The organism is Pseudomonas sp. S2_C11, from assembly GCF_054668395.1.
The window spans coordinates 5440173-5497843 of sequence record NZ_CP162765.1; the positions used below are offsets into that span (position 1 = coordinate 5440173).

Annotated in this window: 49 protein-coding genes and 1 pseudogene (2 of these 50 cut by a window edge); 27 read left to right on the forward strand and 23 right to left on the reverse strand. The window is 60.6% G+C overall.

Translation table 11 applies throughout. The features are described 5' to 3' along the window. From AB4N48_RS24430 to AB4N48_RS24445, 4 genes are all read left to right on the forward strand, one after another. Positions 1–722, forward strand: partial view of a DeoR/GlpR family DNA-binding transcription regulator gene (locus tag AB4N48_RS24430; RefSeq protein ID WP_016772409.1) — the 3' portion only. It extends 55 nt beyond the left edge of the window; 722 of the gene's 777 nt are visible here — the last part of the coding sequence; the start codon falls outside the window, past its left edge; its stop codon occupies positions 720–722. Positions 723–724: 2 nt separating this feature from the next. Beyond that, complete coding sequence (glmS, locus tag AB4N48_RS24435; RefSeq protein WP_252879154.1) at positions 725–2557, forward strand: glutamine--fructose-6-phosphate transaminase (isomerizing); 1833 nt, start codon at positions 725–727, stop codon at positions 2555–2557. 75 nt (positions 2558–2632) lie between these two features. Next, complete coding sequence (locus tag AB4N48_RS24440; protein ID WP_041476539.1) at positions 2633–3559, forward strand: LysR family transcriptional regulator; 927 nt, start codon at positions 2633–2635, stop codon at positions 3557–3559. A gap of 104 nt (positions 3560–3663) precedes the next feature. Continuing rightward, a complete protein-coding gene (locus tag AB4N48_RS24445; protein ID WP_110644604.1) occupies positions 3664–4290 on the forward strand; it encodes a glutathione S-transferase family protein in 627 nt (208 codons plus the stop codon). Between the two features lie 7 nt (positions 4291–4297). Here the strand turns inward: AB4N48_RS24445 and AB4N48_RS24450 are convergent, their stop codons facing one another. The 8 genes from AB4N48_RS24450 to AB4N48_RS24485 are packed head-to-tail and all read right to left on the reverse strand — an operon-like array spanning position 4298 to position 13286. Continuing rightward, positions 4298–5428 (reverse strand): glycosyltransferase family 4 protein, encoded by a 1131-nt coding sequence (locus AB4N48_RS24450; protein ID WP_460094441.1) that lies wholly within the window; start codon positions 5426–5428, stop codon positions 4298–4300. Beyond that, entirely contained in the window at positions 5429–6559 is a 1131-nt protein-coding gene (locus AB4N48_RS24455; protein ID WP_252877161.1) for a glycosyltransferase family 4 protein, read from the reverse strand. It lies immediately after the preceding gene. Next, positions 6543–7910 carry a glycosyltransferase family 4 protein gene (locus AB4N48_RS24460; protein WP_095181173.1) on the reverse strand — a complete coding sequence of 456 codons (1368 nt, stop codon included), beginning with the start codon at positions 7908–7910 and terminating at the stop codon, positions 6543–6545. Before AB4N48_RS24460 ends, AB4N48_RS24455 begins: the two co-directional genes overlap by 17 nt. Next, positions 7907–9160: an ABC transporter ATP-binding protein gene (locus tag AB4N48_RS24465; RefSeq protein WP_095181174.1), complete on the reverse strand. Its 1254-nt coding sequence runs from the start codon at positions 9158–9160 to the stop codon at positions 7907–7909. Before AB4N48_RS24465 ends, AB4N48_RS24460 begins: the two co-directional genes overlap by 4 nt. Continuing rightward, positions 9160–9957 carry an ABC transporter permease gene (locus AB4N48_RS24470; protein WP_460059711.1) on the reverse strand — a complete coding sequence of 266 codons (798 nt, stop codon included), beginning with the start codon at positions 9955–9957 and terminating at the stop codon, positions 9160–9162. Before AB4N48_RS24470 ends, AB4N48_RS24465 begins: the two co-directional genes overlap by 1 nt. Then, entirely contained in the window at positions 9958–11400 is a 1443-nt protein-coding gene (locus AB4N48_RS24475) for a mannose-1-phosphate guanylyltransferase/mannose-6-phosphate isomerase (protein WP_095181176.1), read from the reverse strand. It abuts the gene before it with no gap. 3 nt (positions 11401–11403) lie between these two features. Further along, on the reverse strand, positions 11404–12375 hold the full coding sequence (gmd, locus tag AB4N48_RS24480; RefSeq protein ID WP_105704732.1) for a GDP-mannose 4,6-dehydratase: 972 nt from the start codon (positions 12373–12375) through the stop codon (positions 11404–11406). After that, on the reverse strand, positions 12372–13286 hold the full coding sequence (locus AB4N48_RS24485; protein WP_150637246.1) for a GDP-mannose 4,6-dehydratase: 915 nt from the start codon (positions 13284–13286) through the stop codon (positions 12372–12374). The genes gmd and AB4N48_RS24485 overlap by 4 nt, the downstream gene beginning before the upstream one ends. 427 nt (positions 13287–13713) lie before the next feature. Here AB4N48_RS24485 and AB4N48_RS24490 point away from each other — a divergent pair, with 427 nt between their 5' ends. From AB4N48_RS24490 to AB4N48_RS24515, 6 genes are all read left to right on the forward strand, one after another. Then, positions 13714–15291 carry a glycosyltransferase gene (locus tag AB4N48_RS24490; protein WP_460094443.1) on the forward strand — a complete coding sequence of 526 codons (1578 nt, stop codon included), beginning with the start codon at positions 13714–13716 and terminating at the stop codon, positions 15289–15291. Further along, a complete protein-coding gene (locus AB4N48_RS24495) occupies positions 15285–16586 on the forward strand; it encodes a glycosyltransferase (RefSeq protein WP_460094444.1) in 1302 nt (433 codons plus the stop codon). Before AB4N48_RS24490 ends, AB4N48_RS24495 begins: the two co-directional genes overlap by 7 nt. Further along, complete coding sequence (locus AB4N48_RS24500; RefSeq protein WP_252877157.1) at positions 16583–17737, forward strand: acyltransferase family protein; 1155 nt, start codon at positions 16583–16585, stop codon at positions 17735–17737. Before AB4N48_RS24495 ends, AB4N48_RS24500 begins: the two co-directional genes overlap by 4 nt. Continuing rightward, positions 17731–18570, forward strand: a complete 840-nt coding sequence (locus AB4N48_RS24505; protein ID WP_056791048.1) for a class I SAM-dependent methyltransferase — start codon at positions 17731–17733, stop codon at positions 18568–18570. Before AB4N48_RS24500 ends, AB4N48_RS24505 begins: the two co-directional genes overlap by 7 nt. Positions 18571–18706: 136 nt before the next feature. Further along, positions 18707–19891: a DUF3142 domain-containing protein gene (locus tag AB4N48_RS24510; RefSeq protein WP_460094445.1), complete on the forward strand. Its 1185-nt coding sequence runs from the start codon at positions 18707–18709 to the stop codon at positions 19889–19891. Continuing rightward, on the forward strand, positions 19878–22013 hold the full coding sequence (locus AB4N48_RS24515) for a hypothetical protein (RefSeq protein ID WP_460094446.1): 2136 nt from the start codon (positions 19878–19880) through the stop codon (positions 22011–22013). Before AB4N48_RS24510 ends, AB4N48_RS24515 begins: the two co-directional genes overlap by 14 nt. Here the strand turns inward: AB4N48_RS24515 and AB4N48_RS24520 are convergent. Further along, positions 22010–22639: a LysE family translocator gene (locus AB4N48_RS24520; RefSeq protein ID WP_375122907.1), complete on the reverse strand. Its 630-nt coding sequence runs from the start codon at positions 22637–22639 to the stop codon at positions 22010–22012. The genes AB4N48_RS24515 and AB4N48_RS24520 overlap by 4 nt on opposite strands. 146 nt (positions 22640–22785) lie before the next feature. On the opposite strand from AB4N48_RS24520, the gene AB4N48_RS24525 reads away from it, so the two are divergent. Next, positions 22786–23259, forward strand: coding sequence for an Lrp/AsnC family transcriptional regulator (locus tag AB4N48_RS24525; RefSeq protein WP_056791036.1), 474 nt, complete (start codon positions 22786–22788; stop codon positions 23257–23259). Between the two features lie 100 nt (positions 23260–23359). On the opposite strand, the gene lpdA is transcribed toward AB4N48_RS24525, so the two are convergent. Next, positions 23360–24760 carry a dihydrolipoyl dehydrogenase gene (gene lpdA, locus AB4N48_RS24530; RefSeq protein WP_056791033.1) on the reverse strand — a complete coding sequence of 467 codons (1401 nt, stop codon included), beginning with the start codon at positions 24758–24760 and terminating at the stop codon, positions 23360–23362. A 202-nt stretch (positions 24761–24962) separates the two neighbouring features. Between lpdA and hflK (AB4N48_RS24535) the strand changes: the two genes are divergently transcribed. From hflK (AB4N48_RS24535) to cfaB, 5 genes are all read left to right on the forward strand, one after another. Further along, entirely contained in the window at positions 24963–26924 is a 1962-nt protein-coding gene (hflK, locus tag AB4N48_RS24535) for a protease modulator HflK (protein WP_460094447.1), read from the forward strand. Continuing rightward, a complete protein-coding gene (gene hflC, locus AB4N48_RS24540) occupies positions 26921–27964 on the forward strand; it encodes a protease modulator HflC (protein ID WP_353187294.1) in 1044 nt (347 codons plus the stop codon). Before hflK (AB4N48_RS24535) ends, hflC begins: the two co-directional genes overlap by 4 nt. Next, positions 27961–29010, forward strand: coding sequence for a protease modulator HflK (gene hflK, locus AB4N48_RS24545; protein WP_460094449.1), 1050 nt, complete (start codon positions 27961–27963; stop codon positions 29008–29010). The genes hflC and hflK (AB4N48_RS24545) overlap by 4 nt, the downstream gene beginning before the upstream one ends. After that, complete coding sequence (locus tag AB4N48_RS24550) at positions 29007–30917, forward strand: heavy metal translocating P-type ATPase (RefSeq protein WP_460094450.1); 1911 nt, start codon at positions 29007–29009, stop codon at positions 30915–30917. Before hflK (AB4N48_RS24545) ends, AB4N48_RS24550 begins: the two co-directional genes overlap by 4 nt. 177 nt (positions 30918–31094) lie before the next feature. Beyond that, complete coding sequence (cfaB, locus tag AB4N48_RS24555; protein ID WP_460094451.1) at positions 31095–32282, forward strand: C17 cyclopropane fatty acid synthase CfaB; 1188 nt, start codon at positions 31095–31097, stop codon at positions 32280–32282. A gap of 10 nt (positions 32283–32292) precedes the next feature. On the opposite strand, the gene cls is transcribed toward cfaB, so the two are convergent. After that, positions 32293–33732, reverse strand: a complete 1440-nt coding sequence (gene cls, locus AB4N48_RS24560; RefSeq protein ID WP_252887041.1) for a cardiolipin synthase — start codon at positions 33730–33732, stop codon at positions 32293–32295. A 131-nt stretch (positions 33733–33863) separates the two neighbouring features. On the opposite strand from cls, the gene AB4N48_RS24565 reads away from it, so the two are divergent. Further along, positions 33864–34382 carry a DUF3617 domain-containing protein gene (locus AB4N48_RS24565; RefSeq protein ID WP_150637228.1) on the forward strand — a complete coding sequence of 173 codons (519 nt, stop codon included), beginning with the start codon at positions 33864–33866 and terminating at the stop codon, positions 34380–34382. Positions 34383–34467: 85 nt separating this feature from the next. On the opposite strand, the gene AB4N48_RS24570 is transcribed toward AB4N48_RS24565, so the two are convergent. The 5 genes from AB4N48_RS24570 to AB4N48_RS24590 all read right to left on the reverse strand — a co-directional run bounded on the left by AB4N48_RS24570 (position 34468) and on the right by AB4N48_RS24590 (position 38207). Next, a complete protein-coding gene (locus tag AB4N48_RS24570; protein ID WP_460094453.1) occupies positions 34468–35343 on the reverse strand; it encodes a metal ABC transporter substrate-binding protein in 876 nt (291 codons plus the stop codon). A gap of 11 nt (positions 35344–35354) precedes the next feature. Then, the gene (locus tag AB4N48_RS24575) at positions 35355–36224 is read right to left on the reverse strand and encodes a metal ABC transporter permease (RefSeq protein WP_236167813.1); all 870 of its coding nucleotides are present in this window, start codon (positions 36222–36224) and stop codon (positions 35355–35357) included. Next, on the reverse strand, positions 36224–36892 hold the full coding sequence (locus tag AB4N48_RS24580) for a metal ABC transporter ATP-binding protein (RefSeq protein WP_460094454.1): 669 nt from the start codon (positions 36890–36892) through the stop codon (positions 36224–36226). Before AB4N48_RS24580 ends, AB4N48_RS24575 begins: the two co-directional genes overlap by 1 nt. Further along, positions 36889–37785 (reverse strand): GTP cyclohydrolase FolE2, encoded by an 897-nt coding sequence (gene folE2 / locus AB4N48_RS24585; protein ID WP_460094455.1) that lies wholly within the window; start codon positions 37783–37785, stop codon positions 36889–36891. The genes AB4N48_RS24580 and folE2 overlap by 4 nt, the downstream gene beginning before the upstream one ends. Before the next feature lie 83 nt (positions 37786–37868). Beyond that, positions 37869–38207, reverse strand: coding sequence for a glutamine synthetase (locus AB4N48_RS24590; RefSeq protein ID WP_406229235.1), 339 nt, complete (start codon positions 38205–38207; stop codon positions 37869–37871). A 248-nt stretch (positions 38208–38455) separates the two neighbouring features. Between AB4N48_RS24590 and zigA the strand changes: the two genes are divergently transcribed. Together zigA and AB4N48_RS24600 are read left to right on the forward strand one after the other, a co-directional pair. Beyond that, positions 38456–39661: a zinc metallochaperone GTPase ZigA gene (zigA, locus tag AB4N48_RS24595; RefSeq protein WP_460094456.1), complete on the forward strand. Its 1206-nt coding sequence runs from the start codon at positions 38456–38458 to the stop codon at positions 39659–39661. Beyond that, positions 39661–40311, forward strand: a complete 651-nt coding sequence (locus AB4N48_RS24600; protein ID WP_460094457.1) for a DUF1826 domain-containing protein — start codon at positions 39661–39663, stop codon at positions 40309–40311. The genes zigA and AB4N48_RS24600 overlap by 1 nt, the downstream gene beginning before the upstream one ends. A 4-nt stretch (positions 40312–40315) precedes the next feature. On the opposite strand, the gene AB4N48_RS24605 is transcribed toward AB4N48_RS24600, so the two are convergent. Further along, the gene (locus tag AB4N48_RS24605) at positions 40316–40672 is read right to left on the reverse strand and encodes an NADH:ubiquinone oxidoreductase (protein ID WP_150637215.1); all 357 of its coding nucleotides are present in this window, start codon (positions 40670–40672) and stop codon (positions 40316–40318) included. 40 nt (positions 40673–40712) lie between these two features. Between AB4N48_RS24605 and AB4N48_RS24610 the strand changes: the two are divergent. Next, positions 40713–41676, forward strand: a pseudogene (locus AB4N48_RS24610) (CobW family GTP-binding protein). 6 nt (positions 41677–41682) lie between these two features. Here the strand turns inward: AB4N48_RS24610 and AB4N48_RS24615 are convergent. Then, positions 41683–42096: a DUF3301 domain-containing protein gene (locus AB4N48_RS24615; RefSeq protein ID WP_038861179.1), complete on the reverse strand. Its 414-nt coding sequence runs from the start codon at positions 42094–42096 to the stop codon at positions 41683–41685. Positions 42097–42213: 117 nt separating this feature from the next. On the opposite strand from AB4N48_RS24615, the gene pdxY reads away from it, so the two are divergent. Then, a complete protein-coding gene (pdxY, locus tag AB4N48_RS24620; protein ID WP_041476573.1) occupies positions 42214–43086 on the forward strand; it encodes a pyridoxal kinase PdxY in 873 nt (290 codons plus the stop codon). A gap of 105 nt (positions 43087–43191) precedes the next feature. Here pdxY and AB4N48_RS24625 read toward each other — a convergent pair whose 3' ends face one another. Next, positions 43192–43674 carry an acyl-CoA thioesterase gene (locus tag AB4N48_RS24625; protein WP_016772447.1) on the reverse strand — a complete coding sequence of 161 codons (483 nt, stop codon included), beginning with the start codon at positions 43672–43674 and terminating at the stop codon, positions 43192–43194. 278 nt (positions 43675–43952) lie between these two features. On the opposite strand from AB4N48_RS24625, the gene AB4N48_RS24630 reads away from it, so the two are divergent. Next, positions 43953–45716, forward strand: coding sequence for a cation:proton antiporter (locus AB4N48_RS24630; RefSeq protein WP_095181199.1), 1764 nt, complete (start codon positions 43953–43955; stop codon positions 45714–45716). A gap of 21 nt (positions 45717–45737) precedes the next feature. Here AB4N48_RS24630 and AB4N48_RS24635 read toward each other — a convergent pair whose 3' ends face one another. The 3 genes from AB4N48_RS24635 to uvrD all read right to left on the reverse strand — a co-directional run bounded on the left by AB4N48_RS24635 (position 45738) and on the right by uvrD (position 49640). Beyond that, a complete protein-coding gene (locus tag AB4N48_RS24635; protein WP_056790981.1) occupies positions 45738–46145 on the reverse strand; it encodes an SMI1/KNR4 family protein in 408 nt (135 codons plus the stop codon). A 135-nt stretch (positions 46146–46280) separates the two neighbouring features. Continuing rightward, positions 46281–47156 (reverse strand): Tim44 domain-containing protein, encoded by an 876-nt coding sequence (locus tag AB4N48_RS24640; protein WP_016772449.1) that lies wholly within the window; start codon positions 47154–47156, stop codon positions 46281–46283. Positions 47157–47456: 300 nt separating this feature from the next. Next, complete coding sequence (gene uvrD, locus AB4N48_RS24645) at positions 47457–49640, reverse strand: DNA helicase II (protein WP_460094458.1); 2184 nt, start codon at positions 49638–49640, stop codon at positions 47457–47459. Between the two features lie 256 nt (positions 49641–49896). On the opposite strand from uvrD, the gene AB4N48_RS24650 reads away from it, so the two are divergent. The 3 genes from AB4N48_RS24650 (at position 49897) to AB4N48_RS24660 (ending at position 54201) form a co-directional block, all read left to right on the forward strand. Next, positions 49897–52770: a putative bifunctional diguanylate cyclase/phosphodiesterase gene (locus tag AB4N48_RS24650; protein WP_460094459.1), complete on the forward strand. Its 2874-nt coding sequence runs from the start codon at positions 49897–49899 to the stop codon at positions 52768–52770. Between the two features lie 127 nt (positions 52771–52897). Beyond that, on the forward strand, positions 52898–53764 hold the full coding sequence (gene hexR, locus AB4N48_RS24655) for a transcriptional regulator HexR (protein ID WP_007962240.1): 867 nt from the start codon (positions 52898–52900) through the stop codon (positions 53762–53764). Positions 53765–53997: 233 nt separating this feature from the next. Next, complete coding sequence (locus tag AB4N48_RS24660; protein WP_081932351.1) at positions 53998–54201, forward strand: PA3496 family putative envelope integrity protein; 204 nt, start codon at positions 53998–54000, stop codon at positions 54199–54201. Here AB4N48_RS24660 and AB4N48_RS24665 read toward each other — a convergent pair. Next, on the reverse strand, positions 54143–55105 hold the full coding sequence (locus AB4N48_RS24665; protein WP_122612790.1) for a LysR family transcriptional regulator: 963 nt from the start codon (positions 55103–55105) through the stop codon (positions 54143–54145). The two genes, AB4N48_RS24660 and AB4N48_RS24665, sit on opposite strands and share 59 nt — an antisense overlap. A gap of 190 nt (positions 55106–55295) precedes the next feature. Here AB4N48_RS24665 and AB4N48_RS24670 point away from each other — a divergent pair, with 190 nt between their 5' ends. Continuing rightward, positions 55296–56711, forward strand: a complete 1416-nt coding sequence (locus AB4N48_RS24670; RefSeq protein ID WP_460094461.1) for an acetyl-CoA carboxylase biotin carboxylase subunit — start codon at positions 55296–55298, stop codon at positions 56709–56711. 11 nt (positions 56712–56722) lie between these two features. Next, a protein-coding gene (gene oadA / locus AB4N48_RS24675; RefSeq protein WP_252877141.1) for a sodium-extruding oxaloacetate decarboxylase subunit alpha crosses the window boundary here: on the forward strand, positions 56723–57671 show its 5' portion. The gene runs 860 nt beyond the window's last position; only the first 949 of its 1809 coding nucleotides appear in the window; the start codon lies at positions 56723–56725; its stop codon lies beyond the right edge, outside the window.

The following is a 57671-nucleotide window of genomic DNA, read 5'->3' on the forward strand; positions in this document are numbered from 1 at the left end:
AGCAGGGCGAAGTCAGTGTCGACGAGCTGGCCAAGCGTTTCGAAACTTCGGAAGTTACGATTCGCAAGGATCTCGCGGCGCTGGAAACCCATGGTCTGTTGCTGCGTCGTTACGGCGGTGCGATCACCATGCCTCAAGAGCTGGTCGCAGAAACGGCGCAGAGTATTTCCAAATACAAACAGGCGATCGCTCGCGCGGCGGTAAAACGCATCCGCGAGCACGCGCGCATCATCATCGACAGCGGCAGCACCACCGCCGCGATGATTCCCGAGCTGGGCCAGCAACCGGGTCTGGTGGTGATGACCAACTCGCTGCATGTTGCCAACGCCTTGAGCGAACTGGAACACGAGCCGGTGCTGCTGATGACCGGTGGCACCTGGGATCCGCACTCGGAATCCTTTCAGGGCCAGGTCGCCGAGCAGGTACTACGCTCTTACGACTTCGATCAACTGTTCATCGGCGCTGACGGCATCGATCTGGTGCGCGGCACTACCACCTTCAATGAACTGCTCGGCCTCAGCCGGGTGATGGCCGACGTTGCGCGAGAAGTGATCGTCATGGTCGAGGCCGACAAGATCGGTCGCAAGATTCCCAACCTGGAGCTGCCCTGGAGCAGCATCCATACCCTCATTACCGATGATCGCCTGTCTGTCGAGGCACGCGATCAGCTTCAGGCCCGCGGGATCACTTTGATCTGTGCGGCTGTCAGTCAGGAGAAATAACCATGTGTGGCATTGTCGGCGCTGTAGCTGAACGTAATATCACCGCCATCCTTCTCGAAGGCCTGAAGCGCCTCGAATACCGCGGCTATGACAGCGCCGGTGTGGCGGTTTATACCAATGACCAGACCCTGGAACGCATGCGCCGTCCGGGCAAGGTCAGTGAGCTGGAAACCGCCCTGACCGAACAGCCGCTGTCCGGTCGTCTCGGTATCGCCCACACCCGTTGGGCGACCCATGGCGCGCCGTGCGAGCGCAACGCTCACCCGCATTTTTCCGGTGACATTGCAGTGGTGCACAACGGCATCATCGAGAACCACGAAGCCCTGCGCGAACAACTCAAAGCCTTGGGTTACTCGTTCAGCTCGGACACCGACACCGAAGTCATCGCCCACCTGCTGACCCACAAGCTCAAGGAACAACCGGACCTGACTGCCGCGCTCAAAGCGACTGTCAAGGAGCTGCACGGTGCCTACGGTCTGGCGGTGATCAATGCGAGCCAACCGGATCGCCTGGTTGCCGCGCGCAGTGGCAGTCCATTGGTGATCGGCCTGGGTCTGGGCGAGAACTTCCTCGCTTCCGACCAACTCGCTCTGCGTCAGGTCACTGACCGCTTCATGTACCTGGAAGAAGGCGATATCGCTGAAATCCGTCGCGACAGCGTGCAGATCTGGGACGTGAACGGCAACGCTGTCGAGCGCCAGACCGTGCAGTACACCGACGGTGCCGAAGCCGCCGACAAGGGCGAGTTCCGCCACTACATGCTCAAGGAAATCCACGAGCAACCGACCGTGGTTCAGCGCACTCTCGAAGGTCGCCTGGGCAACAATCAAGTGCTGGTTGAGGCCTTCGGTCCACAAGCTGCCGAGCTGTTCGCCAAAGTGCGCAACGTGCAGATCGTCGCCTGCGGCACCAGCTATCACGCCGGCATGGTCGCGCGTTACTGGCTCGAAGAACTGGCCGGTATTCCGTGCCAGGTGGAAGTCGCCAGCGAATTCCGTTATCGCAAAGTGGTGGTGCAGCCGGACACGCTGTTCGTGACCATCTCGCAGTCCGGCGAAACCGCTGACACCCTCGCGGCCCTGCGCAATGCCAAGGAGCTGGGCTTCCTCGCCAGCCTGGCCATCTGCAACGTCGGCATCAGCTCGCTGGTGCGTGAATCCGATCTGACCCTGTTGACCCAGGCAGGTCGCGAAATCGGTGTGGCCTCGACCAAAGCCTTTACCACGCAACTGGTCGGCCTGTTGCTGCTGACTTTGTCGCTGGGTCAGGTGCGCGGCACTCTGGCCAATGGCGTCGAAGCCACGCTGGTCGAAGAACTGCGTCGCCTGCCGACTCGCCTCGGCGAAGCGCTGGCGATGGACAGCACCGTGGAAAAAATCGCCGAGCTGTTTGCCGAGAAAAACCACACCCTGTTCCTCGGCCGCGGCGCGCAATTCCCGGTAGCAATGGAAGGTGCCTTGAAGCTCAAGGAGATCTCCTACATCCATGCCGAAGCCTACCCGGCCGGCGAGCTCAAACACGGGCCGCTGGCACTTGTGGATAACGACATGCCAGTGGTGACCGTCGCGCCGAACAACGAACTGCTGGAGAAGCTCAAATCCAACCTGCAGGAAGTCCGCGCTCGCGGCGGCGAGTTGATCGTGTTCGCGGACGAAAAGGCTGCGATGACCAACGGCGAAGGCACTCACGTGGTGCAGATGCCGCACATCCACGACATTCTCTCGCCGATCCTTTATACGATTCCGCTGCAACTGCTGTCGTACTACGTCGCCGTGCTCAAGGGCACCGACGTTGATCAGCCGCGCAACCTGGCGAAATCGGTCACCGTGGAATAAGTTATCCACCGTTGATCTACGCTCCCACAATCGCAGCCTCGGCTGCGATTGTCGTATCCGCCGCCGAGGAACCCCATGGACCGCTTTCAGGAAATGCAGATCTTCGTTGTCGTCGCCCAGGAGCAAGGCTTTTCGGCGGCGTCGCGGCGTCTGGGTCTGTCGGCGGCGAGCGTCACCCGGGCGGTGGCGGCGCTGGAGCAGCATATCGGTACGCAGCTGCTGGTGCGTACCACGCGCACCGTGCATCTCACCGAAGCCGGGCAGCGTTATTTCGATGACTGCCGGCGGATTCTTGCCGAGGTGCAGGAGGCCGAGGATTCGGCGGCGGGCAGCCATGCCTTGCCGCGCGGGCAGTTGACGATTACTGCGCCGGTGCTGTTTGGCGATCTGTTCGTGACGCCAGTGATGGCCGATTACCTTTGTCGTTATCCGGATGTGTCGATCAACGCGCTGTTGCTGGACCGGGTCGTCAACATGGTCGAGGAGGGCATTGATGTCGCGGTACGCATCGGTGAGCTGCCGGACAGCAATCAGCATGCGATTCGCGTCGGGGAAGTGCGGCGGGTAATCTGTGCTTCGCCGGGGTTTCTGGCTGAACATGGCCGCCCGGAGCATCCGCAGGCCTTGGCCGGGTTGCCGGTGGTGGCGACATCGGCGATCGGTCAGCAACGCAACTGGCCGTTTCTCGACGGCGGTGAAGCACTCAGTGTGCGCACCGAACCGCGCCTGACCGTCACGGCCAATCAGTCGGCGATCACTGCCGCGCGCAAAGGCCTGGGCCTGACGCGAGTGCTGTCGTATCAAGTGGCGGACAAAGTCGCGGCGGGGGAGCTGGAAATCGTCCTCGCCGAGTTTGAATTGCCACCGTTGCCGATCCATGTGGTGTATCAGGGCGGGCGCAAGGCACCGGCGCGGATCCGCAGTTTTGTCGACTTCGCCGTGAAGGCGCTGCGTGAGCATCCAGCCTTGAGTGCTGCGGCGTTATTGCACGAGATGAAATAATCGATTGCAGTGGCTGGTTATTCTGTTGTTCCGGCAACCCATAGATGATGACTCCATCGGCGCGCTCATTCCCGTAGCGACGTCATTTTTCAGCGGAGTCGACCATGCAAGCGATCAAACTCTACAACTTCCCACGTTCCGGTCACGCCCACCGCGTCGAGTTGATGCTGTCGCTGCTGCAACTGCCGACCGAGCTGATCTTCGTCGATCTGGCCAAAGGTGAGCACAAGCAGCCGCAGTACCTGGCGATCAACAGCTTCGGCCAAGTGCCGGCGATTGATGACAATGGCGTGGTGTTAGCCGATTCCAATGCGATTCTGGTTTATCTGGCGCAGAAATATGGCAACGGACGCTGGCTACCGACCGATCCGGTGGGCGCAGCGCATGTGCAGCGCTGGTTGTCGGCAGCGGCGGGACCGATTGCCTTTGGCCCGGCGGCGGCACGCCTGATCACGGTGTTTGGTGCGCAACTGAATGCCGAAGAAGTCATTGGCCGTGCGCACAACCTGCTCAAGGTCATGGAACTGGAGTTGGGCAAAACTGCATATCTGGCGGGCGAAGAGCCGACCATCGCTGACGTGTCTGCCTACAGCTACATCGCACATGCGCCGGAGGGCAATGTCTCGCTGGATGACTACGCCAACGTTCGCGCCTGGCTGACACGGATCGAAGCCTTGCCGGGTTTTGTCGCTATGCCGCGCACGGTGGCCGGGTTGCAGAAAACCGCGTGACCTCCACTCAAGCGTAGGACAGAGCCTTTTCAGCCAGCAGTTCCTGATACAGCTCTGTCCACTTGCGACCCATCTCATCGGCGGTGAACAGCTGCCGATAGCGCGCTTCCGCTTTGACCCCCATCTCGGCAGCACGCTCAGGGTTGTCCCATAGCGTACGCATGGCTTCCCGAAAGGCCTGTGGATTGCTCGGCGGCACCACCAGTCCGGTTTCGTTGTGGATATTGATGAAACTGGTGCCGGTGCCGATTTCGCTGGAGATCATCGGTTTGCCGTACATCGCGCCTTCGAGCAACGAAATCCCGAAAGCCTCGGAGCGCAGGTGCGAAGGAAAGACAATCGCATAGCTCAATTGCAGCAACGCCACCTTGTCCTCGTCACTCAGACGGCCGAGGAAGTGAATATTGCGCAGGCCCAGCGCGGCGGCCTGTGCATGCAGTTCCTGCTCCAGCGGACCGGCACCGACAATCATCACGGGATAATCGATGTCTTTGAGCGCATCGAGCAGGATGTGCAGGCCCTTGTAATAACGCATCACCCCGACGAACAGAAAAAACTTATCCCCAAGCTGTTGGCTCCAGCGGTTCATGCGTTCGGTATCGGGCTGTGGATAACCTGCTTTATTCAGGCCGTAGGGAATAACGCGGGTCTTGTCCTGAAATTGCTGCAGCACATCGCTGGTGTGCAGATAGTTCGGCGATGCAGCAACGATGCGGTCGGCGCTGGCGAGGAAGCGATTCATCAGTGGCCGATAGAGCTTGAGCAGATGCTTTTGGCGAATGATGTCCGAGTGATAGGTGACCACGCTCGGCTTGTTCACGGCGCTGGCGAAATGCACCAGGTCCATGAACGGCCAGGGGAAGTGATAGTTGATCACGTCGGCTTCGGCGGCCAGCTCACGGAACTGCTTGAACACACTCCAGGAAAACCCGGTCGAGGCGAACTGGATATCCAGCTTCGCCCGATGTACTTCGTGCTGACCCAGTTGCACCACGGGCGGTGTCGGATTGGTGCTGAGGGTCAGCACTTGCCCATCGATGCCATGCTGAGCGCCGCTTTCGCACAACTGAAAGATGACTTGTTCGATGCCGCCGACCGAATCGGGCAGGTACGTCTTGAAGAAATGAAGAACGCGCATTCAACCTCCCATGGCCTGGCGGTAGGCACCAGCCGTAGCCTGTGCACAACGTTGCCAGGAAAAAAGTGCCGCCTGCTGCAATCCCGCTTCGCGGCAGGCCTGCCAATGCAGCGAGTCGTCGATCAGCCGGCCCATTGCATCACGCAGACCCTCGGCATCGTCCGCTTCAATATAGTTGCCAGCCGCGCCAGCCACTTCCGGCATCGCCGAAGAACGGGTGGTCACCACCGGTGTGCCACTGGCCATGGCTTCCAGCACCGGCAAGCCAAAGCCCTCATACAACGACGGAAATATCAGCGCCCGGGCGCCGGCCAGCAGTTGCGCCAATTGCTCATCGGGCAGATAGCCGAGCAGGCACACGTGGCCGCTGGCCAATGCCTGGCGCAGTGGCTCGCTGAACTGCTCGCGCTGCCAACCGGCCATGCCCGCAATCAACAAGGGAAAGCGCTGGCGCACGGCGTCTGGCAGCAGGGCGTGGGCCTGCAACGCCAGGCTCAGGTTCTTGCGCGGCTCCAGGGTGCCGACACAGAGGAAATATTCCCGTGCCTGGACGGCGTGAGCCTTGAGCACACTGTCGATTTCCTCAAGTGGCCGGGGACGGAAGCGTTCGGACACACCCAACGGCGCCACAACGAATTGCTGTGCAGGGAGATTGAAATAGGTTTGCGCCTCGTCAGCGATCGCCTGCGAATCGGTCAGAATGACCCGCGCCTGCTCCACGCCGGCGGCCAGACGACGTTCGATCTCCCTCAGCCGTGCTGGCGGTTGGGTTTCTGGAAAATGCAGGTGCGTCAGATCATGCAGGGTGATCACGGTTGGGCCGTCGAAGGCCAGCGGCCACAGGCTCGGCTCGTGATAAAGATCGAGCCCTTGTGCACGCCCCTGATCAAAACGTTTCTGCTCCAGCCAGCGGCGTGCCTGATAGGCCCCGGGAATTTTTCGCAGCAATGGCGTCATGCGCGAGTAGCCGGGCATGGCCGCGTCCGGCAGGGCCGAACTCCAGCCCCATCCGTGAAACAGGCTTACGTCCACATCGGGTTCGCTGCGCAAGGCGTTGACCAGTTCGGCGACGTAGTGGCCGATGCCGGTGCGCGGCGCTTGCAGGATGCGGGCGTTAAGAGCAATGCGCATGCGGCCTCGCTTGCACGCGCAGGGCCTGCTGAACATGGGCAAGGCTGCGTGTCGCCAATTGCTCGCTGGCCTCGCGCCAGCCGATCCAGCGCCAGTCAGCGACGTCGCGGGCGGCGGGAAACTGTCCGCTGCGCTGATAGGTTTCGATCAGATCGGCAAGGCTTTGTGGATCCAGCAGATCGAAATACGCCATGAACTCGCCACCGATTTCGCGGAATACCGCGACGTCGCTGCCCATCGCTGGCAAACCGCGCTGCATGGCTTCTACCAGTGGCAGGCCGAAGCCTTCGACAAACGAAGGAAACACCAACGCGCTGGCCTGCGCATAGGCGTATTCGAGGCTGGTGTCGCTCAGGTCATTGAACATGAACAGGCGCCGATTCAGTTCCGGATGATTGCGGATTCGCTCAAGCAGCGCCTCGCATTTCCAGCCGATACGCCCGGCGATGCACAAGCGTGCGGTCGAACCGGCAGCCCAGGCGCGTTCGAAGGCGTCGAGCAGGTACCCATGGTTCTTGCGCGGCTCGATGGTGCTGACCATCAGAAAAACCGCTTCGGTCGCAGTGAACAGGTCACTCAGGCGCGGTTCGACCGTGGCTTCGCTGTGCTGCAGATCGAGCTCGGACCCCAGATAAAAGTAATCGAACCAGCGCTTTTCAGTCTGCTCGGCACCGACTCTGCGTTGCAATTCACCACGCACCTGATCACGCACTGTGGCGGAAATCGCCATGTAGCCATCGGCCGTGCGGGTGATCCAGTCGAACCACTCATTGAAAACTTCGACCAGCCGCGTGTCGTAAAACTGCGGATGCGTCAGCGGAATAAGGTCGTAGATCACCGCGATCATGCCGACGCCGTCGCGTTTGAGCTGCTCGACATGGGCGAAAAAGTCCGAGTGCCAGGATGAATCCAGCAGCACCAGTTGATCGCCCGGGTGGTGTTGAAGCGGCGAGCAACGTTTAAGCAGCTGCCTGCGATTGATCCGTCTGACGAGCCGAATCGGCAGGCCGAGCACGGCAAACTGGGTCAACCGATAGCTGGCGTAAAGGAGCCGCCGCGCCAGTTTCGAAGTGCATAGCGCATCGCGGCGCTGATGCCACTGCCAGAAACGATGGGCGAGGCGCTCCAGGCGTTCACCGAAGGTTTCGAGGCTGTTCCAGAACGGTGTATCGAGTGGCGCCAGTTGCAGCACGCGGTAGAGCTGGCGATTGATCACCACCACCGGCATGCACTCAACGCCGTCAGCGCTGGCGGGCAGCTGCTTGATGACGTTGCGCACCACGCGCTGGATCCCCGAATTGATCTTGGGGTGTTTGAATACGTGAGTGCATTCAACCAAGAGGCGGGTCATGGCGCACGCTCGACAGGCCGGGCCTCGGTGTCGCGGCTGATGGTGGTTTTGGCGTCCAGCCAGGTACAGCCGACGAAGTCTTCCCGACGGCTGTTGATCACCTGGAACACCATCCCATAGTCACGCCACTCGAAATTGCGATCCAGATGTGAGTCCAGACGCGACAGGCTCAGCGACACCGAATAGTTGCCTTTGCCCAGGCCCATGATGAAGGCGAAGCGATAGGTGAAGCGTTCACCGGCGCGCAGATCGGTCAATGCCTTGTTCAGCCGGTGGGTGTTGATGCCGTACATCATCTGGCCCAGTCGATCCTTGAGGATAAAGCCCAGCACCAGCCGTTCGATGTCCTTGCGCACTTCGACCTGCACTTCGAGCACCACCGGTTGGCCGACTTCAACAGCCTCAATGCTGCGCTGGTTTTCATCGAGCAGGCGTACGCTCAGAATCGCCGCCTCGCCGGTGCCGGAGACCGTTTGCACCTCGCCGCCGGCGAGCGTTTCCTGGCGTACTACCTGACCCTCACGTTCGGCCATCAGCGCATTGTAATAATCGAGAACCGGCTCCGGTTTGCCGCGCATGGCCACGCGCCCATCCTTGAGCAGGATCGCCGAGTCGCAAATCGACTGAATCGCGAAGCGATCATGGGACACGATCAATAACGTCGTGCCGGATTTGCGAAAGCTGCGGATGCGTTCGAAGCTCTTGTGCTGGAAATAGGCATCGCCCACCGACAGCGCTTCGTCGACGATCAGGATGTCCGGGCGCCGGGCGGTGGCGACACTGAACGCCAGGCGCATCTGCATGCCGCTGGAGTAAGTGCGGACCGGGTGATCGATGGCTTCGCCGATTTCGGCAAAACGCTCGATATCGGGCATCAGGGCCTGGATTTCTTCAAGCTGCATGCCCAACAACTGACCGGCCATGATTGCGTTCTGCCGACCGGTAAAGTCTGGGTGGAAACCCATGCCCAGCTCCAGCAGCGCTGCGACGCGCCCTTGCAATTCAATCTTGCCTTGGGTGGGTTGAGTGGTGCCGGTGATCATTTTCAGCAAGGTGCTTTTGCCTGCTCCGTTGGCGCCGACGATACCCACCGCTTCACCCGGAGCAATCTCGAATTCGACATCTTGCAGTACCCAGTGCTGTTGATGCCGAAGCGGCGAAAACGGAATCAGCCACTCGGCCAGCCGTGCCCAGCGATTTGGGTATTGCTTATAGGCCTTGCCCAGGCCGGTGACGCGAATATGTCCCATCAGAGTTCATCCACCATTTCGCCGACGCGCTGGCGAAACAGCCGCAGACCGATCAGACAGAACACCACGCCAGTAATGAATACCGGCAGCAGCGAACTCCATACCGGCCACTGACCGTAGAGAAACAGGTTCTGATAACTGCTGAACAGCTTGGTCAGCGGGTTGAGTTGCAGCAGGCGCTGCACCCATTCCGGCAGGATCGTGATCGGGTAGACGATCGGTGTCAGCCAGAACCAGAACTGCAGGCAGATGCCGAACAACTGGCCGACATCGCGAAAGAACACGTTCAACACGCCAAGGACCATACCCAGCCCGGCGCAGAACATCATTTGCAGAGCAATCAGCGGAATCAGCGCCAGCAGAGCCATCCCTGGCCAGCGCCCGGTGATCAGCAGAAATCCGAGAAACAGGCTGATGATGATGGCGAAATTGATCCCGGCGTTGATTAGCACGATCACCGGCAGGCAGATCCTCGGGAAACTGATTTTCTTCAGCAGATTGGCGTTTTCCAGAAACATGTTCTGGCTGCGCAGGGTTATTTCGGAAAACAGTCCCCAAGCCAGCAGACCAGCGCACAGGTAGACGCTGTAGGCCATGCTGTCGTCCATACCCGGTAAACGTGCGCGCATGATCTGGGAAAAGATCACCGTGTAGACAATGATCATCGACAGCGGATTGAAAATCGGCCATAGCGCGCCGAACAGCGAATTGCGATAACGCGCTTGAAACTCGCGCTGCACGCTGCCGAGGATGAATCCACGGTAGCTGTGCAGCGAGCGGTACAGGGAAAGCAGCATTCAGACCGTCCTGCCATATTGATCTTCGAAGCGAACGATATCGTCCTCGCCCAGATATTCGCCGCTTTGCACTTCAATGATGACCAGATCGATCACCCCGGGGTTCTCCAGGCGATGCTTGTGGCCGGCGGCGATGAACGTTGATTCATTCTTGGCGACCAGGGTCGTGCCGGAACCGTTGTTGGTGACCTTGGCCATGCCTTCGACCACCACCCAGTGCTCGTTGCGGTGATGGTGCATCTGCAACGACAACTTGCCACCGGGTTTGACCACGATGCGCTTGATCTTGAAACGCGGGCCTTCCTCCAGAACGGTGTAGGTGCCCCACGGACGGCTGACCGTACGATGCAGGCGATAGGCTTCGTGGGACTTGTCCTTGAGTTGCTTCGCCACGCGGCGTACATCCTGCGCACGGTCGGCATGGGCCACCAGCACCGCGTCGGCGGTATCGACAATGATCAGGTTATCCACGCCGACGGTTGCCACCAGCCGGCCTTCGCTCTGCACGAAGTTGTTGTGGCTGTCGATGAAGATCGCTTCGCCGCTGGCGCGGTTGTTGTCGGCATCGGCGGGAATCAGCGCGGCGACCGCGCTCCACGAACCGATGTCGCTCCAGTCGAAACCGGCAGGCACCACCACGACTTTTTCCGAGCGCTCCATCAGCGCGTAATCGATGGAGATGTCGGTGATTTCGGCAAACAGGGTCGACGACAACTCCTGTTGCAGGCAGCCGACCGTTTCGACCGGTGCGCTGACGGCCATGCAGGCGCGGGTCTGTTCCAGCAACTCGGGTGCGTGCAGTTGCAGTTCGGCAATGAGCGTCGCGGTGGTGAAGCAGAACATCCCCGAATTCCACAGGAAGTTGCCGCTCTCCAGGTAATGTGTGGCGGTCTGCAAGTCGGGTTTCTCGACGAAACGCTGCACCTTGGCCGCGCCTCTGGCATCCAGCGGCGCACCGGTTTCGATATAGCCGAAGCCGGTTTCCGGCGCGGTAGGGACCACGCCGAAGGTCACCAGATAACCGTCCTTCGCCAGATTCACTGCGTGCTCGACCGCACACTTCAAGGCGTCCTGATTGACGATCAAATGATCCGCCGGCATCACCACCATGATTGCGTCGTCACCATGCAGCGCCTGCAATGACAGTGCTGCCGCTGCGATCGCCGGTGCGGTATTGCGCCCGCTCGGCTCCAGCAGAAAGTGCCCGCGATGGCGCGATACCTGAGCCGCGCAATAGTGATCCTTGCTCTGGAAGTAATACTCGCGGTTGGTCACCGTGACGATGTCGCCCCAGCCGTCCAGCAACGCCGCCGCTCGCTGGTAGGTCTTGCCCAGCAGCGACTGGCCGTCGGGCAGGGTCATGAACGGCTTGGGGTGGCCCTCACGGGACACCGGCCACAAACGGGTGCCGGCACCGCCGGACAGAATCACCGGAATCAGCATGGCCTACTCCTTGGCGACGCGTTTCATGTCCGCATCCATCATCATGCGGATCAAGGTATCCAGGTCGGTTTTCGGTTTCCAGCCCAGCACGCGCTGAGCCTTGGCCGGATTGCCGAGCAGCACTTCGACTTCGGCCGGGCGGAAAAACGCCGGGTCGATCTTCACGTAGTCACGGTAGTTAAGGCCAACGTGATCGAAGGCAATGCGGCACATTTCGCGCACGGTGGTGGTGACGCCCGTGGCGACCACAAAATCGTCGGGTTTGTCCTGTTGCAGCATCAACCACATGGCCTCGACGTAATCGCCGGCAAAGCCCCAATCGCGCTTGGCGTCAATGTTGCCAAGAGCCAACTCGTGCTGTTTGCCCTGCTTGATGCGCGCGGCGGCGTCGGTGACTTTGCGTGTGACGAACTCAATACCGCGCAACGGTGATTCATGGTTGAAGAGGATGCCGCTGCTGGCGTGCAGGTTGAAGCTTTCGCGGTAGTTGACGGTGATCCAGTGGCCGTAGAGCTTGGCTACGCCGTAAGGGCTGCGCGGGTAGAATGGCGTGTTCTCGTCCTGTTGCTCAGCCTGGATCAGGCCGAACATTTCGCTGGTCGAGGCCTGATAAAAACGCGTGTGCGGACTGAACTGACGGATCGCTTCGAGCAGGTGTGTCACGCCCAATCCATCTACGATGCCGGTGGTCACCGGTTGATCCCAGGAGGCGGCGACAAAACTCTGTGCGGCGAGGTTGTAGACTTCGTCCGGTGCCGATTTGATTACCGCACGCTGCACCGAGCAGGCATCGGCCATGTCGCCGTCGAGGTAGACAATGTCGGCTTCGACACCCATCTCGCGCAGGCGCCAGCGTGAATCGCTGCTGCGTCGAGCAACGAGGCCGTGAACCTTGTAACCCTTGTCCAGCAGCAGTTTGGCCAGATAGGCGCCATCCTGGCCCGTGATCCCGGTAATCAGTGCACTTTTTGTCATTCTTGTCGTACTCGCATCTCCCAGTCGGACAGGATCGCCCGCAGGGATTGTTGTGTGGTGGTGGCTGGCGCCCATCCTGTGGCGTTGGCCAGTTTTGCGTGGCTGCCGCAGACGCGGCGCTGGTCGGCGCGACGCATGCGCGCCGGATCCGGCACCAGTTCAACGTCGACTTCGGCCAGATCGGCCAATTGCTCGATCAGGCTGCGAATGCTTTGCTCGCGGCCCGAGCAGATGTTGTAGACCTGCCCCGGTGTGCCGTTTTCCAGCAATGCGAAGTACGCGCGAATCACATCGCCGACATCGAGGAAATCGCGGGTCACGTCGATATCGCCGACTTGCAGTTGCGGTGCTTGCAGGCTCTGTTTGATGCGGCAGATCTGCCGGGCTGCGCTAGCGATGACGAAGCTGTCTTTCTGCCCGGTGCCGATGTGGTTGAACGGACGCGCCACCAGCACCGGCCAGCCTTCACTCAGGCCCCATTGCAAGCTGAGGAACTCCGCTGAAAGTTTGCTCACCGCGTAAGGATTGCGCGGCAGCGGCGGTTGTTGCTCGGTGATCGGCAGGTGCTGCTCGCCGACTTGCCCGTAAACGTCGCCGGAGCTGACGTACAGGAAAGTGCCGGCAAAGCCGCGAGCCTTGAGCGCCTGCAACAGGTTGAGGGTGCCGAAAAGATTGATATCGAGGGTGCGGGCCGGGTCACGAAAGGCTTCCGGCACGAAGGTCTGTCCGGCCAGATGAATGACTGCATCCGGCATCTCGGGCCAAAGGTCGATGAGGCTGTCGGCGTTCGTAAGGTCGTAGGCCGATGCGGCAGGCAGCAGCGCCCACGACGATCCCGGCGAAGCCAGACGAGACTGAATGTGTTGTCCCACGAAGCCGCTGAGGCCCGTGACGAACAGACGTTTTTTCAAACAGCGACCCCTTGGTCATGACTCGCGCCGCTTTCCTTGCACGCTTTGAGGAAAGCCCTGTCAGACCGGAGGAAACATCCGGTGAAACAGCAGGCGAAGCCGTTGTTGTAGTTGTTTGGTTGCCAATCTGTGCCAATTGCTCGGCAATTTCAACCGGGCAAACCGTGACTGGTCAGTTCTCGTCAGCATAGTCCGATTTATTCTCGCCCGGCGGTTCCCGGACTCGCGATGGATGTGTTTAGAATGGCCTTCGTCGCGAGTTGGCCGATTGTTTTCCGGACGCCGCGACGCGGGGTGAAACTGACCACTAAAACAAGAACAGAGACGTGCCCGATGATGACGGACGAGTGCCGGCCCTGCCGACCCGATCCGACGCGCGGCCGTCATAGCATGAAGTCGCCGGGATGGCGCTTCATCGTGGGATGCCATGAATTTCATTCTCTACTCGGACGTCAACGACAGCTCCATCAGTGCCAGTCTGGGGCGTCCGGAATACAGCTATTACTTTGTCCTCAAAGCCTATCGCCCGGTGCTGGAAAGCCTGGGGCGCGTGCACGTGGCCGGATCTGTCGCCGACGTCGATGTGATTTACCGGCAATTGCTCGCCGCAGGTGAAGACAGTGTGTTCCTGTCCTTCACCCCACCGCAGAAGACCCCGGTTGATCTGGAATGCCCGACGATCTGCGTGGTGGCCTGGGAGTTCGATTCGATCCCCGATGAACAGTGGGACGACGATCCGCGTCAGGACTGGACACGCATGCTCGCACGCCACGGCCGGGTCATCACTCTCTCGAGCCACACGGCAGCGGCCATCCGCCGCGCCATGGGCGAAGCGTTCCCGGTGCTTGTTTTGCCGACGCCGTTGTGGGACAGCTTCGCAACGATTCGTCAGCAACACCAACCCATGCCGGTCAATTCCGGGACTGCACTGGCGATCAAGGGCTGTATTTTCGATTCACGCACCCTCGGCCTGTCAGCCGATGCGCTGATCCCAACGCCAATCAGCCCTGAAGAGCAGGCTGCACTGGCCGCAGCAATTGAAGCCGCGCGCCCGCCACCGTTGACGTTCAAACGCCGACTGGTCATTGCTCGACATTATCTGCGCCTGTGGGCACTGGACTTGGGACGCGAACAGGCGGAACCGGTGCCGCGGGTGAAATTTCTGCACAACTGGTACTGGGAGGGCATTCGCGATCTGCTGCCGGACGCGTTGCATGGCTGGCTGCAACAGCGTTGGCCTGAGGTGTGCGGCGCTGCGCCGGTGCCCGTGATCGAACCGGCGCCACTCGATCTGCCGGACACCTCATCGGTGGTCGAAACCACAGTCGAGGGTGTGGTGTACGTCTCGGTATTCAATCCCAAGGATGGCCGCAAGAACTGGCATCGACTGATCAGCGCATTCTGCTGGGCGTTCCGCGAAACGCCCGACGCGACGCTGGTGCTCAAGATTACCCAGAATGATCTGGCGTCCTATTACAGCGAGTTGATGACCCTGCTGGCGCAACTCACGCCGTTCGCCTGTAGGGTCGTGGTGATGCACGGTTACCTCGACGACGCGCAGTACGCCAGGCTCTATCAGGCGGCCAGTTTCTACGTCAACGCGTCACGCTGCGAAGGGCTGTGCCTGCCCTTGATGGAGTTCATGTCCAGCGGTAAACCGGTGATCGCCCCCGATCACACGGCGATGGAAGATTACATCGATGACTCGGTGGCGTTCGTGGTCAGGTCCAGTGAAGAGCTGACGATCTGGCCGCAGGACACGCGGATCATCTACCGCACGCTGCGGCACCGCCCCGACTGGGGCTCGCTGAAAAGCGCCTACGAAAACAGCTATCGAATGGCCAAGGCCCGGCCGCAGGAGTATCAGCGGATGTCTGCCGCCGCCGTCGCGCGTATGCAGCAATACTGCGCCTTCGCGCCGGTGCGCAAACGGCTCGCGGAGTTCTTTGCGCTGACAGCAGGCCCCACCGATGCTGCGCCTGTGACGGATAACGCCTCATGCTGATCATCATTCATTCGGAAACCAACCGGCACACCATTGCGCAGAACCTCGGGCGTTCGGAGTACAGCTATTACTTCGTGCTCAAGGAGTATCGTCCGGTGCTCGAACGCATCGGTCGGGTCGTGGAAGTGGCCGATCCGCAGACAGAAGTCGATGCTCTGTATCTGGAGTGTCTGAGCCGTGGCGAGCCCTGCGTGTTTCTGTCGTTCTCGCCGCCGCATCGCACTCCCGTTCACCTGGCCTGTCCGACGCTGCCGGTGTTTGCGTGGGAGTTCAGCACGATCCCCAATGAAGCCTTTGCGGGCGAGCCGCGCAATGACTGGCGTAGCGTCTTGCATGCCTGTGGCGCAGCGATCACCCACTCCAGCTACACGGTCAATGCCGTGCACGAGGCGATGGGTGCCGAGTACCCGATCGTCGCGGTGCCGGCGCCGGTCTGGGACCGCTTTGCTGCCCGTGGCGCGAAAATGCCCGAGCAAGCCCTGGCCACCGCCTACAGCCTGACGATCAAAGGTCTGGTCGCGGACAGCCGCACCCTCAATCTGAATGCATTCGGGCCGGCGCACCTGCGCAGCGGCAACGGCATCGACTTCGCCGCGCCGGCCTCCGAGCAGACGCTGGTGCTTGACGGCGTGGTTTATACCTCGGTGTTCAATCCCGGTGACGGGCGCAAGAACTGGGAAGACATGCTCAGCGCTTTTTGCGTTAGTTTTCGCGATGTCGAAGACGCGACGCTGGTGCTCAAGCTCACTCACCACGACGCCGAAGAAGCGCTCAGCGATATCCTCCACCATTTGTACAAAAACCAGTCTTACCGCTGCCGCATCGTTCTGATCTACGGTTACCTCGCCGATCCGGACTACGAGCAACTGGTGCAGGCCACGCGGTATGTGGTCAACACCTCGTACGGTGAAGGCCAGTGCCTGCCGCTGATGGAATTCATGTCCTGCGGCAAGCCGGCGGTGGCGCCGCGTACCACGGCGATGATCGATTACCTGAGCACGGAAAATGCCTTTCTCATCGAGTCCACCGACGAGCTGACAGCCTGGCCCCACGACCCGCGCAAAGCCTTCCGAACCCTGCGTTATGTGACCAACTGGAGCTCATTGTGCGAGGCCTATCGGGCCAGTTACGACGTCGCGAAAAACCAGCCGCAGCGCTATGCCGATATGTCCGCGCAGGCAGTCGACAGTTTGCAGGCGTTCTGCAGCCAGGCTGTGGCTGAACAGCGTTTGCGAGGGTTTCTGACGCAGTGGTTCGAGCATCGTGCGGCTGTCTTGGAAGCCCCCCAGCCATGAACGCCAAGCGCATCATGGACGTTGAAGTCCTGCGTGCGGTCGCGGTGCTCGCGGTGTTGTTCCACCATTTGCCGGACAATCTGTTCACTGACCCGGTGCCGTCGCTTGCCCGGATCCACGAATGGGCGCAGACGTGGTGGGGCGTCGACCTGTTTTTTGCGATCTCCGGTTTTGTCATCGCCCGCAGCTTGATCCCGGTGCTGCAAGGCTGCACGACGGGTCAGGAGCGCTGGCAACAGGTGCGCCATTTCTGGCTGCGCCGGGCTTTTCGCCTGTTGCCTTCGGCCTGGTTATGGCTGGCGGTGATCCTGCTGGCCTGTGTGTTTTTCAACCGGTCCGGTGCGTTCGGTACGCTGTCCGCCAATCTTCAGGCGACCTTGGCCGGGGTACTGCAATACGCCAATTTCCGCTTCGCCGACAGCTTTTTCCAATACGAATACGGCAGCAGTTTCGTCTACTGGAGCCTGGCGCTGGAGGAGCAGTTCTACCTGCTCTTTCCGTTGCTGATCCTGTTGTTTCGCCGACACCTGGTCTGGGCATTGCTGGCGCTGGTGGCGGTGCAGATTCTGACTGTGCGCACGCCTTTGCTGATGGTAGTACGCACCGATGCGCTGGCCCTTGGCGTGCTGTTGGCGATGTGGAGTGCGCAGCCGGGTTTTCAGCGCTGGCAGCCCTCGTTCTTGCGCCGACCATGGCTTGGCATTTCAGCGTTGATGGTCATTGGAGCGCTGTTGAGCTTCATGGCCACCGACCGTTTTACCCTGGCCAATTATCGGATCGGTTCGATCGCCGTGCTCAGTGCGCTGCTGGTCTGGATCGCCTCGTACAACTGTGACTACCTGATGCCTGCCGGACGCTTGCAGCGGTTGCTGGCATGGATCGGCAGCCGCTCCTACGGTATCTACCTCATTCACATTCCGGCGTATCTATTGGTGCGTGAACTGATCTTTCGCTTGCAGAGCAGTGGCCTGCCGAGCCCCGCCGGACATCCCATCATTACGATGCTGATTGCCTTTGGCCTGATCGCGCTCCTCAGCGAACTCAACTACCGCGTGGTCGAAATGCCGATGCGCAATCGCGGTGCTGCACTGGTCAAGCGCCTCGGCACCTCCCGAACTGCAGTTACCTCACCCGGAGCCACCTCATGCTGAGCTTTTTGAAGAAACTCTCGGCGACAGCGCCTGCACAGCCTGCAGCAGAACCGGTCGCTGCGGTTGCCGACAAGGTTGATCCGTACTCGCTCGGCCTTTACGACGCGAAACTCAGCGGCTGGTACAACCAGGCGACCCACGAGCTGTACACGGGATTCCCTGTGAGTGCCGACGATACGTTGCTTGATGTCGGCTGCGGTGATGGCGGCAACGTGCACTTCTGCGGTATGCGTGGGGCGAAGATCATTCTTGCCGATATCGATGCGGCCAAGGTCGAAGCCACCCGCCAGCGCCTGAGCGACACCCCGGCCCGGGACATCGAATGCCACATTACCGACTGCAACCCGCTACCGATCGCCGACGCAACGGCGACGCGTGTGGTCTCCACCGAGGTGATCGAGCATGTTGATGATCCCGCGCAGTTTCTCGCCGAACTGGTGCGTGTCGGCAAGCCGGGCGCTTTGTATCTGCTGAGCGTGCCGCATCCCAGCTCCGAGGACCTGCAAAAGGACATCGCCGCGCCGGAGTATTTCCAGAAACCCAATCACATACGCATTATCAGCGAAGACCAGTTCAAGGCCATGGTCAGCGACGCCGGGCTGGAGATCATCAGCCACAGTAAATATGGCTTCTACTGGTCGATGTGGATGATGTTGTTCTGGGAAGCCAAGGTCGATCTCAGCAACCCCGATCACCCGATGCTCGAGCACTGGGCCAATACCTGGCAAGCGGTGCTGGATTCCCCGCGCGGCGCGCAGATCAAGCAGGCGCTGGATGCGGTGGTGGCCAAGAGTCAGGTGATTATCGCGCGCAAGCCTGCGGCATCCCTGTAGGCGCTACGGCACGCTGCGATCTTTTGATCTGGAGTCTTGAAGCAAGATCAAAAGATCGCAGCCTCGTTTCACTCGTCAGCTCCTACACGGTTTTTGTGTAACCTTGCAGCCCTGTGGTTTCAGGGATTTTCAAGGTATGCGGTTGATTGTGTGTCTGTTCCTTGGCGTCTTGCTTGCGGGTTGCGAGCAACACGTCGCGCCGGCCCTCGACCAGCAACTCTACGTCTGGCAGCGCCAATGGACACCTGCGCATGAACCGGCATTGCGCGACAGTCGCCATGACTTCTCGACCCTGCGCGTACTGGCATTGCAGGCCTTTCCCGGCGAGCGGTGGAGCAGGGCGCGGGTTGATCCAGCCTTGCTAAAAGCCGATGGCCGCCCTTTGATTGCAGTGATTCGCCTCGATGGCCAGCTGCAGTCGCTGGACCAGCAGCAGGTCACCACGCAGATTCTGCAACTCATCGCCGATTGGCAGGCGCAAGGCCTCACGTTGAGCGGCGTCGAGATCGATCACGATGCCGGCAATGCACGGCTGCCCGCATACGCTGAATTCCTCAAACATTTGCGCGCGACCTTGCCGCCATCGTTGCTTTTGAGCATCACCGCGCTGCCGGCCTGGCTCGACAGCGCGCACTTGCCGGCGCTGTTGCAGAGCGTCGACAGCAGCGTGCTGCAAGTCCACGCCGTGAGCGATCCGCGACTGGGTCTTTTCGACGCCAGGCAGGCGTTGAAATGGGCCAAGGCCAGGGCACGTATCAGCGACAAACCCTTCTATCTGGCGCTGCCGGCCTACGGCGTTGCGCTGTTGAGCGATGACGGTGGCGCGCCGGTAGTGGAAAGCGAAGTGCAACTGGAGCGCGGCGGGCAGCGCCGGGAGTTGCTCGCCGATCCGCAGCAACTCAGCCAATTGGCCAAGACCTTGCGCGAGGATCCGCCCGAGCATCTGGCCGGGCTGATCTGGTTTCGCCTGCCGCTGGCCAACGATCGTCGCGCCTGGAGCCTGACTACTTTGCGCGCCGTGGCGCGGGGCGATGTGCTGAAGAGTCATCTGCATCTGTCATTCAAAGGGCAGGGCGGACTCTATGACATCCAGCTCGATAACCGCGGCAATCTCGACAGTCCGTGGCCCGCGCAAATCACGCTGAAGGCGCAGGATTGTGCAGGCGCCGATGCGCTCGCCGGTTACTCGTTGCAACAAAGTGCCAATCTGCTTACCTTCACCCGCCTGCGTGACGGCCGCTTGCCGGCGGGCGGACAGCGCGCTGTCGGTTGGGCGCGTTGTGCATATATTGATCAAGGAGGTTCGCATGTTGACCCGTAACTGGCCCCGCCATCTGCTCTGCCTGAGCCTCAGCCTGCCGCTGGGTTCGGCGCTGGCCTGCGGCCCGGACTTCCCGATGCGCTTGCTCGACAACCGCGCGCAGACCTTGGCCGATTTGCCCGAGGGCAGCTTCAGCTTCGAAATCAGTCGCCTGGGTAAAACCATTGCCGGGCTGAAAAACGTCACCGCAGCGACCCATAACCCCAACGACTATGCCGAAGACAACGCGTCGGAGCTGGCGCGCGAACAGGCTGAGCAGGTGGGCCTGAGCGCTGAGCAATACGCCGTGGTCAAGCGACTGCGCGGGCTCAGCGATGCGCGTCAGGCCGAGGAGCAGGGCGCCAGTCTGCCGGCGGAAATACGTTTGTACGTCGCCGGCGCGGTGGCCTTTGCCACCGGTGATCATCAATTGGCCAGTGAGTATTTCAACAAGGTGCTGGCCCTGCCGGCAGACCAGCGTCCGTTGCGCAGCACTTGGGCGGCGTATTCCCTCGGGCGCATCGCCTTTGCCATGAGCAACGAGGCGCACGACCGCATCGAAGCGCTGGAACAGGCGCGCGATGCCTTCCGCCAGGCACGGCAACTGAGCATCGACGGCTTCAGCGATCCGCTGGAACTGGGCGTTGCCAGCCTTGGTGAAGAGGCACGGGTGTTGCGCAGCGCGGGCGACTGGAGCGGCGCCATCGAACTGTACGAAGCACAGAACCTGCACGGTTCGGCCGTCGGTTATACCTCGCTCAAGCAACTGATGAACGAACTGGCCGAATTGCCGGAATCTCAACTGGCCAAACTGCTGCAGCAGCCAGCGGTGCAGCAACTGGTCACGGCGTCGCTGGTCAGCCGCCAGGGCTGGTCTTTCGGTGAGCAGCCGCCGAATGAAAAGAAACTCGTCACACTCCTGCAAAACAGCACCCGTGGCAGCCTCGACAATGCCGATCGACTGGCGGCGATGAGTTATCAACAGGGCGACTACGCGTCTGCCAAGGCCTTTCTGGTAAACGCCGGGGACGGCGGACTGGCCTGGTGGCTGCGGGCAAAACTGGCAGTGCGTGACGGCGACACGACTGCCGCTGCCGCCGCCTATGCCAAAGCTGCCCAGGCCTTTCCGCAGAACGAAGACTGGGGTTATCGCCGCACGCCGGACTGGGCGTTTGAAACGGTACAGCCAAAATGCCGGGTCGAGGGCGAAAGCGCGATCCTGGCGCTGCAACGCGGCGAATACCTGCAAGCATTCGTGCAGCTGTATCGCAGCAACAGCCTTTACTGGTTCGATGCCGCCACCGTTGCCGAGCGGGTGCTGACGGTCGATGAGCTCAAGCGGTACGTCGATGAGAACGTGCCGGCGCCGCCGCCATTGACGCAGCAAGAGCGCGATAACTATGTGCCGCTGTCGGTGGCCGCCAATCTGCGCAATCTGCTCGGTCGGCGCTTGCTGCGAGAAGGGCGATACGAGGAGGCGGTCGGTTATTTCGCCAGTGACGATCTGCAGCACAAGGCCCGGCTCTATGGCGAGCAACGGCTCAAGGCCGAGTCGGCGTGGTGGCCGAGCAAACGCGCCAGTGCGTTGTACAACGCCGCGTGGACAGCCCGGGAGTGGGGCATGGACATCCTCGGTTATGAGATGGCCCCTGATTACGCCACCTTCGGTGGCAATTACACGCTGGAGAGCACGAAGCTGGATGTCGGCCCGCTGATTTCCACGGCGGAAGTGCAGCGCCAACAGGCCAGCGCCGCGCAACCGGATCAGCGTTATCACTATCGTTTCGTCGCCACGGCACTGGCCAGTCGCGCCGCCGATAACCTGCCGCACACCAGTCAGGCGTTTGCCGCCGTGTTGTGCAACGCGGCCGGCTGGAACAGCAGCCTTGAGGACCAGAGTGCGCTGTATCAGCGCTACGTCAGGGAAGGCCCTTATGTGCCGTGGGCGCAAGACTTCGGCAATCAATGCCCGTACCCGGACTTCGAAAATGCCGACAAGCGTTACGTTACCCAAGTGACCGATGCCGTGCGTGGGACGCTGCGGCCGTACAAGTGGCCGGTGCAGATCGGCGCGATCGTCGTAGTCGCGGCCATCGCGTTACTGCTGATCACCCGTCGTCAGCGCAAGGTACGCAAGGCTTAAGTCTGCTGAAGGAAGCTCAGGCGTACGGCGAAGCCAATCAACAGGCTGCCGAACAACCATTGCTGAACGCGCTGGGCGGTTGGACTGTGTTGCAGCCAACGGCCCAGTGCCGCGCCAGTCAGGGCAACCACGCTGTCGAACAGCAGACCGACGGCGACCAGCACCATGCCAAGCACGGCAAACTGGCTCAGCACCGGCGCGCCGTGACTGACGATGAATTGCGGCAGCAGCACCGAGCAGAACAGCAACGCCTTGGGATTGAGCAGGTTGGTCAGCAAGCCGCGACGGATCGCATCGCGCCACTGGCCGGGAGCAGGTGCCTGCTCTTGGTTTTGCAGACGCGGTACCAGCGAGGTGCGCAAACACTGGATACCGATCCACAACAGATAGGCCGCGCCAGCGATGCGCACCACGTCAAACGTCCACGGCGCCGTTTTGAACAGCGCCGCCAGCCCCAGTGCCGCCAAGGCAACGTGACAGGCGCGGGCGATGGCCAGGCCCAGTGCGGTGGCCAGCGCCGCACCGCGACCTTGCCGAGCACCGGTTTGCAATAGCAGGATCATGTCCGGTCCCGGCAGTAGCAGAACCACAGCCAGCGTCAGAATAAACAGCCAAAGACTTGCCACATCACACCCCGTTTTCGATGTCGATTTTCTCGCGCCAGTCTAGAGCGAGACGGCAGGGCAGGTGCTTGCGTAGTCGGCTTCAATTGTTTACAGCTTTGGCATAACCTGCTGGTTTTCAACCGTCAGACTATCGGGATCTGCCAAAGATGAAACTCGACGCTTATGACCGCAAGATTCTCGCTGCGCTGCAGCGCAACGGCCGCCTGAGCAATGTCGAGCTGGCGGAACAAATCGGCCTGTCGGCCTCACCGTGTCTGCGGCGGGTGCGCATGCTGGAAGAGGCGGGGGTGATTCGAGGCTACCAGGCCAATCTGGATCGCGATGAAGTCGGGCTGGGGCTGACGGTGTTTGTCGGGGTCAAGGTCGAGCGGCACAACGAAGAACGCGCCGAGGCTTTTTATGCCGCCGTCACTGCACTGCCCGAGGTGGTCTCAGCGTTTCTGGTGTCCGGCGAATCGGACTTTTTGTTGCAGGTAGTGGTGCCTGACTTGCGCGCTTATGACCGCTTTGTCAGCGGCCATCTGCTCAAGCTTCCGGGTGTGAGCGATATTCGCAGCAACTTTGCCATTCACACGGTGAAAGCGCCGGGGGCGTTGCCGTTGGGGCATCTGCCGCTGTAGACCGGGTGGCACCATTCGCGAGCAGGCTCGCTCCCACAGGGGGAACGCATTCCAAAGTGGGAGCGAGCCTGCTCGCGAAGACGGCGGCAAGGTTTGGAACCTACATCTGCGTCGCCATCCCCTCGACATTCATCGCTGCCTGCCGCAACGCTTCCGAACGCGTCGGGTGCGGATGGCAGGTCAGGGCAATGTCCTCGGCCGAGGCGCTGAACTCCATCGCCACACAGAACTCGCCGATCATCTCGCTCACGCTCGGCCCGACCAGATGCACGCCGAGCACTTCGTCCGTGCGCTCGTCGGCGAGGACTTTGGCAAAGCCTTCTGTTTCGTGATTGATCTTCGCCCGGCTGTTGGCGGTGAAGGGAAACTTGCCGACCTTGTAGGCGCGGCCCTCGGCCTTGAGCTGTTCTTCGGTCTGGCCGACGCTGGCCAGCTCCGGTTGGGTGTAGATGACGTTGGGGATCAGCGCGTAATTGACCTCGCCAGCCTTGCCGTGGATCTGCTCGACGCAGGCCATGGCCTCGTCTTCAGCCTTGTGCGCGAGCATCGGGCCGGACGTGACGTCGCCGATCACCCAGACCCCGGCGGCTTCGGTGCGATGTTGCTTGTTGGCGAGCATGCCGCGTTTGTCGGTACTGAGGCCGACGTTCTCCAGCCCCAGGCCCTGGGTGTACGGCCGGCGCCCGATGGCCACCAGCACATAGTCGGCTTCGATCAGCTCAGCCGTGCCACCGGCGGCAGGCTCGACGCTCAGATGCACGCCTGTGGCGGAGCTGGTGGCGCTGGTGACCTTCGAGCTCAGTTTGAAGGCAATGCCTTGTTTGCTCAGTGCGCGCTGCAAGGTCTTGCCGGCCTCGCCATCGACGCCGGGGCAGATCCGATCAAGGTATTCGACCACGGTGACCTGCGCGCCGAGTCGGCGCCACACCGAACCCAGCTCCAGGCCGATCACCCCGGCACCAATGACCACCAGATGTTTGGGTACTTCACTCAATGACAGCGCGCCGGTGGAATCGAGGATGCGCTGGTTGTCGATCTCGACGCCGGGCAGGGGAGTGGGCTCGGAACCAGTGGCAATAATGATGTCCTTGGCGCTGAGCTCGCTCTTGTTGCCTTGGGCGTCGGTCACCGTCACTTTGCCCGGGCCGTCGATATGGCCCCAACCCTTGATCCAGTCGACTTTGTTCTTGCGAAACAGAAACTCAATGCCCTTGGTCAGGCCGGCGACGCTTTCGTCCTTCTGCTTCATCATCTGCGCGAGGTTCAGCGTCGGTTTGACCTCGATGCCGAGATTGGCGAACTCTGTCCCCACCGCAGCGGCGTACAGCTCCGACGCGTGCAGCAAGGCTTTGGACGGCATGCAACCGACGTTCAGACAGGTGCCGCCGAGGGTTGCACGTCCTTCGACGCAAGCGGCCTTGAGCCCGAGCTGGCCGGCGCGGATCGCCGCGTTATAACCGCCGGGGCCGCCGCCCAGAATTACCACGTCATAGTTGCTCATGCGCTTGCTCCAGATTGCTCGATGGGGATAGCCAAGGTTAGTCGCGATAAAAATTATGTGCGTAATATGAGCTTCGTCGAACATTTCGGTCAAGGCTTCAGGCAAGCGACAGCTGCGGCATCTTTGAATAAGTGCAATTGTGTACGAATATTTCACAGTTTCCGTTATATCGTAACGCCAAGACCAATTTAGTCGGGATGATATGCAAGTCGATCTTGAGTTGGACGCCACGCCAGTCACCGGGCTGCCGCGCTTTCAGCAAGCAGCTGCGCAGTCACGCAAATTACGTCGGCTGGCTTATGGACTCGGCGCATTGGTCGGTTTGGGCTGGGTGCTGGCGTTTTTCGTCGGCCTGTTTGCGCCGCAGTCCCTGTGGTTACCGTTGTTGGTCAATCAGAGCGCGGCGTTGCTGGTGCTGGTCGCCGGGTTGCAATCGGCGTGGTGGGTGACGCAATGGCGCGCGCGGGTGATGCATCCGCCCGCTTCGCAATCGACCGTCATGGAAGAGGGCGGCGCAGCCGAGGGCTGGTACGAAAGGCTTCTGGAGCGCTTGAGTCAGCAGAGCCGCCATCTGCTTGGACAAATCGGCGCGCCGACGTTGTGGCTCGGCGGTTGGGCGTTGCTGGTTCTGCTTGGTATTGAGCAGGTGTGGAATCTCACGTTGCCTGCGGCGGCCTTGGGGCTGTCGGCGAGCATCGGTGCGGCATTGGCGTTGTTGCTGGCGTTTGCCCTGCTGGTGCTGGAGCGGCAACTGGCGCAGGAACCGCCGGCGCAGTGGCCGGAAGCGGCTGCGCTGGCACAACTGATCCGGGTGGTGATCATCACTCTGTTGATCGGTGCGCTGTGTCTGTTGTTTGCCAGCGAAGACGCAGTCTGGCCGGCGCGTGTTGCGGTATTCAGCGCAATCCTGCCGATGTTGGTTGCCATCGAACTGTTATTGCGCGCAGTGCTGTCTGTTTTCAGCCCGCGCCGCGAACAACTCGAACCGACCCTGCTGGCGCGCAGTTATATCGCCGATATGCTGCGTTGGCCGCCGCAGCCGTGGCTGGCGTTACAGCATGAAATGCACAACCGTTTCGGCATCGATTTGCGCCAGATCTGGGCCTTCAGTTACATGCGCCGGGCCTTGTTGCCAGTGTTGGCGGTGGTCGCCCTTAGCGGTTGGCTGCTGACCGGCGTACATGAAATTCCCCTGCAAGGTCGCGGCATCTACGAGCGCTTCGGTAAAACGGTACAGGTTTTCGGCCCGGGTTTGCATAGCGGGTTGCCTTGGCCATTGGGGCGTGTGATCTCCGTTGAAAACGGCGTGGTCCATGAACTGGCAACCAGTGTCGGCGACAAGCCAATCGCCGTGCAGTCCGACTCCGCTGAAGGCCCGGCGCCGCTGACCGCCAACCGTTTGTGGGACGCCAGCCATGTCAATGACAAATCCCAGGTCATCGCCAGCAGCCGCGGCGCGCAACAGGGCCTGCAAATCGTCAACATGGACGTGCGCTTCGTTTATCGCATCGGTTTGAACGACGAGGCGGCGCTCGCCGCGACCTATAACAGCGCCGATGTACCGACGCTGATTCGCAGCACCGCCAGCCGCATTCTGGTTCACGATTTTGCCTCGCGCACCCTCGACGGTCTGCTCGGCGACGACAGGGCAGGGCTGGCCGAGGAAATCGGTCGCGCGGTGCAAAGCGATCTGAACAGATTGAACAGTGGCGTGGAGATCCTTGCCACAGTCGTCGAAGCGATTCATCCACCGGCCGGCGCGGCGAATGCCTATCACAGTGTGCAAGCGGCGCAGATCGGCGCGCAGGCGTTGATCGCTCGCGAACGCGGGGCGGCTGCGCAGGCCACTAACGAGGCGCAGTTGCAGGCGAGCGCGGCGCGGGATCAGGCAATGGCAAACGCGCGGGAGATCAACGCCGCTGCGCAAACCGCCGACCTGAAGTTCAGCGCCGAGCAGAAAGCCTTCGCCAGTGCTGGCCAGGCGTTTGTGCTGGAGCAATACCTCAGCCAGCTCAGTCAGGGCTTGAGTAAAGCCAGGTTGCTGGTGCTCGACCATCGACTTGGCGGGAGCGCAAATGCGCCAACCATCGATCTGCGTACTTTCGCACTGCCGACTGATCCGTCGCCCGCCCGTACCACCGCTCAACCAGGAGCCACCCATTGAGCCAGTCGCCTGTTCATGACGTTCACGACCACAGCGGCCACGACCACGGCCACGGCGGGCATCACCATCATCATGGTCATCATCACCATCACGGCGATCCGCAAGAGGCCGGGCCATTTCAATGGCGGCGTATGGCCTGGGCTGCGTTGCTGGTGGCGTTTGCCATTACCGCCGCGAGTCTGGTGCAAGTGCGCTCCGGCGAAGCCACGGTCATCACCCGTTTCGGAAATCCGTCGCGGGTATTGCTTGATCCCGGTTTGAGCTGGCGCTGGCCTGCGCCGTTCGAAGCGGCGATTCCAGTGGACTTGCGTCTACGTACCACCTCAAGTGGTTTGCAGGACGTCGGCACCAAGGACGGTTTGCGCATCATCGTTCAGGCCTACGTGGCGTGGCAGGTGCAGGGTGATCCTGAACATGTGCAGCGTTTCATGCGTGCCGTGCAGAATCAGCCGGATGAAGCGGCGCGGCAGATTCGCACCTTTGTCGGCTCGGCACTGGAGACCACGGCCAGCAGTTTCGATCTGGCCAATCTGGTCAACACTGATGCCAAACAAGTGCGCATCGGCGATTTTGAAGCGCAGTTGCGTCAGCAGATTGACCAACAGTTGCTCGCCACTTATGGCGTGCGCGTGGTGCAGGTCGGTATCGAGCGGCTGACTTTGCCCTCGGTCACGCTCAGTGCAACCGTCGATCGCATGCGCGCCGAGCGTGAAACCATTGCTACCGAACGTACAGCGATCGGCAAACGCGAAGCGGCGCAAATTCGCTCCGCCGCCGAGCGCGATGCGCGAATCGTCCAGGCTGATGCAACGGTGAAAGCCGCTGACATTGAAGCGCAATCGCGAGTCGAGGCTGCGCAGATTTATGGGCGCGCCTACGCCAGCTCGCCGCAGCTTTACAATCTGCTGCGCTCGCTCGATACCCTCGGCACCATTGTCACACCGGAAACCAAACTGATTCTGCGCACCGATGCTGCGCCGTTCCGTGTGTTGGTCGACGGCCCACCGACTCTCGACAACAAAGCCGGATCGCAACCATGAGCGAAGAAGTTCCACGTGGAACACATGCGTTGAACAGTCCGTGGATTCAGGCCGGCCGTCTGACCTTCATCGCCTTGTATGCGATCACTGTTTTGGCCGCATTAGCATGGGCGGTCTCGAATGTCCGGCAGATTGATCTGCAAAACCGCGCAGTAGTACTGCACTTTGGCGCGCTTGATCGCGTTCAGAATGCCGGGCTGTTATGGGCGTGGCCGCAACCCTTTGAGCAGGTGATTCTGTTGCCGGCGGCTGATCGGGTGATCGAGCGTCGAGTGGAAAATCTGTTGCGCAGTGACGAGGCGCTGAAGGCTGACCGGGTGGCGTCCTTCGCTACGCCATTGAGCGATGCACTTGCCGGGTCTGGTTATTTATTGACCGGTGACGCCGGCGTAGTGCAACTGGACGTGCGAGTGTTTTACCAAGTCTCCGATCCCTATGCGTTCGTGTTACAGGGTGAACATGTGCTACCGGCGCTCGATCGGTTGGTGACGCGCAGCGCCGTGGCCCTGACCGCCGCGCGAGACCTCGACACCATTCTGGTCGCTCGCCCGGAATTGATCGGCGCCGACAATCAGGCAGCCGAGCGCCGTGAGCGATTGCGCGGTGATCTGGTGCAAGGCATCAACGCGCGTCTCGCTGAACTGAAGGCGAGCGGGCAGGGCATCGGTATCGAGGTGTCGCGGGTCGATGTGCAATCGAGTCTGCCGGAGCCAGCGATCACTGCCTTCAATGCGGTTCTGACGGCCAGTCAGCAGGCTGACAAAGCAGTGGCTAACGCGCGCACCGATGCCGAGAAACTTGCCCAGTCCGCCAACGAACAGGCAGACCGCACGCTCCAGGTGGCTCACGCGCAGGCAGGCGAGCGTCTTGCAAAAGCCTCGACCGATACTGCAACCGTCACGAGTCTGGCCACATCTACCGACCCGCAAATGCTCCTGCGTCTGTATCGCGAGCGCATACCGAAGATCCTCGGTCAGGCCGGCTCGGTCACCACCGTCAATCCGAAAGACGATTCCCGGTTGATCATTCAAGGAGCCACTCAATGACCGCGACCACCGCTGCTCCAAGTCTGTTGTCCTCGGCCGAACAACGTCGCGCCGCGCGCCAATTGACCCTGGCGATGCTTGCGCTCGGGCTGCTGGGTCTGGGGCTGGTCTGGCGCTGGACACTCCCGGAGCAAATCGGTGTCAGCCAACTGCTGCTCGGTTTCGCTTCTCTGCTCGTAGCGGTTCCGGTGATGCGATCGGCCTGGTACAGCCTGCGTTATCCAAGCCTGCACGGCATCACCGATCAATTGATTGCGCTGGCCATGCTCGGTGCCTGGGCGACCGGTGATCTGCTCACCGCGGCGTTGTTGCCAATCATCATGATCTTCGGCCATGTGCTCGAGGAGCGCAGCGTCATCGGTTCCCAAGAAGCAATTAATGCGCTTGGCCAGTTGACCCGCAGCCATGCGCGCAAGCTGCAAGCGGACGGTTCGATCATCGAAGTGGACAACCGCACGCTCAGTGCTGGCGATATTGTCGAGGTGCGGGCCGGTGATCGGGTGCCGGCCGACGGTCGGGTATTGTCCGGCCAGGCGAGTCTCGATACGGCGTCGATTACCGGTGAATCGGTACCGGTGGAAGCGGGCGTCGGCATGATGGTGTTCGGCGGCGCGATCAACCTCGATGGATTGCTGCGCGTCGAAGTCACCCGCATCGGCGACGAATCCACCTTGGGCAAAGTCATCGCCCTGATGCAAAACGCCGAGCGCTCGAAACCGCCGATCACGCGATTGCTCGAACGCTATGCCGGCAGCTACATGGTGCTGGTCTTGTTGCTGGCGGCGGTGACCTGGTTCGTCACCCATGATGCACAGGCGATGCTCGCGGTGGTGGTGGCGGCGTGTCCGTGTGCGTTGGTGCTGTCGGCGCCGGCCACGGCGATTGCCGGTGTCGCCGTCGCCGCGCGTCACGGGATTCTGATTCGCAGCTCGGCGTTCCTCGAAGAACTTGCCGATCTGACCTCGCTGGTGGTCGACAAGACCGGCACGCTGACTTACGGCACGTTGCGTTTGCAGTCGATCGACAGCCTCAGTGTGGACACTAAAGAAGTGCAGGCGCTGGCCGCCAGTCTTGGCGCGGCGAGCAGTCATCCGGTGAGCCGGGCACTCGCCGGGATGGCCGATCAGGAAGCCTATTGGCCTCTGACCAACATCCATGAGCGCCAAGGCTTGGGCGTAGTGGCGACGACAGAGAAGGGCGAAGCTGCGCTCGGTCGTCCAGAGTTGTTCGCGCAACTGGGCATCACAACGCCCCTCGTTCCTGAACACGATGGCCCGATTGCCGGCCTGGCTTTGAACGGTGAATTCCTCGCCTGGCTGCTGCTAGCAGACAGCATCAAACCCGAAGCGCGCTTTGCCTTGAGCGAATTGCGCGAACTGGGGCTGGGACGCCAACTCCTGCTGACGGGGGATCGTCAGAGCGTCGCGCGAACCTTGGCGCAGGAAGTCGGGCTGAATGAAATCCAGGCGCAAGCGCTCCCGGAGGACAAACTCAATCGCGTGCTCAAGGAAATCGATCACGGCTTCCGCCCGATGGTGGTCGGTGACGGCATCAACGATTCACTCGCGCTCAAGGCCGGCGTGGTCGGCGTGGCGATGGGCGCTGGCGGGGCCGATATTGCTCTGGCTTCAGCGGACATTGTGTTGATCGGCAGCGATTTGCGCCGCCTCGGTACCTGCGTGCGCTTGAGTCGTCAGTGCCGGCGTACTTTGCAGGTCAATGTGATCATCGGCCTCGGCTGGACCCTGGCGATCGTGGTCTTCGCGGCTTTCGGTTGGCTTGGCGCGGCCGGGGCGATGATCGCGGCTCTGCTGCATAACCTGAGTACCTTGTTGGTGTTGGGCAACGCCGGACGTTTGCTGCGCTTTCAGGAGCCATTGCTCAGGCTCGACCCTCAGGCTAAATGAAAGAAAATTCATCGAACCGCCGAGTACGCAGGCAGTCATCTATCGTAAGGCACGTCGCCTGTGGCGTTCAGCCGATGTGCCGATCACGATAGACGAGGCCGATCGAATCGATAGCCTGCTATTTTTCAAGGTTGGTCTACCCTCAGATCAGACGTCTGAAACAAGGGGGGATTTTCCATGCTCGCGCAACTTCCACCGGCCTTGCAGAACCTGCATTTACCGCTTCGCCTGCGACTCTGGGACGGCCACGAGTTCAATCTGGGGCCGACGCCCAGCGTAACCATCGTGGTCAAGGACCCGCAGATGGTTACTCAATTCACCCACCCAAGCCTGGATGTACTCGGTGCGGCGTTCGTCGAAGGCAAGCTGGAACTTGAGGGCTCGATCAGCGAGGTCATCCGGGTTTGCGATGAGTTGAGCAATGCGCTGCTCGACGAAGACGAAGACAGTCAGCCGGTGCGCGCGCAACACGACAAGGACACCGACGCCAAAGCCATCTCCTATCATTACGACCTGTCGAATGCCTTTTATCAGCTGTGGCTGGACAGCGACATGGCGTATTCCTGTGCCTATTTCGAAACCGGCAGCGAAACCCTCGAACAGGCTCAGCAAGCCAAATTCCGCCATCTGTGCCGCAAGCTGCGCTTGCAGCCGGGCGAATATCTGCTGGATGTCGGTTGTGGTTGGGGTGGTCTGGCGCGATATGCGGCGCGAGAGTTTGGCGTCAAAGTGTTTGGTATTACCTTGAGCAAGGAACAATTGGCCCTGGCGCAGGAGCGAGTCAAAGCCGAAGGGCTGGACGATCAGGTCGAACTGCAATTGCTCGACTATCGCGATTTGCCGCAAGACGGCCGCTTCGACAAGGTTGTCAGCGTCGGCATGTTCGAACATGTTGGTCATGCCAATCTCGCCGAGTATTGCGCAACGCTGTTTGGTGCGGTGAAGGAGGGCGGCCTGGTAATGAACCACGGCATTACCGCCAAGCACACCGATGGCCGCCCGGTTGGACGCGGCGCAGGCAACTTCATCGAAAAATACGTGTTTCCCAACGGCGAGTTACCGCACCTGGCGATGATCTCTGCCGAGATCAGTGAAGCCGGGCTGGAAATCGTCGATGTCGAAAGCCTGCGCCTGCATTACGCGCGCACGCTCGATCACTGGAGCGAGCGACTGGAGGACAACCTCGAAGCTGCGGCGAAACTGGTGCCTGAGCAAGCACTGCGTATCTGGCGTCTGTATCTGGCCGGTTGCGCTTATGCCTTCGCGCGGGGCTGGATCAACCTGCATCAGATCCTCGCTGTGAAAGCGCATCCGGATGGCAGCCACGAACTGCCTTGGACCCGCGACGATATCTACCACCCCTGAAACGGGCCACTCAGAGTATCGGCGAAATCAGCCGGGCGATCCGCATGCCGACCTGTTGCAGGCGGTGGATCTCCCGGCTTTCTTCTTTGGCCACCTCATCGGCCTGGGCGAAATCGTCATTGAGCATGTGTTCCACAGCAGCGGCGAACTCACTGTCGACGGTCAGCAACATCACTTCGAAATTCAGGCGGAACGAGCGATTGTCCAGATTGGCGCTGCCGATGGCGCTGATTTCGCTGTCGATCAACACCACTTTCTGATGCAGGAAACCCGGTCGATAGCGGAACACCCGAACGCCGGCACGCACCGCCTCAAAGGCATACAGGCTGGACGCCGCATAGACGATGCGATGATCAGGCCGCGACGGCAACAGCAGGCGCACATCGACACCACGCAAAACTGCCAGCCTCAATGCCGCGAACACCGCTTCGTCCGGGACAAAGTAAGGGCTGGTGATCCATACGCGTTGCGTTGCTGCGTGAATGGCTTCGACGAAAAACAGCGAGCAGGTTTCGTAGGCATCCGCCGGGCCGCTGGCGAGCAATTGGCAAAGCACGCCATCCTCCGGGTACGTATCCGGAAGGATCAACGGCGGCAGAGTGCGAGCAGCCCAGAACCAGTCTTCCGCGAACGATTCCTGCATGCAGGCCACCACCGGCCCGCGGACTTTGACGTGGGTGTCACGCCACGGCGCCAATGGTGGCTTCTCACCCATGTATTCATCGCCGACGTTATGCCCGCCGACAAAGCCGACTACGCCATCGACTACAACGATTTTGCGGTGGTTGCGAAAGTTGACCTGAAAGCGGTTGAGCCAGCCGCTGCGCGTGGCAAAGGCTTTGACCTCGACGCCGGCGTCACGCAGCGCCTGCACGTAATGATGGGGCAGGGCATGGCTGCCGATGCGGTCGTAGAGCAAATGAATTGATACGCCTTCGGCGGCTTTCTGCAAAAGCAAATCACGCAAGCGCTGGCCGAGCCGATCGTCGTGGATGATGAAGAACTGGATCAGCACGGCTTCCTTCGCTTGTGCGATCGCCTGGAAAATCGCATCGAAGGTCGCGGTGCCGTTCACCAGCAGTTGCACCTCGTTGTTCGCCAGGCACGGCATGCGCCCCAGTTTCGGCATCGCGCGCAATGAGGCATAGGCACTCGAAGCGCGAGCGGCGAGGGCTTCTTCCACCCACGGGCGCCAGTTCAATTCGGAAATGGCCAGGCGCATCTGCTCGTTGGCCTGGCGCCGCGCCTTGATGTAGCCATCGAAGGTACTGCGACCAAATACCAGATATGGAATAAGCGTGAGGTAGGGAATGAAGATCAGCGACAATGCCCAAGCGATCGAACCTTGCGCAGTGCGCACGGTGAGCACCGCATGGATCGCCGCGATCGAACCGAGTGTGTGCAACAGGGCGATCAGGTAACCGAAAATGTGCGGTCCGAAAAAATCCATGGGGCAGCCTTGCTCCGCGAGATGCAATGCTTAACAGACCATGTTCTGCGGCGAATGTCTCTATTTAATCGGCGCATGAACCGACACAATCGGCCGGCGTCTAACGGCCACAACTGATCAGGAGTTACTCGATGAACGTTCGTCTGCTGGGTTTGGCGCTGGGCCTGGGTTTGGCATTACCGGTGGTTGCGCAGGCACAAATGCTGCAGCCGGGGTTGTGGGAAATGTCTTCGAGCAATCTGAAGGTCGATGATCAGGCCATGGACGTGCAATCGATCCTTGGCCAGATTCAAGGCCAGATCACCCCGCAGCAGCGCGCTGCGCTCGAGAAAAACGGCATCAATATTGGCGGCAAGGGGATCCGTGCCTGCCTGACGCCGCAGCAGGTGGCAACCAACAATATCCCGCTGGCCGATCCGCAATCGGGCTGCAAACAGCAGATCACCGAGCGCACCGGCAACCAGTGGAAATTCCGCTTCAGCTGCCCGAAAGCCCAAGGTACCGGCGTGGCGACATTCCTCAGTGACCGCGAATTCACCACCGTCGCCAATGGCACCTTCAACGCTATCGGCATCAACCAGAAGGGCAGCCTGGAAACCCGGGCAGTCTGGCTGGGTCAGGATTGCGGCACGGTAAAACCCCGCGCTTAAACCCCTCGCAGCGCTCCCACAGCTGGAACCCATTCCAACTGTGGGAGCGAGCCTGCTCGCGAATAGATCGGAAGTACACCTCAAGTCATGGCTGACTCAACGCCTTGTACAGCGTATTGAGGTTGTATTCGAACAGCCCGGTAAAGGTGCTCGCCGGTCCACTCGCCGCCAGTGCATCCGAGTACAGCGTGCCACCGATGTGTGCGCCGCTTTCGTCCGCGATCTGCTTGAGCAGACGCGCGTCCTTGATGTTTTCCATGAACACCGCTTTGACCTTGGCCTGGCGAATCTGCGTGATCAGCGCAGCGACTTCGGCTGCGGAGGGTTCGCGTTCGGTGGACAAACCCTGTGGCGCGATAAAGTCGATGCCATAGGCCTGTCCCAGATAGCCAAAGGCATCGTGGCTGGTGACGATCTTGAGATTACCCGGAGGCAGCGCGCCGAGTTTGTTTTTGGCTTCGGCGAGCAGGGCATAGATCTGCTTGAGGTAGGTCTGGCTGTTGCGCTCGTAGTCAGCCTTGTTGGCCGGGTCGGCGGCGATCAGCGCCTTGGTGATGTTGGCGACGTACAACTCAGCGTTCGCCAGATTGTGCCAGGCGTGTGGATCCGCAACAGTCTCGCCGTCTTCATCGAGCGAACGTGGAATCACCCCGCGACTGGCGCTGATCACCGTCGCCTTGCTGTCGGTGCTGGTCACCAGGCGATCCAGCCAAGGCTCGAAACCGAGGCCGTTCTTGATGATCACTTTGGCTTTGAGCAATGCCTTGGCATCGTCCGGTGTTGGCTCGTAGGTGTGCGCATCGGCATCTGCGCCGACCATGTTGGTGATCTCAACGTGTTCGCCGCCGACCTGATGAACCATGTCGGCAAGGATGCTGAAGCTGGTAACCACCGGCAGTTTTTCGGCGGCCGACAAGGACATCGACAGCATCAGGCTGAACAGCACGAATAGAGCGCGCATCGGGAAACACCTCATTGGGATGTGAGCAAAGGCGGGCGGCGCAGCAAACCGTGAACCGGTCCAAACACCACCGACAGCAGATAGCCGAGCCCCGCGACCAGCACGATGGCCGGGCCGCTGGGCAGCGAGTAGTAGAACGACAGCAGCAAGCCCAGCCACACAGACACGCAGCCCATGACGGCGGCGACGGCAATCAGTATCGGCAGACGACGACTCCAGAATCTCGACGCGGCAGCCGGAAGCATCATCAGTCCCACTACCATCAGCGCGCCGATGGCCTGAAAACCGATCACCAGATTCAGTACGACGAGGGTAAGAAACACACCGTGGGCCAGAGGCCCGAGACGGCTGACGGTGCGCAAGAACAATGGGTCAAGTGTGTCCAGCAGGAGTGGTTTGTAGATTGCCGCCATCGCCATGAGGCTGATGGCCGAGACCCACAGCATGCCGGTCAGCGTCGGCCCGTCTACGGCCAACGCTGAGCCGAACAGCAAATGCAGAAGGTCGAGGCGCTTGCCGGCGATGCCAAGGATCAAAACGCCGCTGGCCAGTGAGATCGGATAGATCGCGGCGAGGCTGGCATCTTCTCGCAACCCCGTTCGCCGGGTGATCCAGGCCGCAAGTCCGGCCATGCTCAGACCGGCTCCCAAGCCACCGAGGGTGAGTGCGGGAAGACTCAAACCGGCAAACCAGAATCCCAATGCAGCGCCGGGAAGGATGCCATGGGCGACAGCGTCACCGATCAAACTCATACGCCTGAGTATCAGAAAAACACCCAAGGGCGCCGTACTGCATGCCAGCACCAGGCCACCGAGCAGGGCGCGGCGCATGAACACGAATTCGCTGAACGGCTGCCAGAAATGGCTGAGGGTGGCGAGCATCAGGCCACCTGCATGTGCGCTGTCGGCTGGATTAGTTCCCGACTGGTTCCGTACACGCAGTCGCCGTTTTTGATCAGCAGGGTATCCGGAATGTGTTGGCGGACAGCCGCCAGGTCATGGCAGACCACAAGTAGTGTCCGGCCTTCGGCGTGCCAGTGGTGAATGTGCTGCCAGAGCAGTTGCTGGCCGAGTTCGTCGAGTGCGGCGTGCGGTTCGTCCAGCAACAGCACCGGGGCGTCAGCAAGGCTCAGTCGCGCGAGCAGGGCACGTTGTTGCTCACCGCCGGACAGGGCCATCAACGGACGCTGTTCGAGTCCACTCAGGTGCCAGTCTTCCAGTGCGTTTTTCAGTCGCTGCGTGCGCAGTTGCGTCGACAGCCGACGGCCCCAGAAACCTGCGGCGATGAGTTCTTCCAGGCTGATTGGGAACTGGCGATCAAGGTGCTGTTGTTGCGGCAGGAAGGAAATTCCGCTTTGACGTGGAACAGCCATTTCCACTTTGCCAGCGAGGGGCTTCTGCAATCCGGCGATGACCTTTAGCAGGCTGCTTTTGCCGCAGCCGTTGGCGCCGATGATGGCGGTCAGGCTGGCGCTCTCGAACTCAAGACTCAGAGGCGTCGTCAGCGGTTGGCCGGGAGCGCCCCAGACCAGCGATTGGCAGCGGATCATTGCTGCTCCCGGTGCCAGCTGCTTTCGGCGACGGCATCATGGGCATGCAGGCTTTCGGCGTGGATCACGCGGATATGCAATTGTTTGATGCCGGGCGTGCGCTGCAGTGCCAGATTGAGGCGGCGCGCGGCGTCTTCGCAGAACATCAGGTTTTGCCCATTGGCGAGAGCGAACGCTTGCTCGTCGGGGCGCTTTACTGCGGTCTGCACGGCTGTGCCGAGGGCTGCTTCAGCGTCATCGATGATCGCTGTCAGCGGTAGCTCGTCGATGAAATTGTCGAGATGCAGGTGCAGTTGCGCATAGCTACGTTGGCTGTGCGGCGTCGCTACGATCCCTTTGGTTGAGCCAAGCCATGCCAAAACATCTGCGTGTTGCAGAGCCTTGTTGGCGAAATCGTCGACGAATTGCTGCTGGATCAATTGCCTTGCCAAGGCTGCCGAGCAGGGGCATGTCGAGGAATAGGGCACCTCGAGTTTTAGTTCCACGTGGAACATTTGCTGTTTCAGGCTTGCTGAAATGGTTGTCGGATAGGATTTCCAGCCGGCTAGGGGGCTGACTAACGCCGGCCGTTTCAGCAATAAGTCGGTGTGAATGTTCAGATATGCGCAGGCGGATAGACCTTGGTGACTTATCAGAAAACCCTTGAGTACCTGATGCAGCAGAGCGGGAGAAAGGCTTCGCTGTTCGAGGGCTTCGAGTGCCAGATACAAGCGCGACATGTGAATACCACGCGCTTCACCATCATCGAGACTCACGCCAGCGTCGACTCTGGCGCTGAGGCGTTGGCTTTCGAGCACAACGGGTAGGGCAATCCCACGCATGCCTACCCAATCGAGTGGCAGTGCCTGGCGCGCAGATTGGGCGGCAATATCCGGGAGAGTAAGAGCATTCATGGTTGAGACCGTCGTATTGATCTCTATTTACGTTACATTATAACAATCCATTCAGCGATGCTTTTTTCATGAAAAGGTTTTCACTAGCAGCCCGTCATCCGGCTGCAAGTGAATCTGGCGCTGCTCCCTCCCGAGCTGGAAAAACGGTTGATGGTCGTCCAGCCGACACGACGGGTGTAGCCAACCCAAGCCTCGCCATCGGAGGCGATGCCGGTAAAAAAGGTCAATTGGCCGAAGCGGCTGTTGGTTTGCGCCCAATAGCGATGGCCGTTCTTTTCGAACCCTCGCAAATAAAGCGTGGTGCCGACCGTATTGACGCTATAGGCATTGCCGTCGGCGTCTACACATGCCAGCAAATTAGCGCTGCGCGTGCAGTGCGCGAGCGCCGGCATTTGCGCTTGGGCTTGGCCGGCCAGCGACATAGCAAAGCTCAAAAGCAGGTATTTCAACCCATTGTTAATTGCGAGTTTCCACGATCGGTGCTGCGGCAATTTGCGAAATCTCCTGCGTCGGACTGGCAAGCTCAAGCTGTTATACTATAACATCAACCGCCACCAGCCTGAGCTGCCGATCACAATCGTTTGCCTTCATTGTCCCGAGTAAATGGAGCGCAACACGCCAAGCGCACACCTGAAAGCGCAAATCGGCTGCCATTTATGAGGATTATCCAATGTCAGCCAAATTGCCCGTCACCGTATTTTCAGGATTTCTTGGCGCCGGAAAAAGTACACTTTTGAATTACGTACTACGTAACCGAGACGGCTTGCGCGTAGCGGTGATCGTCAATGATATGAGCGAGATCAACATCGATGGCAGCGAAGTCCAGCGCGATGTCAGTCTGAACCGTGCGGAAGAAAAGCTCATTGAGATGAGCAACGGCTGCATTTGTTGTACGTTACGCGAAGACCTGCTTGAAGAAGTCAGCAAACTCGCCCGCGAGGATCGTTTTGATTACCTGCTGATCGAGTCCACTGGCATTTCCGAACCGCTTCCGGTCGCTGAAACCTTCACCTTCCGCGATGAACAGGGGCAAAGCCTCGCCGACATCGCTCGCCTCGATACCATGGTCACCGTGGTCGACGGCGTGAATTTCCTGCTCGATTACCAGGCGGCCGAAAGCCTTGCCTCTCGCGGCGAGATTCTCGGTGAAGAAGACGAGCGCTCCATCACCGATCTGTTGATCGAGCAGATCGAGTTCGCCGACGTCCTGCTGATCAGCAAAATCGACCTGATCAACCAGCACGAGCGCGAAGAACTTACCGCGATCCTCAAGCGCCTCAATGCCCAGGCTGAAATCATTCCAATGGTGATGGGCGAAATCCCCCTGGAGAAAATCCTCAACACCGGTCGTTTCGATTTCGAGAAGGCCGCACAAGCGCCTGGGTGGCTGCAGGAATTGCGCGGTGAGCACTTCCCGGAAACACAGGAATACGGCATCGCCTCGACGGCCTACCGCGCGCGCCGGCCATTCCACCCGCAACGCTTTTTCAGCTTCATTGACCGCCCATGGCTGAACGGCAAGCTGCTGCGCTCCAAAGGCTTCTTCTGGCTCGCCAGCAAACCCACCGATGCCGGTAGCTGGTCTCAAGCCGGCGGTTTGATGCGGCATGGATTCGCCGGGCGCTGGTGGCGTTTCGTAGCAAAGAATCAATGGCCCGAAGATCAGGAAAGCGTGCAGGCGATCATGGAAAACTGGACTCCAAGCGTAGGAGATTGCCGCCAGGAGCTGGTTTTCATTGGTCAGAACATCGATTTCCTACAGCTCTCCGCCGAACTCGATGCCTGTCTTTTGACCGACGAAGAAATGGCCATGGGTGTAGAAGGCTGGCGTTCGCTGCCTGATCCATTCGGCCCTTGGCAAGAAGAGGCCGCCTGATGCTCGCACTCAAGGATCAGCCGCTTCTTACCCGTCAGCAGCACCAGGGTGTGACACCGCAAACGTTGACGCGAATCCTGGACGACCAGACCAATCTCGCCGTCTGGCAACGCCAGCTACCCGTGCACATCGCCGATTTTGCGCAATTGGTGCTGTCGCTCAACGAGCCCTTGGCCGAGTCGCTGTGTCTGGAATTGTCCGACGAAGATGCCGAACCGGATCTCGCCGGTCTGGCTGCAGGGCTGCGTGATCTGCACGGTTTCGAAGGTTTCATCAGCGACCTCAAATGGCTGATCAGTGCCTTCACCTGCCTGCTGGGCGCGCGGCGTATTGGCGTGCGTTTGCGCGTGCTGGACAAGGCCATGTGTCCGCGTTTCCACGTCGATCACGTGCCGGTGCGCCTGATCACTACTTACGCTGGCATCGGCAGCCAATGGCTTGAGGAGGGTGCGATGGACCGCGCGCAACTTGGCCAGTCCGATGCCGAACCGCAAGATCCAGCGTCGATTCGTCAGCTCAACAGCGGCGACGTCGCGCTGCTCAAAGGCGAAAAGTGGCACGGCAATGAAGGCTTCGGCCTGATCCATCGTTCGCCGCAACCGGCACCCGGTGAGCGCCGTCTGTTGCTGACCCTCGACTGGCTCGGCTGACACATCAGGGCTTGCGCCAGACGCCCTGGCTCTGGCCTTCGCAATATGGCTTGAGATACGCCGCATCGGTGGCCACGCCGTAATAGTGGATATCCTGGCGATAGGGCATATTGGCGACTTGCGCGTTGCTGCATACGCCGAAAGCTGCGCTCGGGCACTGGTCGACGTATTGCACCTCGACCTTCTGCCCGGCCAGCGTCGGTTGGCAGAAGCCGTCATTGAACAATTTCTGCGGAATCGTCCGGTTCTGCTGACAGACTTTGACGTCGAGCCGTTCGCCCTGTGTGTGCACCACGCAGGCCTGAGCCCACGCTTCACTCGACAGCAGCGCCAACAGCAACGACCATCCCGACCAGCGCATCTTCGATCTCCTCAATAACTGTCCGCAGAAAGTACCCGCCATGTTGCAGAACATTCCGACCCACGTCATCGCCGGCCCGTTGGGCGCCGGCAAGACCAGCCTGATTCGCCAGTTGCTGGCGCAACGGCCTGCGGACGAACGCTGGGCGGTACTGATCAACGAGTTCGGCCAGATTGGTCTGGACGCCGCGTTGCTCACTCGCGACGACGATGGTATCGCACTGGGTGAGGTGGCCGGGGGCTGCCTGTGTTGCGTCAATGGCGCGCCATTTCAGATCGGCCTCGGCCGCCTGCTGCGCAAGGCCAGGCCGGATCGACTGTTTATCGAGCCATCCGGGCTGGGCCATCCGGCGCAGTTGCTCAAGCAACTTAACGAGGCGCCGTGGCTGGGCGTGCTGGCGGTTCAGCCCTGTGTTCTGGTTTTGGACGCTCAGGCATTGCACGCGGGTAGGGACTTGCCGGACGCCCAGCAGCAAGCGTTGGCCAGCGCGGGGTTGTTGCTGTTGAACAAGGCCGAAGATCTTGATGAAACGGCTCGAGACAGAATCGCCAGCCAGTTGCCGCCCGTCAGGCTGATCTGGACGCAGCAAGCGCAACTGCCTCTGAGCGAGCTTCCGGGGCTGGCAGTAAAAGCAAACGAAGGCGCAGGTCGTCTGCCGCAGCCTACTGGATTGGCACAGCTGCCAGCCGTCTGGAGCGATCCGGCCGAACCGATTTGCCTGAGTCAGGCGCAGGAGGGGGTGGAGCATCGGTTGGCGCTGGCATCCGCAGCAGGTATTTGATCAAGCACGCATCGCCTATTGGCTGAGTGCGCTCGACTGGAACCGGGCGAAACTGGTTATCCACAGTACGGATGGCTGGGTTTCGGGCAATGCGCTGGAGCATGCGCAGCTGAGTTGGCAAGCCAGCGAATGGCGAAAAGACTCAAGAATTGAGCTGATCTTCGCTGAACCGCAGAACATCGAACAGCTGCAAGCCGATTTGGCGGAATGTCGGATTCAGTGAGTCAGCTCAAGGCTTCCACTTGGTATGTTCCTGGCGCCACTGGCTCAGCTCGATGACTTCTGCGCGAGGCTTGTGGACTTCGACCACCGGCGGCGTGTCGTCGAACGGCGCCGGGTAGGGTGCCAGTTCAATCTGCGCACTGTGCGCGCCGAACTGGGTGACGGTGCCGTTGTGGCGGCTTTCTCCGGTCACGGTGAACTCGAAGTTGTAGACCCGTGCCAGTCGCCTGCGACCGTTGGCATCCCTGATCAGCCCGATCTTTTTCAGCGCGACGTTACCGTCCAGCAGCTCGACGCCAACATTGGTGCAATGCTGTTTGACCCGCTCCAGCGCGCGCTCGCGCAAGCCGTGGTTGTGCCATAGCCAGGCACCGGCGGCGGCGAACAGCATCAGCACGAAGATGTTTTCCAGGGTCAGCATCGACATCGAACTCCAAAAGATGGCGTCAGCTTAACTGTCTCGCCGGTCTGTCGTACAGGCTGTGTTTCGTCGCATACTGCGCGGCTTGAATTTCAATCGTTTTACGGAATGACCCGAATGAAACGTACGCCTCATCTGCTCGCCATCCAGTCCCACGTGGTGTTTGGCCACGCCGGCAACAGCGCTGCGGTTTTTCCGATGCAGCGCGTCGGGGTCAATGTCTGGCCGCTCAACACCGTGCAGTTCTCCAACCACACCCAGTATGGTCAGTGGGCCGGTGAAGTGCTGGCACCGCAGCAGATTCCCGAGCTGATCGAAGGCATCGCTGCGATTGGCGAGCTGGGCAATTGCGACGCGGTGCTGTCCGGCTATCTCGGTAGCGCCGCGCAGGGCCGGGCGATTCTCAGCGGTGTGGCGCGGATCAAAGCGGTCAATCCAAAGATGCTGTATCTGTGTGATCCGGTGATGGGCCATCCGGAGAAAGGCTGCAGCGTGCCCACCGAGGTCAGCGATTTCCTTCTCGATGAAGCGGCTGCCGTGGCGGACATCATGTGCCCGAACCAGTTGGAGCTGGACAGTTTTTCCGGGCGCAAGCCGCAGTCGCTGTTCGATTGCCTGGCGATGGCACGGGCGCTGCTGGCGCGCGGACCGAAAGCGGTACTGGTCAAGCATCTGGATTACCCGGGCAAACCGGCGGATGGCTTCGAAATGTTGTTGGTGACGGCTGAGGGCAGTTGGCATTTGCGCCGTCCCTTGCTGGCGTTTCCGCGTCAGCCGGTGGGGGTGGGCGATCTGACATCCGGCCTGTTCCTGGCGCGGGTACTGCTGGGCGACACGCTGTTGGCGGCATTCGAATTCACCGCAGCGGCAGTGCATGAGGTGTTGCTGGAAACCCAGGCGTGCGCCAGTTACGAGCTGCAACTTGTGCGGGCGCAGGATCGCATTGCGCATCCGCGGGTGAAATTCGAGGCTACCGCGATCAGTCTGTAATCTCGTCGTTGTTCAAAAAAGATCGCAGCCTTCTGCAGCTCCTACATGGGTTTGCATTCCAAAATGTAGGAGCTGCCGAAGGCTGCGATCTTTTGCTTTTTGGTCTCAGGCGTCGCCCTTGATCTCCTGATAACGCTTCTCCAGCTCCTGACGAATCTGCCGGCGCTGCTGCGCCTGCATGAAGCGGCGTTTGTCTTCGCTGTTCTGCGGTTGCAACGGCGGCACGGCGGCCGGTTTGCGCTGATCATCCACCGCGACCATGGTGAAGAAGCAGCTGTTGGTGTGGCGCACCGAGCGTTCGCGGATGTTTTCGGTGACCACTTTGATGCCAACTTCCATCGACGTGTTGCCGGTGTAGTTGACCGAGGCGAGGAACGTCACCAGTTCGCCGACATGAATCGGCTCGCGGAAAATCACCTGATCCACCGACAGGGTCACCACGTAGCGCCCGGCATAACGGCTGGCGCAGGCGTAGGCCACTTCGTCGAGGTATTTGAGCAGGGTGCCGCCGTGGACATTGCCAGAGAAGTTGGCCATGTCGGGGGTCATCAGTACCGTCATCGACAGCTGGGCGTTTCCGGGTTCCATAACGTTCTCACGGATCAAGGCTGATTGCAGGAAGCGCCTCTGCGGGCACCTGGTGGCTTTTCAAGAAGCACCGTTATCGGGACGCCGCGCGGCGGGCCGCCGTCACGCCGGTAGCGATCTGTTTCCATATATTGCACCGGCTTCCAGAGCGAAGTCGCGGTGTTAACCTGCAAAAGCCCTGCCCAAGGGCAATTCCTACATTAAAAGCGGATTTTTACCCTGCTCGCGCAGAACGTCTGACGTCTGTCCGCGCGCCTCGTCATCAAGGAGCCCACGCCATGCATGCCATCAGTTTCATTCAGGATCTGGCAGTGATCATGCTGGTCGCGGGCGTGGTAACCGTACTGTTTCATCGTTTCAAACAACCGGTGGTGCTCGGCTACATCGTCGCCGGCTTCATCATCGGCCCGCATACGCCGCCGTTCGGCCTGATTCACGACGAAGAAACCATCAAGACCCTGGCCGAACTCGGGGTGATCTTCCTCATGTTCTGCCTTGGCCTGGAGTTCAGCCTGCGCAAGCTGTTCAAGGTCGGCGCCACGGCGTTCATTGCCGCGTTTCTCGAAATCATCCTGATGATCTGGATCGGTTACGAAATCGGTCGCTGGTTCGACTGGAACACCATGGATTCGTTGTTCCTCGGCGCGATTCTGGCGATCTCCTCCACCACGATCATCGTCAAAGCGCTGAATGATCTGAAGATGAAAAACGAGCGCTTTGCGCAGTTGATCTTCGGCGTGCTGATTGTGGAGGACATCCTTGGCATCGGCATCATCGCGCTGCTGTCGAGCATCGCCGTCAGCGGCACGGTGAGCTCGGGGGAAGTGTTTTCCACGGTCGGCAAGCTGTCGCTGTTCATGATCGTCGCGCTGGTCATCGGCATTCTGTTGGTGCCGCGTCTGTTGGCTTATGTGGCGAAATTCGAAAGCAACGAGATGCTGCTGATCACCGTGCTCGGCCTGTGTTTCGGCTTCTGTCTGCTGGTGGTCAAGCTCGAATACAGCATGGTTCTCGGGGCTTTCCTGATCGGTGCGATCATGGCCGAGTCGAAGCAGTTGTTGAAAATCGAGCAGTTGGTCGAGCCGGTTCGCGACTTGTTCAGTGCGATCTTTTTTGTCGCCATCGGCTTGATGCTCGACCCGCTGATTCTCATCGAATACGCCTGGCCGATCGCGGTGATCACCGTGGCCGTGGTGCTGGGCAAGATGTTGTCCTGCGGCCTCGGTGCGTTTATCGCTGGCAACGACGGACGGACCTCACTGCGGGTCGGCATGGGTCTGTCACAGATCGGCGAATTTTCCTTCATCATCGCCGCGCTGGGCATGACCTTGCAGGTGACCAGCAACTTCCTCTACCCGGTCGCTGTAGCCGTGTCGGTGATCACCACACTGCTGACACCGTATCTGATCCGCGCGGCGGATCCGTTGTCGATCAAGCTCTCGGCAGTCGTGCCCAAGCGTCTCGGGCGTGTACTCGGCATGTATGGCGAATGGTTGCGCAGCATCCAGCCGCAAGGTGAGGGCGCGCTACTGGCGTCGATGATCCGACGGATCCTGTTGCAGGTCGGGGTCAATCTGGCGCTGGTGATTGCGATCTTCTTTGCCGGCGCATACTTCGCCGAGCGCATGTCGTTGTGGCTGCAGGACTGGATCAGCGATCCGAGCTGGCAGAAGGCACTGATCTGGGGCGGGGCGTTGCTGGTCTCGCTACCGTTCCTGATTGCGGCTTATCGCAAGCTCAAGGCGCTGTCGATGCTGCTGGCGGAAATGGGCGTCAAGCCGGAGATGGCCGGGCGTCACACGCAGCGAGTGCGCCGGGTGATCGCCGAAGTGATCCCGATTCTCTCGCTGCTGGTGATTTTCCTGCTGTTGGCAGCCTTGTCGGCCAGTATCCTGCCGACCAACAAGCTGCTGGTGCTGATCGCCGTCGTCGCGGCCGCCGTTGCGGCGCTGCTCTGGCGCTGGTTCATCCGCGTGCATACGCGGATGCAGGTGGCCTTGCTGGAAACCCTCGACAACCATAAGGAATCGTCGGGGCATTGACCCACAGGGGCGTTTGGCGGCTCAGCTTTCCAGCCAGACGTCCCGCGCCCAGTGCCACACCGATTCCCAGGTTTCTTCAGCAATCAGTTCTTCTTCGGCCTGCCACAGCACCACGGTGCCGTCTTCTTCGACACAGTAGTAGTCATCGCCGTCCTGACAGATCGGGATCAAGCTGCGATCAACACCCGCGTCCCATGCATTGGCCGCCACGTCCGGCAGATAGGTGCGCGATTGCGGATCAGTGACGGTCACCGGCTCGAGGCTGCCATAGACCACATCGCTGACGGTCAGCAAAAATTCTTTGAAGACGAACGGAATGTCGATGAACAGTTGTTCTTCGATTTCCACCAGCAGGTCTTCGTCAGGCAATTCCAAAGGAACCGGTACGGGTTCGTTGGCTTCGCGCAGTTGTTCGATGATTTCTTCCACGTCCGGGATCCTCTTGCTGAATGGCGCGGTTTATATGGGCCGGTTTATACAGTAGCTCGCCATAGATGCAACCGTGAAATGAAAAACCCCGGCCGAGGCCGGGGTTCTGTTACCGCAAGTGAAGCGCAGCAGGGATCAGCCGTTCTGGCGGATACCGGCGACCAGCCAAGGCTGGTTGTCGCCCTGCGGACGTTCCATGTTCCAGCTTTCGCTGAAGACTTCGCCCTGGTCGAAACGCGAGGTTTTCGACACGCCGGTGAAGGTCAGGGTGGCGATGGTCTTGTCGGCACGATCGTCGACGCCGTCCAGCTGCACCTGCAGGTTGTCGATGTAGGTCGACTGGAAGCCATCGCCCAGATCCGCACGCTCACGCTTGAGGAACTCAAGCATTTGCGGGGTCACGAACTCGGCGATCTTGTCCATTTCGTTGGCGTCCCAGTGCTGCTGCAGCGACTGGAAGTGGCTACGCGCAGCTTCAAGGAAGCGCTCTTCGTTGAACCAGGCCGGTGCGTTGATCACTGGACGGGCGGCAGCCGGAGCAGCCGAACCACCGAAGATCGAACCCATGGCGGCAGGCTTCTGCTCGAACACTTCACGCTGCATCGGCGCGCCGGCCGGAGCGAATTGCTCCTGCTGCTTGCGACGACGGGCGGCGATGAAGCGGAAGATCACGAACGCGATCAGGGCCATGATCAGGATGTCGAAGATCTGCATGCCCTGGAAACCGTCGCCCATGAACATCGACGCGAGCAGGCCACCGGCGGCGATGCCCGCCAATGGGCCGAGCCAGCGCGAAGCACCGCCGGCCTTGGCCGCGGCGCCAGCAGCACCGGCAGCGCCAGCGGTCGCTGCTGCGCCGCCCACGCCTGGAGAAGAGGGAGCCATCTGGCTGGTCTGGTGCGTCGGCGCAGCGCCGGCGCTTTTGCCACCACCAAAGCGCTTGGCGTTGGCGTCGAGGCTCATCGTCAGGCCGATGCACAACGCCATGGCGATGCTAAGAAAACGTTTCATAAAGGGTATTCCCGTTTTGTGGAGACACGCGCGCCATGTTGCACAGCTGAAGTGTTACTGGCTAGCGAGAGAGTGTTTCGGGCTTTTGCCTGACAGGTTGCGTTCAGCTTGGCGAGGCAATCAGCCGATGTACTTTTGTCTGTAGGAAAAGGCGATAGGTTCAGAGGGATTGATGCACTTGCGTCGCATAACCTGTGGGAGCGAGCCTGCTCGCGAAGGTGTCGTGTCAGGCAAATGATTGCTTGATGACACAGCGCTTTCGCGAGCAGGCTCGCTCCCACATGGGTTCAGTGCCGGTGATTAGATCGCTTCCAGCTTGGCATAGCCGAGCATCAGCCACTTGCTGCCTTCGCTGAAATTCACCTGTACCCGGGCCTGGGCGCCGGAGCCTTCGAAGTTGAGGATCACGCCCTCGCCGAAGATCGAGTGACGTACGGCCTGACCGAGCACAAAACCGGTTTCCGGAATCTCGCTGCCGCTGAACAGGCTGCTGCCGCTCATCGACTGGTTGCCGCCGAACGGTCGGCTGACGCTATTGGACAGGCGCACTTCCTGGATCAGGCCTTTGGGCACCTCGCGGACGAAACGCGATACCTTGTTATAGGTTTCGCTGCCGTACAGGCGCCGGGTTTCCGCGTAGGTCATGACCAGATTCTGCATCGCCCGGGTGATACCGACGTAAGCCAGGCGCCGTTCTTCCTCGAGACGACCCGGTTCTTCCAGGCTCATCTTGTGCGGGAACAGGCCTTCTTCCATGCCCACGAGGAACACGTAAAGGAATTCCAGACCTTTGGCGCTGTGCAGGGTCATCAGTTGCACACTGTCTTCGTGCTCGTCGGCCTGAGTATCGCCGGCCTCCAGCGATGCGTGGCCGAGGAATGCCGCCAGTGGCGTGAGTTCTTCGTCCTCTTCGGTGTTCTCGAAGTTACGTGCGGCGCTGACCAGTTCCTCAAGGTTTTCCACCCGCGCCTGGCCTTTTTCGCCTTTTTCCGCTTCGTGATAAGCGATCAGGCCGGATTGCTCGATGACGGTTTGCGTCATCAGGTGCAGCGGCATCTCGGCGCACTTGGCGGCGAGGTTCTCGATCAGTTCGATAAACGCACCGAGCGCACTCGCGGCGCGCCCGGTCAGGCCTTTGTTCGCCACCAGTTGGCGCATCGCTTCCCACATCGACACGTCGCTGTGTCGCGCATGCTCGCGGATCGCTTCGACGGTTTTCTCGCCGATGCCCCGCGCCGGTACATTGATCACTCGCTCCAGCGCCGCGTCGTTGCCACGACCTTCGAGCAAGCGCAGGTAGGCCATGGCGTTCTTGATTTCCGCGCGTTCGAAGAAGCGCTGCCCGCCATAGATGCGGTACGGGATGCGCTCGCGCAGCAGGGCTTCTTCGAGCACCCGCGACTGGGCGTTGGAGCGGTACAGAATCGCGATATCGCTACGGGCCAGACCGGTTTTCAGCGCGCTTTCGATGGTTTCTACCACGTAGCGCGCTTCGTCATGCTCGTTGAACGCGGCGTACAGGTTGATCGCTTCGCCATCGCCACCGTCGGTCCACAGCTCTTTACCAAGACGCCCGGTGTTGTTGGCGATCAGCGCGTTGGCGGCTTTGAGGATACCGGCGGTGGAGCGGTAATTCTGTTCCAGACGAATCGTTTCGGAGTCCGGGAAGTCCGAAGAGTACTGATGGATGTTCTCGATCTTCGCCCCGCGCCAGCCGTAAATCGACTGGTCGTCGTCGCCGACCACCATCAGGCTGTCGCCGCCCTTGCCGAGCAGGCGCAACCAGGCGTACTGCACGGCGTTGGTGTCCTGGAATTCGTCGACCAGAATATGGCGGAAGCGCTTTTGGTAGTGCGCCAGCAGGCCCGGGTGATCGCGCCACAGATCGAGCGCGCGCAGCAGCAGTTCGGAGAAGTCGATCACGCCAGCCCGCAGGCACGCTGCCTCGTAGGCTTCGTAGATGCCGCGCATGGTGGCGAGGAACAGGTCGCCGCTGGCCTGAATGTGTTGCGGCCGCAGACCTTCGTCTTTCTGGCCGTTGATGAACCACTGCGCCTGACGCGCCGGCCAGCGTTGCTCGTCCAGACCGAGCTCGCGGATCACCCGCTTGACCAGCCGTTGCTGGTCATCGCTGTCGAGAATCTGGAAGGTCTGGCTCAGGCCCGCTTCCTGCCAGTGCGCCCGCAGCAAGCGGTGCGCGAGGCCGTGGAAGGTGCCGACCCACATGCCGGCCGGGTTGATGCCCAGCAACTGCTCGATGCGATGGCGCATCTCGGCAGCGGCCTTGTTGGTGAAGGTCACCGACAGGATGGAGTGAGGCGAGGCGTTTTCGACCTGGATCAACCAGGCGATACGGTGCACCAGCACTCGGGTTTTACCGGAACCGGCGCCGGCCAGGACCAACTGACGGCCAACGGGGGCTGCTACGGCCTGGCGTTGGGCATCGTTGAGGGAGTTCAGCAGAAGGGAGAGATCATCGCGCATCGGGGCATTCTAGGGTGCGCCGCAGGCCCGGGCAAACCGTGCGTTGCATTAGCCGATGAAAGTGCTGCCGATGACGACCGGTCGGTCACTGGCTGCAGGCTTCGGCCCGTCTCGCCTGAGGGGTTGCAGCGGTGCGCAAGCGGCGGAAAATTTCCCCGCAATTGTGATCGGCAGCAGTTTGGCATCGGGATCGGCTTGTGTATGCTCCGTCCACGTTTCGGGCGCACGCCCTCCTATAAGAACAAGAACGTTGCCCATGATCCTCAGCGCCGAACTGTCGGGGCCCTCCGTGGACCCCCGGGTGATCCGCAAGCACTATGCCGTCGAAATGGCGGTGGAGCGCACGCGTCTGCTGTATCAGGGCTCGTTGTTGCCCACGCTGTTCATGTTGATCAATGGTCTGGTCTGCGCCGCTTTGCTCTGGAGCCCGCAGCGCTACTTCGTGGTCAGCGTCTGGCTGGTGTGGCTGCTGTCGCTGGTCGCGCTGCGGGTGATTCAGGTGGCCGCGTTCGATTCGGCGATTCCCGATCGTCAGGCCCGGCCAATCTGGTTCCGCATGTTCCTGCTCGGTTCGACCATGACCGGCCTGACGCTGGCCGGAGCCGGCATCGCTCTGGTGCCCGCTGACAACTTCATGCAGCAAGCCTGGGTGTTCGGCCTGATCGGCGCGGCAACGCTGTCCGCCAGCGTCGCCTACGCGGTGAGCCTGCCGGCGTTCCTCTCGTTTACCTTGCCGTGCCTGCTGCCAGCGATCGGCTACCTGTTCTGGGGCGGCGACGATCAGGCGCGGGGCTGGGGCTGGCTGGGTCTGATCCTGCTCGGTTCGCTGAGTGTGGTGGCATGGCAGGTCAATCGGCTGATCGACCGTGGATTGCTTCGGCGCTTCCAGAATCAGCATCTGATCGAGCATTTGCAGCAAGCGCAGACGCGCAGCGAACAACTCAATCAGGAGCTTGGCAAAGAGATCGAACAGCGCCGCTGTGCCGAGGCGCAATTGCGTGAAGCGCAGGTCGATCTGGAAGATCGCGTGGCCCAGCGCAGCCGCGAACTGGATGCCGCCAATCAGGCCCTGAGCAAAAGCGAAGCGCGCCTGGCGCTGGCGCTCAAGGCCAGTGAGCTCGGATTGTGGGACTGGAACCTGCAGACCGACGAAGTCCACCACACACAGATTCAGGAACTGTTCGGCCTCGCCCCGGAATACGTCACCGCGCTGCTGCGCGACCTCAAGCCACGACTGCACCCTGAGGATGTGCCGTCACTCAAGTTCGCCCTGGTCGAGCATCTGAAGGGGCGCACCGAGGATTATCAGGTTGAGTATCGCCTGCGCCACGGCGACGGCCACTGGGTGTGGATCGAGGACCGTGGCCGCGCCGTAGAGCGCAGCGCCAGCGGCCGGGTGATCCGCATGGTCGGTACTCGCCGCGATATCAGCGCCAGCAAAAGCCTCGAAGAGCAGCAGCGGCTGGCGGCCACGGTGTTCGAAGCGGCCAGCGAAGGCATCGTGATTCTCGACCCGAACTACGCGCTGATTGCGATCAACCAGGCGTTCAGCCGGGTCACCGGTTACGAGATCGACGACATGCTCGGGCGCAACGTCGTCGAGTTGCCCTGCAGCCGCGATGCCCATCGCCACTATGTGGCGATCCGGTATGCACTGGAGCAGCACGGCAGTTGGCAGGGTGAACTCGTGGAAACCCGCAAGAACGGCGAATTGTATCCGCAGTGGCTGCAGCTCAACGCGGTGCGCGACAGCCGGGGCAATGTCAGCCATATTGTCGGCTTCTTCGCCGATCTCTCGGCACGGCGTGCGTCGGAAGAACGCCTGCGTTATCTGACCCATTACGATGAGCTCACCGGCCTGGCCAACCGTTCACTGTTCCGCGAACGCCTGCACGAAGCCCATCAGCGGGTGCGGCAGGGCGGGCGCCGCAGTCTCGCATTGCTGCACATCAATCTGGATCGCTTCAAATTGCTCAATGACAGCCTCGGCCATGAAGTCGCCGATCAGCTGCTGCAAAAAATGGCGCGGCGGCTGGTCAATGCCTTGCCTGAGGCCGACACCATTGCGCGCTTGTCCGGAGACGAGTTTGCCGTGCTATTCGATGCCTACGGCAATCTGTCGAGCCTGGCGCGGGTGGCGACGCGGTTGTCGGCCAAGCTGCGTTTGCCGCTGAGCGTCGACGGGCATGAACTGGTGGTCAGCGCTTCAATGGGCATCAGCCTGTTGCCGGACAACGCGCGGGAGATTTCCGCGCTGGTCAGCCAGTCGAACATGGCCATGCAGCATGCCAAACATCTGGGCGGCAACAATTTCCAGTTCTTCACCGACAGCCTGCAAGCCAGCACACTCGAACGCTTGCAGCTGGAAAACCACTTGCGCCGAGCCATTGAAGAACAGCAACTGACAGTGTTCTACCAACCGAAACTGTGCCTGCAAACCGGCCGCATGAATGCCGCTGAAGCGCTGGTGCGCTGGGATCATCCGAGCATGGGCCAGGTGCCGCCGGCGGATTTCATTGGCCTGGCCGAAGAGACCGGTCTGATCGGGCCGATCGGCGAATTCGTTTTGCGTCAGGCGTGCTGGCAGGCGTGCGAATGGCAACGGCAGGGCCTGGCGCCGATCCGCGTGTCGGTGAACCTGTCGGTGCATCAGCTGCGCCAGGGCAAACTGGTCAGTCTGGTCCGGCAAGTGCTGGAAGAAACCGGGCTGGCGCCGCACTACCTCGAGCTGGAGCTGACCGAAAGTCATTTGCTCGACAGCGTCGAACACATCATTGCCACGTTCCAGCAACTGCGCGATCTGGGAGTGAAACTGGCGATCGATGATTTCGGTACCGGGTATTCGTCGTTGAGTTACCTCAAGCGCATTCCGGTGGATTACGTGAAGATTGATCAGGCGTTCATTCGCGGCTTGAGCGAGGGCAGTGCGGACGCGGCGATCACTCGCGCGATCATCGCCATGGCCCACGGACTGGCCCTCAAAGTCGTCGCCGAGGGTGTCGAGCGTGAGGATCAGCTGGCATTTCTGCGCGCCGAACGCTGCGACGAAGTGCAAGGTTATCTGATCAGCCGGCCGGTGGACGCTGCCCGTCTGGCCGGGCTTCTGCGTGATCAGGCAAATCCGCAGTAAGGGCTACATGCACCTCAGCGCGCCTGATGCCGGGACATCGAGTTACGCATTGAGCAGGCAAAATGCCCATTCATGTAGTATAACTACAAGCTTGCTACATCCTTGCCCACAAGAAGAGTCCAGCCCCTTGAATCTGCTGCAACACATCGCCCAGTCACGTCACCTGTTACGCAAGTCGGAGCTCAAGGTCGCCGACCACGTGCTGCTTGACCCTGCGGCAGTGATGCACAGCTCCATGGCCGACCTGGCTCACAGCGTCGGCATCAGCGAGCCGACCATCGTGCGCTTCTGCCGCGCCATCGGTTGTTCCGGCTTTCAGGATCTCAAGCTGAAACTGGCGCAAAGCCTGGCCGCCGGCGCCAGCTTCGGCCAGTTCGCGATCCACGAAGATGACTCCGTCGCCGACTACAGCCTGAAGATTTTCGACACCACGCTGCACACCCTGATGGAAGTGCGCGAGAAGCTCGACCCGGTGGAGTTACAGCGCGCGGTGACGCTGATGTCCCAGGCGCAGCGTGTCGAGTTCTATGGCTTCGGTGCTTCCGGTGCGGTGGCCGCGGATGCACAGCACAAGTTCTTCCGTTTGTTGCTGACCGCAGCGGCGTATTCCGATCCGCACATGCAGGCGATGTCGGCTGTGACGCTGAAGCCTACCGATGTGGCGATCTGTATTTCCCAGTCAGGGCGCTCCAAGGATTTGCTGATCACCGCTAACCTCGTTCGCGAGAGCGGGGCATCGCTGATCACCCTGTGCCCGAGCCAGACGCCGTTGGCCGAACTGTCGACCGTCAATCTGGCGATCGATGTGCATGAAGACACCGAGATCTACACGCCGCTGACCTCGCGAATCGCCCACCTGGTCGTGATCGACGTGCTGGCGATGGGCGTGGCCATGGCGCGCGGGCCGAGCCTGGTCAATCACCTCAAGAGCGTCAAGCGCAGTCTGCGCAGTTTGCGTTTGTCTCCAAAAGCCGTGAAAGCGCTGGATGACTGAGCAAGGTCGTTCCGACCTTGTTCGCGAGCAGGCTCGCTCCCACAGGGGATCTCCTGAGAACATAAATTCTGGGTCATAACGGGATCAGATGTGGGAGCGAGCCTGCTCGCGAAAGCGCCCTCCAAAAAATCACATTCCTGCGCACATTTCATCACATTGTCATCCCCGCGCAGCCAAATCGTCATCCCCCACGCCTATCGTGAAACTCCCGTACTCGCCCTGGGAGACTCGAAATGGCTCAGCCCTACGAAGAACGCAACAGCGCCGCGAAAACCCGTCGTCAGCAGGAAGATCAGCGCCGCATGGAATTTCGCCGCGCAATCGAAGATCGCTTCGAACTTCGCCAGCTTCAGGCCGAGATCGGCGATTTTCCCGAGATCACGCACTGGCAGGCGACGCCCGCAGCTTCCCGTCGAAACGCTCAACCAACGCAATAATCTGCGCCCGCTCGCTGCGGATGAACGCCAGGAAGGCGTGCGCCACCGGTGACAGCCGCTTGGCTTTGGCCTGCACCAGACACCAGCTGCGCAGCAGCGGCAACTCTTCGACCGGCAGCTCGACCAGGCCGCCGGTCGCCAGCTCCAGGTTCAGGGCGTGGCGCGTCAACAGCGCCAGGCCCAGACCCGCCACCACGCATTCGCGCTGGGCTTCGGCGGACGCTACTTCCTGGGTCTGGGTGAAATGCACGCGCTTTTCCTTGAAGTATTCCTCACAGGCCAGACGCGTGCCAGAACCCGGCTCGCGGATCAGCAGCGTATACGGCTCCAGATCCTGCAAGCGCAGCGGGCCCATGTGCGCCAGCGGGTGATCCGGACGCGCCACAGCGACAATCGGATTGTTGAGGAACGGCAGGAATTCCAGGCCCATGTCCTGCGGCACCATCGACATGATCACCAGATCATCGCGGTTGTCCGAGAGGCGGCGGATGACCTGGCCACGGTTGACCACGGTCAGCTGCAAGTTGACTTCCGGATGCTGGCGCTTGAACGCGGCAAACAGATGCGGCACGAAATATTTGGCGCTCGATTCCACTGCCAGTTTTAGCTGACCCTGCAGCGAACCCTGCATGTCCGACAGTTGCATATCGAGGTTTTCCAGCCGCCCGAAAATGTCGCGACTGGCACGTTGGAGCGCTTCCGCCGCCTCGGTCATGTAGAGTTTTTTGCCGACATAGTCGAACAGCGGCTGACCGATCAGCTCTTCAAGCTGACGAATCTGTAGGCTCACGGCCGGTTGTGTGAGGGACATTTCCTCAGCAGCGCGGCTGTAGGAACGTAAATCACACACCTCATTGAAGATCTGCAACTGACGCAATGTCATACGCATCAATGACTTACGCATTTTATTCAGGCTCTCACGGCACACGGATGTTGCGACTATAAGTGTTTACTTATGCCTGACCCAATTTTTATTCATTTTTGTTAATCCCTCAGCAGCGCTAGTGTGGACCTGCGACTGAATTGAAACATTTGGTCACGCGTCGACCTGGGTCTAGCAGGTCGTGGTGCCACCGGCTCAAGGGAACCTCCAAGTGATAAAAAAGATCCTGATCGCCAACCGTGGTGAGATTGCCGTACGCATCGTACGAGCCTGCGCCGAAATGGGCATTCGCTCGGTTGCGATTTTCTCCGACGCCGATCGCCATGCCTTGCATGTGAAGCGTGCGGACGAGGCCTACAGCGTGGGTGCCGAGCCACTGGCCGGCTATCTGAACCCGCGCAAGCTGGTGAACCTGGCGGTGGAAACCGGCTGCGATGCGCTGCACCCCGGCTACGGCTTCCTTTCGGAAAACGCCGAGCTGGCGGAAATCTGCGCTGAGCGCGGTATCAAATTCATCGGCCCGTCGGCGGAAGTCATCCGGCGCATGGGCGACAAGACCGAAGCGCGGCGCAGCATGATCAAGGCCGGCGTACCGGTGACGCCCGGTACCGAAGGCAACGTCTCCGGCATCGAAGAAGCCTTGGTCGAAGGCGACCGCATCGGTTATCCGGTAATGCTCAAGGCCACCTCCGGTGGTGGCGGGCGCGGTATCCGTCGCTGCAACAGCCGCGAAGAACTCGAACAGAACTTCCCCCGGGTCATATCAGAAGCCACCAAGGCGTTCGGTTCGGCGGAAGTGTTCCTGGAAAAATGCATCGTCAATCCCAAGCACATCGAAGCGCAGATCCTTGGCGACAGCTTCGGCAATGTCGTGCACCTGTTCGAGCGTGACTGCTCGATCCAGCGCCGCAACCAGAAGCTGATCGAGATCGCGCCGAGCCCGCAGCTGACCCCGGAACAGCGCGCCTACATCGGCGACCTGTCGGTACGTGCAGCCAAGGCTGTGGGCTACGAGAACGCCGGCACCGTGGAGTTCCTGCTCGCCGAGGGCGAGGTGTACTTCATGGAAATGAACACGCGGGTGCAGGTGGAACACACCATCACCGAAGAAATCACCGGCATCGACATCGTCCGCGAACAGATTCGCATCGCTTCCGGCCTGCCGCTATCGGTGAAGCAGGAAGACATTCAGCACCGTGGCTTTGCGTTGCAGTTCCGTATCAACGCCGAAGACCCGAAGAACAACTTCCTGCCGAGCTTCGGCAAAATTACCCGTTACTACGCCCCCGGCGGCCCGGGCGTGCGCACCGACACGGCGATCTACACCGGCTACACCATTCCGCCGTTCTACGACTCGATGTGCCTGAAACTGGTGGTCTGGGCGCTGACCTGGGAAGAGGCGATGGACCGTGGTCTGCGGGCGCTGGACGACATGCGTCTGCAGGGCGTGAAGACCACCGCCGCCTACTACCAGGAAATCCTGCGCAACCCGGAATTCCGTAGCGGCCAGTTCAACACCAGCTTCGTTGAAAGCCACCCGGAACTGACCAACTACTCGATCAAGCGCAAACCCGAAGAGCTGGCCCTGGCCATCGCCGCCGCCATCGCCGCCCACGCAGGCCTGTGAGGAATACAAGAATGAGCAAGAAAATCTTCGTAACAGACACCATCCTGCGCGACGCTCACCAATCGCTGCTCGCCACCCGCATGCGCACCGAAGACATGCTGCCGATCTGCGACAAGCTCGACAAGGTCGGCTACTGGTCGCTGGAATGCTGGGGCGGCGCGACGTTCGACGCCTGCGTGCGCTTTCTCAAGGAAGACCCATGGGAGCGCCTGCGCCAACTGCGTGCGGCGCTGCCCAATACCCGCCTGCAAATGCTCCTGCGCGGGCAGAATCTGCTCGGCTATCGCCACTACAGCGATGACGTGGTCAAAGCTTTCGTCGCCAAAGCAGCGGTGAACGGCATCGACGTGTTCCGCATTTTCGATGCGATGAACGATGTGCGTAACCTGAGGGTGGCCATCGAAGCGGTGAAGGCTGCCGGTAAACACGCACAGGGCACCATCGCCTACACCACCAGCCCGGTGCACACCATCGACGCTTTCGTCACCCAGGCCAAGCAAATGGAATCCATGGGCTGCGACTCGGTAGCGATCAAGGACATGGCCGGTCTGCTGACCCCGTATGCCACTGGTGAACTGGTGCGTGCTCTGAAAGCCGAGCAGTCGTTGCCGGTGTTCATCCACTCCCACGACACCGCCGGCCTGGCCGCCATGTGCCAGCTCAAGGCGATCGAAAACGGCGCCGATCACATCGACACCGCGATCTCCAGCTTCGCCTCGGGCACCAGCCACCCGGGCACCGAATCAATGGTTGCCGCGCTCAAGGGCACCGAGTACGACACCGGCCTGAATCTGGAGCTGCTCCAGGAAATCGGCCTGTACTTCTATGCCGTACGCAAGAAGTACCACCAGTTCGAAAGCGAATTCACCGCCGTCGATACCCGTGTGCAGGTCAACCAGGTACCGGGCGGGATGATCTCCAACCTCGCCAACCAGTTGAAAGAGCAGGGCGCTCTGAATC

What these genes read in the sequence shown, in the direction of transcription:
- glmS (WP_252879154.1), top strand. Translation starts at nt 725, where the DNA reads ATGTGTGGCATTGTCGGCGCTGTAGCTGAACGTAATATCACCGCCATC.
- AB4N48_RS24440 (WP_041476539.1), top strand. Translation starts at nt 2,633, where the DNA reads ATGGACCGCTTTCAGGAAATGCAGATCTTCGTTGTCGTCGCCCAGGAG.
- AB4N48_RS24445 (WP_110644604.1), top strand. Translation starts at nt 3,664, where the DNA reads ATGCAAGCGATCAAACTCTACAACTTCCCACGTTCCGGTCACGCCCAC.
- AB4N48_RS24450 (WP_460094441.1), bottom strand. Translation starts at nt 5,428, where the DNA reads ATGCGCGTTCTTCATTTCTTCAAGACGTACCTGCCCGATTCGGTCGGC.
- AB4N48_RS24455 (WP_252877161.1), bottom strand. Translation starts at nt 6,559, where the DNA reads ATGCGCATTGCTCTTAACGCCCGCATCCTGCAAGCGCCGCGCACCGGC.
- AB4N48_RS24460 (WP_095181173.1), bottom strand. Translation starts at nt 7,910, where the DNA reads ATGACCCGCCTCTTGGTTGAATGCACTCACGTATTCAAACACCCCAAG.
- AB4N48_RS24465 (WP_095181174.1), bottom strand. Translation starts at nt 9,160, where the DNA reads ATGGGACATATTCGCGTCACCGGCCTGGGCAAGGCCTATAAGCAATAC.
- AB4N48_RS24470 (WP_460059711.1), bottom strand. Translation starts at nt 9,957, where the DNA reads ATGCTGCTTTCCCTGTACCGCTCGCTGCACAGCTACCGTGGATTCATC.
- AB4N48_RS24475 (WP_095181176.1), bottom strand. Translation starts at nt 11,400, where the DNA reads ATGCTGATTCCGGTGATTCTGTCCGGCGGTGCCGGCACCCGTTTGTGG.
- gmd (WP_105704732.1), bottom strand. Translation starts at nt 12,375, where the DNA reads ATGACAAAAAGTGCACTGATTACCGGGATCACGGGCCAGGATGGCGCC.
- AB4N48_RS24490 (WP_460094443.1), top strand. Translation starts at nt 13,714, where the DNA reads ATGAATTTCATTCTCTACTCGGACGTCAACGACAGCTCCATCAGTGCC.
- AB4N48_RS24495 (WP_460094444.1), top strand. Translation starts at nt 15,285, where the DNA reads ATGCTGATCATCATTCATTCGGAAACCAACCGGCACACCATTGCGCAG.
- AB4N48_RS24500 (WP_252877157.1), top strand. Translation starts at nt 16,583, where the DNA reads ATGAACGCCAAGCGCATCATGGACGTTGAAGTCCTGCGTGCGGTCGCG.
- AB4N48_RS24505 (WP_056791048.1), top strand. Translation starts at nt 17,731, where the DNA reads ATGCTGAGCTTTTTGAAGAAACTCTCGGCGACAGCGCCTGCACAGCCT.
- AB4N48_RS24510 (WP_460094445.1), top strand. Translation starts at nt 18,707, where the DNA reads ATGCGGTTGATTGTGTGTCTGTTCCTTGGCGTCTTGCTTGCGGGTTGC.
- AB4N48_RS24515 (WP_460094446.1), top strand. Translation starts at nt 19,878, where the DNA reads ATGTTGACCCGTAACTGGCCCCGCCATCTGCTCTGCCTGAGCCTCAGC.
- AB4N48_RS24525 (WP_056791036.1), top strand. Translation starts at nt 22,786, where the DNA reads ATGAAACTCGACGCTTATGACCGCAAGATTCTCGCTGCGCTGCAGCGC.
- lpdA (WP_056791033.1), bottom strand. Translation starts at nt 24,760, where the DNA reads ATGAGCAACTATGACGTGGTAATTCTGGGCGGCGGCCCCGGCGGTTAT.
- hflK (WP_460094447.1), top strand. Translation starts at nt 24,963, where the DNA reads ATGCAAGTCGATCTTGAGTTGGACGCCACGCCAGTCACCGGGCTGCCG.
- hflK (WP_460094449.1), top strand. Translation starts at nt 27,961, where the DNA reads ATGAGCGAAGAAGTTCCACGTGGAACACATGCGTTGAACAGTCCGTGG.
- AB4N48_RS24550 (WP_460094450.1), top strand. Translation starts at nt 29,007, where the DNA reads ATGACCGCGACCACCGCTGCTCCAAGTCTGTTGTCCTCGGCCGAACAA.
- cfaB (WP_460094451.1), top strand. Translation starts at nt 31,095, where the DNA reads ATGCTCGCGCAACTTCCACCGGCCTTGCAGAACCTGCATTTACCGCTT.
- cls (WP_252887041.1), bottom strand. Translation starts at nt 33,732, where the DNA reads ATGGATTTTTTCGGACCGCACATTTTCGGTTACCTGATCGCCCTGTTG.
- AB4N48_RS24565 (WP_150637228.1), top strand. Translation starts at nt 33,864, where the DNA reads ATGAACGTTCGTCTGCTGGGTTTGGCGCTGGGCCTGGGTTTGGCATTA.
- AB4N48_RS24570 (WP_460094453.1), bottom strand. Translation starts at nt 35,343, where the DNA reads ATGCGCGCTCTATTCGTGCTGTTCAGCCTGATGCTGTCGATGTCCTTG.
- AB4N48_RS24575 (WP_236167813.1), bottom strand. Translation starts at nt 36,224, where the DNA reads ATGCTCGCCACCCTCAGCCATTTCTGGCAGCCGTTCAGCGAATTCGTG.
- AB4N48_RS24580 (WP_460094454.1), bottom strand. Translation starts at nt 36,892, where the DNA reads ATGATCCGCTGCCAATCGCTGGTCTGGGGCGCTCCCGGCCAACCGCTG.
- folE2 (WP_460094455.1), bottom strand. Translation starts at nt 37,785, where the DNA reads ATGAATGCTCTTACTCTCCCGGATATTGCCGCCCAATCTGCGCGCCAG.
- AB4N48_RS24590 (WP_406229235.1), bottom strand. Translation starts at nt 38,207, where the DNA reads ATGTCGCTGGCCGGCCAAGCCCAAGCGCAAATGCCGGCGCTCGCGCAC.
- zigA (WP_460094456.1), top strand. Translation starts at nt 38,456, where the DNA reads ATGTCAGCCAAATTGCCCGTCACCGTATTTTCAGGATTTCTTGGCGCC.
- AB4N48_RS24600 (WP_460094457.1), top strand. Translation starts at nt 39,661, where the DNA reads ATGCTCGCACTCAAGGATCAGCCGCTTCTTACCCGTCAGCAGCACCAG.
- AB4N48_RS24605 (WP_150637215.1), bottom strand. Translation starts at nt 40,672, where the DNA reads ATGCGCTGGTCGGGATGGTCGTTGCTGTTGGCGCTGCTGTCGAGTGAA.
- AB4N48_RS24615 (WP_038861179.1), bottom strand. Translation starts at nt 42,096, where the DNA reads ATGCTGACCCTGGAAAACATCTTCGTGCTGATGCTGTTCGCCGCCGCC.
- pdxY (WP_041476573.1), top strand. Translation starts at nt 42,214, where the DNA reads ATGAAACGTACGCCTCATCTGCTCGCCATCCAGTCCCACGTGGTGTTT.
- AB4N48_RS24625 (WP_016772447.1), bottom strand. Translation starts at nt 43,674, where the DNA reads ATGGAACCCGGAAACGCCCAGCTGTCGATGACGGTACTGATGACCCCC.
- AB4N48_RS24630 (WP_095181199.1), top strand. Translation starts at nt 43,953, where the DNA reads ATGCATGCCATCAGTTTCATTCAGGATCTGGCAGTGATCATGCTGGTC.
- AB4N48_RS24640 (WP_016772449.1), bottom strand. Translation starts at nt 47,156, where the DNA reads ATGAAACGTTTTCTTAGCATCGCCATGGCGTTGTGCATCGGCCTGACG.
- uvrD (WP_460094458.1), bottom strand. Translation starts at nt 49,640, where the DNA reads ATGCGCGATGATCTCTCCCTTCTGCTGAACTCCCTCAACGATGCCCAA.
- AB4N48_RS24650 (WP_460094459.1), top strand. Translation starts at nt 49,897, where the DNA reads ATGATCCTCAGCGCCGAACTGTCGGGGCCCTCCGTGGACCCCCGGGTG.
- AB4N48_RS24660 (WP_081932351.1), top strand. Translation starts at nt 53,998, where the DNA reads ATGGCTCAGCCCTACGAAGAACGCAACAGCGCCGCGAAAACCCGTCGT.
- AB4N48_RS24665 (WP_122612790.1), bottom strand. Translation starts at nt 55,105, where the DNA reads ATGCGTAAGTCATTGATGCGTATGACATTGCGTCAGTTGCAGATCTTC.